Annotated in this window: 46 protein-coding genes and 1 pseudogene; 24 read left to right on the top strand and 23 right to left on the bottom strand. The window is 51.8% G+C overall.

Features of this window, described 5'->3' with window-relative positions:
* Positions 1 to 300: aldehyde dehydrogenase family protein (locus tag ACQKPZ_RS22855; protein ID WP_427542484.1), on the bottom strand; the 300-nt coding region annotated here is incomplete at its 3' end.
* Between the two features lie 636 nt (positions 301 to 936).
* Between ACQKPZ_RS22855 and ACQKPZ_RS22850 the strand changes: the two genes are divergently transcribed.
* From ACQKPZ_RS22850 to ACQKPZ_RS22815, 8 genes are all read left to right on the top strand, one after another.
* On the top strand, positions 937 to 2,097 hold the full coding sequence (locus ACQKPZ_RS22850) for a quaternary amine ABC transporter ATP-binding protein (protein WP_427542481.1): 1,161 nt from the start codon (positions 937 to 939) through the stop codon (positions 2,095 to 2,097).
* Between the two features lie 59 nt (positions 2,098 to 2,156).
* Entirely contained in the window at positions 2,157 to 3,110 is a 954-nt protein-coding gene (gene proW / locus ACQKPZ_RS22845; protein ID WP_427542478.1) for a glycine betaine/L-proline ABC transporter permease ProW, read from the top strand.
* Positions 3,111 to 3,164: 54 nt separating this feature from the next.
* Positions 3,165 to 4,187: a glycine betaine/L-proline ABC transporter substrate-binding protein ProX gene (gene proX / locus ACQKPZ_RS22840; protein WP_427542475.1), complete on the top strand. Its 1,023-nt coding sequence runs from the start codon at positions 3,165 to 3,167 to the stop codon at positions 4,185 to 4,187.
* A gap of 129 nt (positions 4,188 to 4,316) precedes the next feature.
* Positions 4,317 to 5,663 (top strand): dimethylsulfonioproprionate lyase DddP, encoded by a 1,347-nt coding sequence (gene dddP, locus ACQKPZ_RS22835; RefSeq protein WP_427542472.1) that lies wholly within the window; start codon positions 4,317 to 4,319, stop codon positions 5,661 to 5,663.
* A 45-nt stretch (positions 5,664 to 5,708) separates the two neighbouring features.
* Positions 5,709 to 6,905: a formaldehyde dehydrogenase, glutathione-independent gene (gene fdhA / locus ACQKPZ_RS22830; protein ID WP_427542469.1), complete on the top strand. Its 1,197-nt coding sequence runs from the start codon at positions 5,709 to 5,711 to the stop codon at positions 6,903 to 6,905.
* A 182-nt stretch (positions 6,906 to 7,087) separates the two neighbouring features.
* The gene (locus tag ACQKPZ_RS22825; RefSeq protein ID WP_427542466.1) at positions 7,088 to 7,540 is read left to right on the top strand and encodes an aconitase X swivel domain-containing protein; all 453 of its coding nucleotides are present in this window, start codon (positions 7,088 to 7,090) and stop codon (positions 7,538 to 7,540) included.
* A complete protein-coding gene (locus ACQKPZ_RS22820) occupies positions 7,533 to 8,810 on the top strand; it encodes an aconitase X (protein ID WP_427542463.1) in 1,278 nt (425 codons plus the stop codon). The genes ACQKPZ_RS22825 and ACQKPZ_RS22820 overlap by 8 nt, the downstream gene beginning before the upstream one ends.
* Before the next feature lie 80 nt (positions 8,811 to 8,890).
* Positions 8,891 to 9,814 (top strand): ornithine cyclodeaminase family protein, encoded by a 924-nt coding sequence (locus ACQKPZ_RS22815; RefSeq protein ID WP_427542460.1) that lies wholly within the window; start codon positions 8,891 to 8,893, stop codon positions 9,812 to 9,814.
* A gap of 57 nt (positions 9,815 to 9,871) precedes the next feature.
* On the opposite strand, the gene ACQKPZ_RS22810 is transcribed toward ACQKPZ_RS22815, so the two are convergent.
* Both ACQKPZ_RS22810 and ACQKPZ_RS22805 read right to left on the bottom strand, forming a co-directional pair.
* Positions 9,872 to 10,978 (bottom strand): mandelate racemase/muconate lactonizing enzyme family protein, encoded by a 1,107-nt coding sequence (locus ACQKPZ_RS22810; protein WP_427542457.1) that lies wholly within the window; start codon positions 10,976 to 10,978, stop codon positions 9,872 to 9,874.
* Positions 10,979 to 11,097: 119 nt separating this feature from the next.
* Positions 11,098 to 12,273: an alcohol dehydrogenase family protein gene (locus ACQKPZ_RS22805; protein ID WP_427542454.1), complete on the bottom strand. Its 1,176-nt coding sequence runs from the start codon at positions 12,271 to 12,273 to the stop codon at positions 11,098 to 11,100.
* A 419-nt stretch (positions 12,274 to 12,692) separates the two neighbouring features.
* Between ACQKPZ_RS22805 and ACQKPZ_RS22800 the strand changes: the two genes are divergently transcribed.
* Both ACQKPZ_RS22800 and ACQKPZ_RS22795 read left to right on the top strand, forming a co-directional pair.
* Entirely contained in the window at positions 12,693 to 13,841 is a 1,149-nt protein-coding gene (locus ACQKPZ_RS22800; RefSeq protein WP_427542490.1) for a metallophosphoesterase, read from the top strand.
* A 195-nt stretch (positions 13,842 to 14,036) separates the two neighbouring features.
* The gene (locus ACQKPZ_RS22795) at positions 14,037 to 15,005 is read left to right on the top strand and encodes an NAD-dependent epimerase/dehydratase family protein (RefSeq protein ID WP_427542452.1); all 969 of its coding nucleotides are present in this window, start codon (positions 14,037 to 14,039) and stop codon (positions 15,003 to 15,005) included.
* 202 nt (positions 15,006 to 15,207) lie between these two features.
* On the opposite strand, the gene ACQKPZ_RS22790 is transcribed toward ACQKPZ_RS22795, so the two are convergent.
* From ACQKPZ_RS22790 to ACQKPZ_RS22775, 4 genes are all read right to left on the bottom strand, one after another.
* Positions 15,208 to 16,305, bottom strand: a complete 1,098-nt coding sequence (locus ACQKPZ_RS22790; protein ID WP_427542449.1) for an alkene reductase — start codon at positions 16,303 to 16,305, stop codon at positions 15,208 to 15,210.
* Positions 16,306 to 16,328: 23 nt separating this feature from the next.
* On the bottom strand, positions 16,329 to 16,883 hold the full coding sequence (locus ACQKPZ_RS22785; RefSeq protein ID WP_427542446.1) for an OsmC family protein: 555 nt from the start codon (positions 16,881 to 16,883) through the stop codon (positions 16,329 to 16,331).
* A 71-nt stretch (positions 16,884 to 16,954) separates the two neighbouring features.
* Positions 16,955 to 17,293: a carboxymuconolactone decarboxylase family protein gene (locus ACQKPZ_RS22780; protein WP_427542487.1), complete on the bottom strand. Its 339-nt coding sequence runs from the start codon at positions 17,291 to 17,293 to the stop codon at positions 16,955 to 16,957.
* A 76-nt stretch (positions 17,294 to 17,369) separates the two neighbouring features.
* The gene (locus ACQKPZ_RS22775) at positions 17,370 to 17,978 is read right to left on the bottom strand and encodes a TetR/AcrR family transcriptional regulator (RefSeq protein ID WP_427542443.1); all 609 of its coding nucleotides are present in this window, start codon (positions 17,976 to 17,978) and stop codon (positions 17,370 to 17,372) included.
* 340 nt (positions 17,979 to 18,318) lie between these two features.
* Here ACQKPZ_RS22775 and ACQKPZ_RS22770 point away from each other — a divergent pair, with 340 nt between their 5' ends.
* From ACQKPZ_RS22770 to ACQKPZ_RS22760, 3 genes are read left to right on the top strand one after another with little or no spacing between them, the layout of a single operon-like run.
* Positions 18,319 to 19,425 carry a hypothetical protein gene (locus tag ACQKPZ_RS22770; RefSeq protein ID WP_427542440.1) on the top strand — a complete coding sequence of 369 codons (1,107 nt, stop codon included), beginning with the start codon at positions 18,319 to 18,321 and terminating at the stop codon, positions 19,423 to 19,425.
* Positions 19,426 to 19,472: 47 nt separating this feature from the next.
* Positions 19,473 to 21,665, top strand: a complete 2,193-nt coding sequence (locus ACQKPZ_RS22765) for a Mov34/MPN/PAD-1 family protein (protein WP_427542437.1) — start codon at positions 19,473 to 19,475, stop codon at positions 21,663 to 21,665.
* Positions 21,652 to 22,854 carry a patatin-like phospholipase family protein gene (locus ACQKPZ_RS22760; protein ID WP_427542434.1) on the top strand — a complete coding sequence of 401 codons (1,203 nt, stop codon included), beginning with the start codon at positions 21,652 to 21,654 and terminating at the stop codon, positions 22,852 to 22,854. Before ACQKPZ_RS22765 ends, ACQKPZ_RS22760 begins: the two co-directional genes overlap by 14 nt.
* Before the next feature lie 92 nt (positions 22,855 to 22,946).
* Here the strand turns inward: ACQKPZ_RS22760 and ACQKPZ_RS22755 are convergent, their stop codons facing one another.
* On the bottom strand, positions 22,947 to 23,960 hold the full coding sequence (locus tag ACQKPZ_RS22755) for a ComEC/Rec2 family competence protein (protein ID WP_427542431.1): 1,014 nt from the start codon (positions 23,958 to 23,960) through the stop codon (positions 22,947 to 22,949).
* A gap of 370 nt (positions 23,961 to 24,330) precedes the next feature.
* On the opposite strand from ACQKPZ_RS22755, the gene ACQKPZ_RS22750 reads away from it, so the two are divergent.
* Positions 24,331 to 25,551 carry an MBL fold metallo-hydrolase gene (locus ACQKPZ_RS22750; RefSeq protein ID WP_427542428.1) on the top strand — a complete coding sequence of 407 codons (1,221 nt, stop codon included), beginning with the start codon at positions 24,331 to 24,333 and terminating at the stop codon, positions 25,549 to 25,551.
* Positions 25,552 to 25,749: 198 nt separating this feature from the next.
* The gene (locus tag ACQKPZ_RS22745; protein WP_427542425.1) at positions 25,750 to 26,556 is read left to right on the top strand and encodes a hypothetical protein; all 807 of its coding nucleotides are present in this window, start codon (positions 25,750 to 25,752) and stop codon (positions 26,554 to 26,556) included.
* 59 nt (positions 26,557 to 26,615) lie between these two features.
* Here ACQKPZ_RS22745 and ACQKPZ_RS22740 read toward each other — a convergent pair whose 3' ends face one another.
* From ACQKPZ_RS22740 to ACQKPZ_RS22715, 6 genes are all read right to left on the bottom strand, one after another.
* Positions 26,616 to 27,041 (bottom strand): hypothetical protein, encoded by a 426-nt coding sequence (locus tag ACQKPZ_RS22740; RefSeq protein WP_427542422.1) that lies wholly within the window; start codon positions 27,039 to 27,041, stop codon positions 26,616 to 26,618.
* Entirely contained in the window at positions 27,038 to 27,226 is a 189-nt protein-coding gene (locus ACQKPZ_RS22735; RefSeq protein WP_427542419.1) for a hypothetical protein, read from the bottom strand. Before ACQKPZ_RS22735 ends, ACQKPZ_RS22740 begins: the two co-directional genes overlap by 4 nt.
* 505 nt (positions 27,227 to 27,731) lie before the next feature.
* Positions 27,732 to 27,902, bottom strand: a complete 171-nt coding sequence (locus ACQKPZ_RS22730; RefSeq protein WP_427542416.1) for a hypothetical protein — start codon at positions 27,900 to 27,902, stop codon at positions 27,732 to 27,734.
* Between the two features lie 50 nt (positions 27,903 to 27,952).
* Positions 27,953 to 29,905 carry an integrase gene (locus ACQKPZ_RS22725; RefSeq protein WP_427542413.1) on the bottom strand — a complete coding sequence of 651 codons (1,953 nt, stop codon included), beginning with the start codon at positions 29,903 to 29,905 and terminating at the stop codon, positions 27,953 to 27,955.
* A 1-nt stretch (position 29,906) separates the two neighbouring features.
* Positions 29,907 to 31,799, bottom strand: coding sequence for a hypothetical protein (locus ACQKPZ_RS22720; RefSeq protein ID WP_427542410.1), 1,893 nt, complete (start codon positions 31,797 to 31,799; stop codon positions 29,907 to 29,909).
* Positions 31,765 to 33,210 carry a site-specific integrase gene (locus tag ACQKPZ_RS22715; RefSeq protein ID WP_427542407.1) on the bottom strand — a complete coding sequence of 482 codons (1,446 nt, stop codon included), beginning with the start codon at positions 33,208 to 33,210 and terminating at the stop codon, positions 31,765 to 31,767. The genes ACQKPZ_RS22720 and ACQKPZ_RS22715 overlap by 35 nt, the downstream gene beginning before the upstream one ends.
* 630 nt (positions 33,211 to 33,840) lie before the next feature.
* Between ACQKPZ_RS22715 and ACQKPZ_RS22710 the strand changes: the two genes are divergently transcribed.
* The 3 genes from ACQKPZ_RS22710 to ACQKPZ_RS22700 all read left to right on the top strand — a co-directional run bounded on the left by ACQKPZ_RS22710 (position 33,841) and on the right by ACQKPZ_RS22700 (position 36,402).
* Positions 33,841 to 34,860, top strand: coding sequence for a hypothetical protein (locus tag ACQKPZ_RS22710; protein WP_427542404.1), 1,020 nt, complete (start codon positions 33,841 to 33,843; stop codon positions 34,858 to 34,860).
* Positions 34,861 to 34,994: 134 nt separating this feature from the next.
* Entirely contained in the window at positions 34,995 to 35,723 is a 729-nt protein-coding gene (locus ACQKPZ_RS22705) for a hypothetical protein (RefSeq protein ID WP_427542401.1), read from the top strand.
* 4 nt (positions 35,724 to 35,727) lie between these two features.
* The gene (locus ACQKPZ_RS22700; protein WP_427542398.1) at positions 35,728 to 36,402 is read left to right on the top strand and encodes a hypothetical protein; all 675 of its coding nucleotides are present in this window, start codon (positions 35,728 to 35,730) and stop codon (positions 36,400 to 36,402) included.
* Between the two features lie 395 nt (positions 36,403 to 36,797).
* On the opposite strand, the gene ACQKPZ_RS22695 is transcribed toward ACQKPZ_RS22700, so the two are convergent.
* The 5 genes from ACQKPZ_RS22695 to ACQKPZ_RS22675 form a co-directional block, all read right to left on the bottom strand.
* A complete protein-coding gene (locus tag ACQKPZ_RS22695; protein ID WP_427542396.1) occupies positions 36,798 to 37,169 on the bottom strand; it encodes a histone-like nucleoid-structuring protein, MvaT/MvaU family in 372 nt (123 codons plus the stop codon).
* Positions 37,170 to 37,443: 274 nt separating this feature from the next.
* Positions 37,444 to 37,635 carry an AbrB/MazE/SpoVT family DNA-binding domain-containing protein gene (locus ACQKPZ_RS22690; protein ID WP_427542393.1) on the bottom strand — a complete coding sequence of 64 codons (192 nt, stop codon included), beginning with the start codon at positions 37,633 to 37,635 and terminating at the stop codon, positions 37,444 to 37,446.
* 128 nt (positions 37,636 to 37,763) lie between these two features.
* The gene (locus ACQKPZ_RS22685; protein WP_427542390.1) at positions 37,764 to 38,795 is read right to left on the bottom strand and encodes a hypothetical protein; all 1,032 of its coding nucleotides are present in this window, start codon (positions 38,793 to 38,795) and stop codon (positions 37,764 to 37,766) included.
* A 271-nt stretch (positions 38,796 to 39,066) separates the two neighbouring features.
* Positions 39,067 to 39,522, bottom strand: coding sequence for a hypothetical protein (locus ACQKPZ_RS22680; protein ID WP_427542387.1), 456 nt, complete (start codon positions 39,520 to 39,522; stop codon positions 39,067 to 39,069).
* Positions 39,523 to 39,697: 175 nt separating this feature from the next.
* Positions 39,698 to 40,453, bottom strand: a complete 756-nt coding sequence (locus ACQKPZ_RS22675; protein ID WP_427542384.1) for a hypothetical protein — start codon at positions 40,451 to 40,453, stop codon at positions 39,698 to 39,700.
* Between the two features lie 346 nt (positions 40,454 to 40,799).
* Here ACQKPZ_RS22675 and ACQKPZ_RS22670 point away from each other — a divergent pair, with 346 nt between their 5' ends.
* Positions 40,800 to 41,648, top strand: a complete 849-nt coding sequence (locus tag ACQKPZ_RS22670) for an ATP-binding protein (protein ID WP_427542381.1) — start codon at positions 40,800 to 40,802, stop codon at positions 41,646 to 41,648.
* A gap of 279 nt (positions 41,649 to 41,927) precedes the next feature.
* Here ACQKPZ_RS22670 and ACQKPZ_RS22665 read toward each other — a convergent pair.
* Positions 41,928 to 42,632 (bottom strand): annotated as a pseudogene (locus ACQKPZ_RS22665) (mechanosensitive ion channel domain-containing protein); the annotation flags it as partial.
* Between the two features lie 102 nt (positions 42,633 to 42,734).
* Between ACQKPZ_RS22665 and ACQKPZ_RS22660 the strand changes: the two are divergent.
* Positions 42,735 to 44,096, top strand: coding sequence for a DEAD/DEAH box helicase (locus ACQKPZ_RS22660; RefSeq protein WP_427542378.1), 1,362 nt, complete (start codon positions 42,735 to 42,737; stop codon positions 44,094 to 44,096).
* 155 nt (positions 44,097 to 44,251) lie between these two features.
* On the opposite strand, the gene ACQKPZ_RS22655 is transcribed toward ACQKPZ_RS22660, so the two are convergent.
* Positions 44,252 to 44,524: a hypothetical protein gene (locus tag ACQKPZ_RS22655; RefSeq protein ID WP_012273612.1), complete on the bottom strand. Its 273-nt coding sequence runs from the start codon at positions 44,522 to 44,524 to the stop codon at positions 44,252 to 44,254.
* Positions 44,525 to 44,739: 215 nt separating this feature from the next.
* On the opposite strand from ACQKPZ_RS22655, the gene ACQKPZ_RS22650 reads away from it, so the two are divergent.
* Entirely contained in the window at positions 44,740 to 45,018 is a 279-nt protein-coding gene (locus ACQKPZ_RS22650; protein ID WP_391125303.1) for a BrnT family toxin, read from the top strand.
* Positions 44,996 to 45,250, top strand: coding sequence for a BrnA antitoxin family protein (locus ACQKPZ_RS22645; protein ID WP_391125306.1), 255 nt, complete (start codon positions 44,996 to 44,998; stop codon positions 45,248 to 45,250). The genes ACQKPZ_RS22650 and ACQKPZ_RS22645 overlap by 23 nt, the downstream gene beginning before the upstream one ends.
* A gap of 73 nt (positions 45,251 to 45,323) precedes the next feature.
* On the opposite strand, the gene ACQKPZ_RS22640 is transcribed toward ACQKPZ_RS22645, so the two are convergent.
* On the bottom strand, positions 45,324 to 45,617 hold the full coding sequence (locus tag ACQKPZ_RS22640) for an addiction module antidote protein (protein ID WP_391125309.1): 294 nt from the start codon (positions 45,615 to 45,617) through the stop codon (positions 45,324 to 45,326).
* Positions 45,610 to 45,912 carry a type II toxin-antitoxin system RelE/ParE family toxin gene (locus ACQKPZ_RS22635; RefSeq protein WP_427542375.1) on the bottom strand — a complete coding sequence of 101 codons (303 nt, stop codon included), beginning with the start codon at positions 45,910 to 45,912 and terminating at the stop codon, positions 45,610 to 45,612. The genes ACQKPZ_RS22640 and ACQKPZ_RS22635 overlap by 8 nt, the downstream gene beginning before the upstream one ends.
* A gap of 177 nt (positions 45,913 to 46,089) precedes the next feature.
* Here ACQKPZ_RS22635 and ACQKPZ_RS22630 point away from each other — a divergent pair, with 177 nt between their 5' ends.
* Both ACQKPZ_RS22630 and ACQKPZ_RS22625 read left to right on the top strand, forming a co-directional pair.
* Positions 46,090 to 46,485, top strand: coding sequence for a transcriptional regulator (locus tag ACQKPZ_RS22630; RefSeq protein WP_427542372.1), 396 nt, complete (start codon positions 46,090 to 46,092; stop codon positions 46,483 to 46,485).
* A 106-nt stretch (positions 46,486 to 46,591) separates the two neighbouring features.
* Entirely contained in the window at positions 46,592 to 47,518 is a 927-nt protein-coding gene (locus ACQKPZ_RS22625) for a DMT family transporter (RefSeq protein ID WP_427542369.1), read from the top strand.
* Positions 47,519 to 47,598 lie beyond the last annotated feature (80 nt).

Genomic DNA, 47,598 nt, shown 5'->3' with positions numbered 1-47,598 from the left:
CTTGCCCTGTTCGGTGGTCATCAGGCGAGCCAGGTCGTCCTGGTTCTCGATCATCAGTTCGAACCAGCGACGCAGCTTGTTCGAACGCTCCTTGGCAGTCAGTGCACGCCAGGCCGGCAGGGCCTTGTCGGCAGCTTCGATGGCGCGGCGGGTTTCCGCGGTGCCCATCTTCGGCACGGTACCGATGACCTCACCCGTAGCCGGGTTGGTCACATTGATGGTCTGGCCGCTGTCCGCATCCAGCCATTGGCCGTTAATAAAAGCTTGTTCCCGGAACAGATTCTGATCTTTCAAATACATTCACGAATCCTTGACTCAGCGAGGGCGGATAAAAGAGTACTAAGCTCCATTTCCATCTTGTCGACTTCGATTGGAGGGCATGATTTGCATCATGCTTCCGCGTTAATTAAATGAATATTATGCACGTGACAATTGATATAAGAATTCGTCTGTCATGGGGCTGAGTGTAAATAAGTTAGACTTTCTACTCTCGTCGAGTTATCATGTCATAACTTCTTAGACATACCCCATTACTTAAAGTCATGAGCTAACTTGTTAAGTTCTTTTGGGTTTGCCTCAAACCCTTGAATTTACTGGCTTTAAGCGCTTTTTCCTCCTCGCAACACTTCCCCTGAATTGATACTTTCTGTCATGCGTTGATGCCGGCCTATAATAGAAATTGACATGGGCATACAATGCGGTTCACAGTGCTCGCGGTACAGTGTTGAAAACTGATGTGAGCGTGTTCCATTAAGTGATGCTGTGCAGGTTGATTTCCTGGTCGGTGCTGAAGCTTAAATGGACGTGTAATGATAGGAATCACCAGCCTTGCCTAGCTCGCCTTAGTCGGGCGGCCTGCCAATCTGGCACTTGCCAAGGGGTGACCGAGGCGGTGTTAATTGATTAATTGGTAATAAGTATAATAAAGAGGGTCGTATGAGCCATGCCGATGAGATTCTTTCGGTAAAAAACATTTTCAAGGTATTCGGTCCTAACCCGAATATGGCCATGGAGATGCTCCGCAAGGGCGCCGATAAGAACGAAATCTTCAGCAAGACCGGCCACGTCGTCGGCGTGTTCGATGCAAGCTTTTCCGTTAAACGTGGCGAAATCTTCGTCATAATGGGCCTCTCCGGCTCGGGCAAGTCGACTATGGTGCGGCTGTTCAACCGCCTGATCGAGCCGACCTCTGGCAGCATTCACCTCAACGGCAAGGAAATCACCGGACTTTCCGACAAGGCCTTGCTCGATGTGCGCCGTAAGGAAATGGGCATGGTGTTCCAGTCCTTTGCGCTGATGCCGCACATGAGCGTGCTGGAAAACACCGCCTTCGGCCTGGAGATTGCCGGCGTACCGGAAGGCGAGCGCCATAGCCGCGCCCGTGAGGCCTTGAGCCAGGTTGGCCTTGCCGGCCACGAGCACAGCTACCCGCACCAGCTGTCCGGCGGCATGCAACAGCGCGTAGGTTTGGCTCGGGCATTGGCCAACGACCCAGCGATCCTGCTGATGGACGAAGCGTTCTCCGCCCTCGACCCACTGATCCGCAGCGAAATGCAGGGTGAGTTGATTCGCCTGCAAGCTGAGCAGCAGCGGACCATCATCTTCATTTCCCACGACATCGAAGAAGCCATCCGCATCGGGCATCGCATTGCCATTATGGAAGGTGGCCGCGTGGTGCAGATCGGCACCCCGCAAGAGCTGATCAACCAGCCAGCCAATGATTATGTGCGCACCTTCTTCAAGAGCTTTGACAGCTCGCGGGTGCTGAAGGCCGGCGATGTAGCCCGGTTCGACCCAGCAGTGGTGTGCAAGGTTAATGGCAAGGCACCGAGCTTCCAGGCCGGTGTGCCATTCGGCTACCTGATTGACGACCGCGGCCAGCTACTAGGTGTTGTTGACACTGATGAAGTCGGTGCGATGGCTGGCGATCGTCACAGCTTGCATGAGCAGCAACCGGTCTACACCGACACCCCTCTGCACGAAGTCTTGGGCATCGCTGCAACCCTCCCTTATCCCGTCCCCGTGCTCGACCGTGCCGGGGCCTTTAAGGGCACCATCTCCAAAAATGCATTGCTTCAAACGCTGAGTCGTAACTGATCGTTCGGGCCTGTGCCTGAGACCATCTGCAACAAGAATAAAAAATGAGGTAAGCCACGATGTCCGAGTTCAGCATTCTCGATCCCTTCCAGGCCGCTACGATCCCACTGGGCGACTGGGTGCAAGCCACACTGAATTTCCTTGTTCACAATTTTCGTGATGTTTTTCGAGCTATCCGTTGGCCGATTGACCAGGTGCTGAACGGGATAGAGTTCACCTTACAAAGTATCCCACCGACCATCGGGATCATTCTCTCGTCCTTGCTGGGATGGCAGCTTGCGGGAAAGAGGATGGCAGTCCTCTGCTTCGTCACCCTCACACTGCTTGGGTTGATCGGAGTATGGGCAGAGTCAATGACGACGCTGGCTCTCGTTCTGACCTCGGTGTTTTTCTGCACAGTGATTGGACTTCCCCTGGGCATTCTTTGCGCCCGCAGCGACAGATTGCAGGGGGTCGTACGCCCACTCTTGGACGCGATGCAGACCCTTCCTGCATTCGTTTATCTGGTACCGGTGGTAATGCTGTTTGGCATCGGCAACGTACCTGGAGTGCTGGTCACCATCGTTTTCGCTCTACCACCTTTGGTCCGACTCACCAGTCTCGGGATTCGGCAAGTTCCTGAGGACAAGATTGAAGCCGCCCGCGCCTTTGGCTGCACCCCACGGCAGATGCTGACCCGTGTGCAGCTGCCGCTGGCCACCTCGACCATCATGGCTGGATTGAACCAAACCCTAATGCTTTCGCTGTCGATGGTGGTGATTGCCTCAATGATTTCCGTCGGCGGACTTGGCCAGATGGTACTGCGGGGTATCGGCCGACTTGATATGGGAGTAGCCACTGTGGGTGGGGTAGGTCTGGTACTGCTGGCTATCTTCCTTGACCGCCTTACTCAAGCAATGGGTGAGCGTTCTGGTGCGGATCCTAGCCTGCGGTGGTACCAGACAGGCCCAGTTGGAGTCTTGGTGCGGATCTGTGGGGCCCAGCCAGCTCCTGGGAAAAGAAAAACTGCGTGATTTGCTGATTTCATCTGCCGAACCCCAGAACAATCCAGAAAAAGGTAAGCGAAGATGTCCGTACTTCAAGCCCTCCGTGGATTCAAAGTAGTCGCCGCAATTCCATTTGCTCTGTGCTCTCTTTGCGCATTTGCCTCAGCCGACAAGCCTGGCGACGGTGTAAAGGTGATGCCGGCCTTCCCGACCTTCATGGAAGAACGTTTCCACGGTGAGATCGCTATCGAAGGTTTGCGCGAACTTGGCTACAACGTTCAGACCCCCAAGGAAACTGAAATCCCCACAATGATCTTGGCTGTCAGCTACGGCGATGCCGATTTCACGGTGGACGTGTGGGACAAGCTGCACGACAACTTCTACCAGAAGGCTGGTGGCGACGGGACCATGGTGAAGGTTGGGGATATCGTTCCCGGCCTGGTTCAAGGTTATCTCGTTGACAAGAAAACAGCTGAAGCCAATAACATCCGTTACATCACTGATCTGCAAAAGCCGGAAATTGCCAAGCTATTCGACACTGATGGGGATGGCAAAGCAGATCTGACCGGCTGTAATCCAGGTTGGGGTTGTGAGCTTGTCATTGAGCATCATCTCAAGGCATACGGTTTGCAGAAAACCGTGACCCACGTGCAAGGCTCCTACTTTGCACTCATTGCTGACACGATTGCTCGTTACAACGACGGTCGCCCAATCCTCTATTACACCTGGATGCCTCAGTGGGTCGGCGGTGTGCTGGTAGAGGGCCGCGATGTTGTTTGGCTTGAGGTCCCTAAAACGGACTTGCCTGATGGCAAAAACGATGTGGATACCAGTTACAAAGGGAAGAACCTCGGGTTTGCCCACGACAAAATCGAGGCGGTGCTGAATAAAGATTTTTCGGAGAAAAATCCTGCCGCATCAAAATTCCTTTCGCTTATCAAAGTTAGCTCTGACGATGTCGCAGCGCAGAATCTGAAAATGCACGACGGTGAGGACAAGATCTCAGATATCCAACGGCAGGCGAAAGAGTGGATTGCTGCTCATCGGCAGGAATTTGATGGCTGGCTGCAAGCCGCGCGTGATGCTGCTGCGCAAGCCAAATAGTTTTTGATAGTCGAGATGACTAACCGCTCTGGGTTCATTCAACCGGAACGGTTGGTCGTCGTTTGAATATTCCATTGCATTTGTAAACCGAAATAAAGCAACACCATAAAATAATGGAACCGTATAGCCATGAGTAACTCTCCATTTTCGATTCCCAGCAGCGCACGGCGTATCAACCCGTCGCGGGAGCGTGCTGCCCAGCTGAAGCGTGACGGCTCGGTCGATGACAACGATCGCGTAGAAATTGGTCCGACCCCGCTCGCATTCGCTGAATGGGAAAAGCTTGGACTTCAAGCACCTCATCTACCAACGATGCGCGAGTACCGACTGAAGCGAATCCAGGATCAGCTGATTGCCCGAGATCTTGGCGGCATTCTCCTCTTCGATCCCCTGAACATCCGTTATGCCACCGACACCACCAACATGCAGTTGTGGACCACGCATAACCCGGCTCGGGCTTGCTTCGTGTCGGCCTCGGGTCATGTCGTGCTGTGGGATTTCCATGGATGCGGCCACCTTTCAGCGCACCTGCCTCTGATTACTGAGCTGCGTAGCGGGGCATCGTTCTTCTATTTCGAGACGGCTGAAAACACTGACGCTCATGCAAAGCGTTTCATCGCTCAGGTGGACGAGCTGCTGCGCACTCATGCCGGAACCAATCGCAGACTGGCTGTTGACCGGATTGAGGTTGCGGGTCTTCGCGCCTTGGACGCACTGGGTGTGGAGGTGCACAGCGGACAAGAGGTCACCGAGCACGCCCGAGTAATCAAAGGTCCAGACGAAATTCTGGCGATGCGATGCGCTGTTGCCTCGTGCGAGGCATCGATTGCGGAGATGCGGCTGGCGATGCACGCCGGTGCTACAGAGAACGACGTTTGGGCAGCATTGCACTCCGGCAACATTCGCCGCGGCGGTGAGTGGATCGAGACAAGGATCCTCAGTTCTGGTCCACGGACGAACCCTTGGTTCCAAGAGTCGGGCCCCCGCGTCTTAAGCGACGGGGATCTTTTGTCTTTTGATACCGACCTCATTGGCGTTTACGGCTATTGCGTCGACATGTCGCGTAGCTGGATCTGCGGCGAGCTGGAGCCGACAGCAGAGCAGAAACGACTCTATCGCATCGCGCATGAACACATCGTTCAAAACACAGCGATGGTCCGTCCAGGCATGGGGTTCACAGAGCTTACAGCTAAAGGTCACCGCTTGCCCGAGTCGTGCCGTGCGCAGCGTTACGGCGTGATGTTCCATGGCGTCGGGCTGTGTGATGAATACCCATGCATTCGATACCCCGAGGATGTTGAGTCGCATGGCTACGAAGGTGAATTGCAGCCGGGTATGACTCTTTGCGTAGAGGCATACATCGGTGAAGTCGGTGGGCGAGATGGGATCAAGCTGGAGAACCAGCTCCTTGTCACCGAGGACGGTGTAGAGGTTCTCACCAACTACCCATTTGAGCAGAGCTTCCTAGAAGGCTAATAGCTCCTACAGACGCCGCATAAAGGTTTTTCAACGGAGGTAAACATGAGTGCAAACAACAGAGGTGTGGTCTATCTGGGTGCCGGCAAGGTAGAGGTCCAGAACATTGACTACCCGAAAATGCAGGATCCGCGCGGCAAGAAAATTGAGCATGGCGTGATCCTGAAAGTCGTTTCCACCAATATTTGTGGCTCCGACCAGCACATGGTTCGTGGCCGTACAACTGCACAGGTTGGCCTGGTACTGGGTCATGAAATTACCGGTGAAGTGATCGAAAAAGGCAGTGATGTAGAGCGGCTGCAAATCGGTGACCTGGTATCCGTGCCGTTCAACGTTGCATGCGGTCGCTGCCGGTCGTGCAAAGAGATGCACACCGGCGTTTGCTTGACCGTAAACCCGGATCGTCCGGGTGGCGCCTATGGCTACGTAGACATGGGCGATTGGACTGGCGGCCAAGCCGAGTACGTACTGGTGCCGTACGCCGACTTCAACCTGCTGAAACTGCCAGAGCGCGATAAGGCCATGGAGAAGATCCGTGACTTGACCTGCCTGTCCGACATCCTTCCGACCGGCTACCACGGCGCCGTCACTGCCGGCGTAGGCCCTGGCAGCACCGTTTACGTTGCCGGTGCCGGCCCGGTCGGCCTGGCTGCCGCTGCATCGGCACGCCTGCTCGGTGCCGCCTGCGTGATCGTTGGCGACCTGAACCCGGCCCGCCTGGCTCACGCCAAGGCCCAGGGCTTTGAAGTGGTCGACCTGTCCAAGGAAACCCCGCTGCACGAGCAGATCGTCGACATTCTCGGCGAGCCAGAAGTGGACTGCGCAGTCGACGCGGTTGGCTTCGAGGCACGTGGTCATGGTCATGAGGGCGCGAAACACGAAGCACCGGCTACCGTGCTGAACTCCCTGATGCAGGTCACCCGCGTCGCCGGCAAAATCGGCATCCCAGGTCTTTATGTGACTGAAGATCCAGGTGCCGTTGATGCCGCTGCCAAGATGGGTGCATTGAGCATCCGTTTTGGCTTGGGTTGGGCGAAGTCGCACAGTTTCCACACTGGCCAGACACCAACCATGAAGTACAACCGCCAGCTGATGCAGGCCATCATGTGGGACCGCATCAACATCGCAGAAGTTGTTGGCGTTCAGGTCATCAGCTTGGACCAGGCTCCTCAGGGGTACGGTGAGTTCGATGCCGGCGTGCCGAAGAAATTCGTCATCGATCCGCACAAAACCTTCTCTTAAGTAGCTTGCCGCCTGATCCATTCGGATCAGGGGCTGCGTGGTCGTTGGTGAACCAATAACCACGCAGCCTAGGCCACCCATATTCGAGTCAGCTGCTGTTGAAGAAAGCAGCTGAGAACATTGATCTAGACCTGACACACGCAGATGTGAAGGTTGATCTTGTGATAGCCCGAGGACATGAAATGAACGGTCAAGTCACACCTGACAACAGATCGGTCGTGCATACAGCTAAAGGGCGGGTTCTGGTCAGCGGCCAGGCTGATGCCCAGTTGTGCGCTACCCGCAATATGATCAGCTTCTGGGGCGGTTACGACCCAGCAACTGGAGTCATCATTGACCAGCACCACCCCCTGAGCGGTACCAACCTGACAGGAAAGATCTTTGCGCTACCCAAAGGCAAAGGTTCCAGCACCGGCAGTGCTGTGCTTCTCGACGCTCTGCAATCTGGACACGCACCCGCCGCGATCATCCTGAATAAAGTGGATGAAATCATCGCGCTCGGCGTGGTGGTGTTCGAAGAGTTCTTTGGGCAGAAAATCCCTGTTGTACAGCTGGATGATGCCGATTTCGAGGCAGCCTTCGGGGCTAGCAGTGCAAGCATCGCGGAAGACGGGACGGTGACACTCTATGAATGAATATAACTACCAAGTCGAACTCTCCGAGCGTGACAAGGCCATTTTGGCTGGCGAGGAGGGTAAGGCATCCCAGATCGCGATGCGAATCGTGCTGCGCATTGCAGAAATGCAGGGTGCTAAGAAACTGGTCGACATTACCAGCGTGCACGTAGGTGGCAGTATCTACACCGGGCAAGCGAGCCTGAAGGTCGTCGAAGCTTTGGCTGAAATGGGGGCTCAGGTAAAGGTCCCAACATCGATCAATGCCATTTCGATCGACCGCAAGCGTTGGAAGGATCAAAACATTGATCCTGAATTCGCAGGGTATGCGGACCGTCTCGCAACGGCATTTGAGCAAATGGGCTGCAAGCCGATCTTCTCTTGCACGCCTTACGTGTTCCCTGAGAATCCGAAACTTGGCGACGATATCGTATGGGCTGAGTCGAACGCGATCGTGTACTCGAACAGCGTCCTCGGCGCGCGCACCAACCGTCAGGGTGATTTCCTGGACATCTGTGCAGCAATCGTTGGACGAGCACCATACTGCGGCTTACACATGGAAGAAAACCGCAAAGGTAACTTCGTCATCAACATCCCCAAGGTCAAGAACGTCGATAGCTCGTTCTACACGGTCTTGGGCTATCTGATCGGAAAGCATGCCGGCGCAGACATTCCAGTAATCTGCGGGGTTGAAGAGAAGCCAAGCCTCGAAGATCTGAAATACCTCAGCTCCACCCTCGCTACCTCGGGTGCAGTAGGTCTGTTCCATATGGTCGGTGTAACACCCGAAGCCCCGACCCTGGAAGCCGCGCTTGGTGGGCAACCTCCGAAACGGACCATGGATGTGACAGAGGAAGACATGCTGTCCGTGTTCGAGAAGCTGTCGACTACCCATGAGGAAAAGCTCGACCTCGTGCTCCTTGGCAGCCCTCACTTTACCTTGGGTGACTTCAAGGAGCTGGCCGAGCTGGTTGATGGCAAGCATGCAAGTCCTGACTGCGACTTTCTCATCACGACAAACCAGTACGTCTATGAGCAGGCGGAAGCAGAAGGCTATCTCGGTCTGATCGAGCGCTTCGGGGCCCGTGTCAGCACCGACATCTGCCTGTGCATGCTGAATGCGGACATGTTCCCGGCTACCGCCAAAACGGCCATGACCAATTCCGGGAAATTCGCACACTACGGCCCTGGTTTGGTCGGGAAGGGCGTTTCGTACGGCAGTCTGCTGGATTGCGTGAACTCAGCTGTGGAAGCCAAGCGAGTGATCGGGAAACCTAACTGGTTGCAGTGATCGTTTAGCTGAAACAGTACCAATACCAGACTTCAAATTTTGAAGTCTGGTTTTTTTATTTAAACATATTGGAGGGTTTGATGAAGGTCATATCGGCAGCGCAAATAAACTCTGTGTTGACATGGGACATTGTCATAGCCGCTCTGGAAGAAGGGCATCTGGGGGCAAGGCCTACAACTGATGATATATTTATCGGTAGTAGCGAGTATGCTCTGTTTAGTCGTGGTGTAGTACTACCCGGTACAGGGGCGGGTGTAAAAATTGCTTCGATTTTCCCTGGCAATGCCAATGCGATTCCGCCCCTGCCCACTGAGCAAGCTGCAATTGTTTTCATTGATGACCTGACTAAGGCTGTCAGTGCGGTTTTTGATGGCCCAGCTATTACAGCATGGAAAACGGCTGCTGATTCAGCTTTAGCGGCGAAAAAGCTCAGCCGCGTAGATAGCGATACCTTACTGGTGTTAGGCGCTGGTCCAGTTGCGAAATCGTTGACTGAAGCATATTTACACGTCCGGCCTTCGATTAAAAAAGTATTGCTTTGGAATAGAACACCCTCGAAGCTGAGAGAGTATGCTTCTGAGCTTCAGTCTCGTGGTGTAGATGCATCTGTTGCCAATGATTTAGATCAGGCAGTAGCTGAAGCTGCGTTGATCGTAAGTGCGACCGGGGCATCTGCGCCAATAATAAAAGGTAAACTGGTACAGCCGGGTTCACATGTTGATCTGGTAGGCGGTTTTCGTCCGGACATGCGAGAAGCCGATTCTGACCTTTTCGCTAAAGCTAAAGTTTATGTTGATGACCGTCAGAGTGCTCTCAATTCCGGAGATATTCTTACTCCAATTAATGAAGGTAGAGTTGCCGAGAGCTGTGTGATTGGTGATCTTTATGAAATCTGCCAGACTCGACTAGAGCGTTGTAGTGATTCTGACATTACCGTGTACAAGAACTCCGGCGGCGCGCACTTGGATTTGATGGTTTGCCGCAAAGTTTTGAGTCTTTTGTAGTGCTTAGTCAAGCCCCCTATCAGAGGGGGCTTGGGCTGAGGTTTCTTGTCACTTGGCTTAGCTGTATGAAGCAATTGGCTGGCTTAGCCCGCTTTCATCTGGAATAATTCCAAGTCCTGGAAGGGTTGGGACCTTTATATGGCCACTTTCGACGCTTAAGCCATTTTCAAAGTCATAGTGACCCTCAATGTAGGGGGCTGCTATCCAAACTCCTTCGAGGAGATTGGGGGCAACGGTTGCCCCGATGTGAGTACAAGCGGCGGCCATGATGTCCCCACCCCATGTATCGTCACAAGTGTGGGGCAGACGTCTAAGGGCACAGATGTCCCTGATTGCTCGCATGGGATAAAGCCCTCCCAGTTGCGTAACCTTCAGGCCAAAACCGTCAACCAACCCAGTAGCTGCCCCGACGAGAGCGTTGTTGGGGTTAACGGTATTTTCATCCATATAGATAGGATGGTGAACTAAAGGCCGCAGAGCACGTAAATCGTCAACATTCTCGCATGGCTGCTCGATCACTAAAGGTATTTGTATACACGCTTTACTGATAGTCAGTACGTCGCGGGTCAACAGGCCTCGGTTTGCATCGATTACTAATCTTACACCTTTCCCATCAATCGACTCCCAAACCTTTCTGATAGTGGCAATGTCCTGCTCTACCGGACGCCCTCCTACTTTCAGTTGTAGCCTAGGATATCCTTCTTTGCACTTTTCCAGCGCTTGTCGGCTCGCGTCCTCCGGTGTCGCCAAATTCAGTGCATAGTATGACGGTACGCGGTCAACCAGCGCCCCACCGAGCAAGTCGGAGACACTTAATCCTAAAGATTTTCCAAGTGCATCGTGCGCAGCAATATCAATCGCAGCCTTAACGTAATTGTGGCCCTTCAACAATTGGTCCATCCGGGTGTGGAGGGGAATGGGTAAAATGCTCGTCCCTATCAAGCCGGGTGCCATCTCCATTAACGCTGCGGCTGCTCCGCTGGAAAAAGACTCGTTATAACTGGATCCAACTGGACAAGTTTCACCCCAGCCGAAGAAGCCGTTGTCGCAAACGATTTTCACCAGGATCGAATTAAGTGCCCATACAGAGGAGTGGGACATCTTATACGGCCCATTGACTACAGGAAGATCTGCTTTGAAAACATGTATTTCAGTGATTTTCATGATCCATCCTCAATTGTTTTTGTTCTACGGCAGTGGCCGGCTCACTTGAATATTGCTCAGTAATTGATGATATTCATACGTATGTGGTCATTTTCTTAAATGACCTTTTAGCTAACGAGTTAGGATTGAGGAGGAAGCAATATCAATTTTCCGGTATGCTTTTTTTCGGTGAAATCTTGCTGGGCAATGGCTATCTGGTCAAGCGGGTAAACTTTGCTTACTAATGGTTTGATTTTGTTCTCTTCAATATATCGCACGACGTTCTCAAATACGATGTCGTCTTGCCAAGTTCCTCCTAGGATTGAGAGGTCTTTCAGGTACACCGTTCTTAGATCCAGTTCGACAATAGGGCCTGCTATTGCACCAGATACTGAATAGCGACCTCCGATTTGTAGTACTTGCAAGAGGGCTGGCCAGTCGGGTCCTCCAACGATGTCTAATACGACTGATACGCTATTTTTACCCAGTGCTTTCACCAAGTCTTCGCCGCGGTCTATGACCTGGTCAGCACCAATGAGGAGAATTTGCTCTCGTTTACTAGAGCTAGCGATAGCAATGACCTTTGCTCCACGGCATTTTGCGAGCTGCACGGCCGCAGAGCCAACCCCACCACCGGCGCCGGTTATCAGAACAGTATCGCTGCTTCTTACGTTAGCTCGATGGAGCATCAACTCGGCAGTAGAGTATGCGCATGGGATGGAGGCGAGGTCCGTGTCGCTCCACTCACTATTGATCGACCACGTATCGCTATCAGGGGCAGTCGTGTACTGCGCGAATCCGCCATTGCATTCGGACCCAAATGTCCAACACTCATATGGTCGATGTCCAACCGGCGCCCGGAGCATGTTTCGAACGAGCACCCGCTGCCCAATGCGCTGGGGGTTCACTCCATCACCGACAGCTACAATGCGACCACAGCAATCGGCACCTTGAATAAGAGGGAATTGCAAAGGTACACCGGACCACGATGCATCTGAATCATCAACATTCTCGAAGCCGGCGGTGCTACCACTGTTGGTATCAGAATTTATTTTTTTAGAATACCAGCCGATGCGAGTGTTGATGTCAGTGTTGTTGACCGCCGAGGCACCTACCCGGATTAAGACCTCCCCCCGTTGGGGAGAAGGAACGGGCACATCCGTTTTGTACTCCAGCTTCTCGGTGCCACCGTAACCGGTCAATAGAACAGCGTGCATGGTTTTAGGTATGGTTATGGTCAACGCGTTGCCCCTTCTGTTATATGAGATTTCAGACTGTTTTTTGAGTGATTTCGCATTCGACTCAAAATTTGGCATGGGACGCTTAGGTAATATGGCTCATTCCACACTAGCCCGGATGCCTGATCTTGCGTAATCACTTTTAGTCATGCTTTCTGATAACTTTAAGTAATGCCAGCATGGTTGGAATAAGTGATTTTGGTAGATTGGCCGAAGTGACAACTTTATGCAGGCCAATCAAATCTTGAACTAGCATGCGCAACGAGGTTGATTAGGGGGTTGATGGGCGACAGATTTTCGTGGTGTTAGGATGCCGGAAATTTATAGTCGTGGGGTAAGCACTAATTTATGCATGTGAGGATAAGTGCATTCCATTTTAGCTGGCTATTCAGTTCAGCTAATAGGAGGTAGTTTCGGTATTCGAAATGAGCGTGATTTAACTGCCGCTGCACGCTATGCGGGTGTTTTTGGTTATAGGAGGGATACAATTGTTTCAGATGGCTAATTTTTTAATCGGGGTATATCTTTCCTGGCGATGCGTTCTGCCCCTGCCTGTAGGTCGGTGGGGTAAATTAACAATTATATTATTTGTCATTATTTTCATTGAGCACCACTGGGTAATTAGCCAGCTGTTTGGCACCTCAATCCCGTCTCCAGAGCTTCCTCGACTAGTTCTCATGGTCCTAGGGGCGATTTATGGTGCATTGCTCCTGATGGCTATGTGCATGGTGATTCGGGATGCTGTTGGATTAGTTTTACTTCTGACGCGCCGCAAGACTGGACGTATTTTGCTTACCTCGTCGTGGGTAACCATGGGGCTTCTCGTCATTTGCATATCTACATCGCTGTGGGGAGTGTGGGCGGCGGTGAAAGTACCTTCAGTTCGGGAGGTCTCTATCGTCGTACCTGGCTTGTCGCCTCAGCTAGATGGTTACCGCATAGCGTTGCTAACTGACTTGCATACAAGTCGTCTGTTTCAGGAACCTTGGATAAAGAGTGTGGTGGATAAAACCAACTCGCTCAATCCGGATGTGATTGCTATATCGGGCGACCTTGTGGATGGTACGGTTGCGGATAGGAAGTCAGATATCGCCCCGCTCGCATCGCTTAGCGCGCCGGACGGGGTCTACGCTGTCGCGGGTAACCATGAGTACTATGCAGATTATGAACGCTGGATGGATGCATTTCGCGGGTTGGGCATCATCATTTTAGAGAACCAGCACGTGGTTCTGCGTAAAGAGGATGGTGGGTTTGTGCTTGCGGGCGTACCCGACGAAGTCGCAGGGAGCCGAGGTCAGACGGCTCCAGATATTACTAAGGCGTTAGAGGGGCGGCCCGATGGCTTACCCGTGGTGCTGCTTGATCATCGGCCTGGGCACATGCGAGGAAATCAAGCACAAGGGGTAGATTTACAGCTGTCGGGCCATACCCATGGTGGACACATAAGGGGCGTGGATCAGATTGTCCGTCTCTTCAACGATGGCTTCGTGTCCGGCCTCTACCAGGTGAACGGCTCTACCTTGTACGTGAGCAATGGCGCGGGGTTGTGGCCTGGTTTCGCCATTCGAATAGGTCGCCCATCGGAAATCACTCAACTGACCCTTCACGCGGTGCTACCAAGAATGGCAACGGCAGAGGAGGATTAATGCTGAGCGGCATAGGTGCATGCCGATTATCCCAGCTAATCAAGCATGGACGTCATGGATAGACTCCGCTGAGTCGAGTCTGCACTCAGACACCGGACCTGGGCGCTGTCCTAGCCGGTTCGCAGGTAAGCCTAACGTGGCAGTGCTCTGCACACATTATCGACGAGAACCAGGCATTAGTCAGAGGAGAACATCATGTCACGAGTAGTCGTAATCGGCGGAAGCGGCCACATAGGGAGTTACCTGATCCCAGCCCTTGTCGATCAAGGGAATGAGGTCATAAGCATCAGCCGGGGTGTAAGCGAGCGTTATCACGGTCTTCAATCAACCTGGGATCGTGTGACGCATCTCTCGATTGATCGTGTCGCTGAGGAAAAATCAGGTACCTTCGGTAAGCGAGTGGCTGATCTGAATCCGGACATTGTCGTAGATCTGATTTCTTTCGACCTCCCCAGTACACAAGGACTTGTTGAGGCCCTTCGTGGAAAAGTCGAGCATTTCCTTCACTGTAGTTCTGTCTGGGTGCATGGCCATCTTGAGTGCGTGCCTGCCAAGGAAACGGCCGTAATGAACCCTTATGGGGAGTACGGTGTTAACAAGGCAGCGATCGAAACGTGGCTGCTTCAAGATGCTCGGCGGAACGGTTTCCCGGCTACCATCTTTCGGCCGGGGCACATCGTAGGCCCAGGTTGGCTACCGATATCTCCTTATGGCAATTTTGATGCTCAAGTCTTTACGCTGATGGCAGCGGGCAAGGAGATCACCCTTCCAAACTTTGGCCTTGAGACATTGCACCATGTGCATGCGGCGGACGTAGTTCAGTTCATTTTGTTGGCCATTGCCAACAGAGCTTCTGCTGTGGGTGAATCATTTAATGTTGTGTCTGAGCAAGCTCTGACTCTTAGGGGATATGCCGAAGCAATCTTTCGATGGTTTGGGCATGAGCCCCAGCTAGCCCTGCTACCGTTTGATGAATGGAAGAAAAAGCAATCGGCGTCACAGGCCCATCATGCCTGGGAGCATATATCACGTAGCCATAGTTTCTCCATTGAGAAAGCTCAGCAGCGTGTTGGATACCGTCCGCGCTATTCAAGTCTTGAAGCGATCAAAGAATCTGTAATTGCAGCAATTACTGCCGGAGACATCCAAGCGACGGTTGTATAAAATTGTTTGCCTTAATGTTTTTTTAAATTTTCGGCTTTAAAATATAAGTGCGCATTTTCACTATTTGTATAAGCGATCTAAATTGGTTGGTAAGGGCTCCATGATGTCGGCCATAGCTTGATGGGATATGGCCCAGGCCATAGGTTGTGAATCTAAGTCATCTTTAAGCGGTCTGACTTAGATTCACGTGGCTATAAATGAGTTAGGGTCGATAAGGTGGGTAGTCGGTATAACCCTTAGCCCCAATGACACCATAGAGCGTGGATCGATCTGGCTCTGTGAGTGGCCAGTCATTTTTGAGTCGCTCAACCAAGTCTGGATTAGCAATATAAGGAGTGCCGAAAGCGATTAGATCATGAGTGCCACTCTCCAAGTGTTCATTTGCTAATTTGAGCGTAAACCCACCTGCGCCGATAATAGTTCCTTTGTAAATTTCTCTGAATTGATTAATGAATCCTTGCGGAAGCGGGGCGTCAGTGATGGTTGGCTGATAGTTTAAGTGTACGAACGCCAGCTTGCGGTCGTTCAGAGCAGATGCCACGCTGATCCATGTCTCCTGCTCTTCAGGATAAGGACGCAGATCGTAGAGCCGTCCAAAGGGAGACAGGCGAACACCTAGACGCTCGCCGCCGATAGCTTGAGAAATAGCATCAATGGTCTCAAGCAGCAGGCGTTGTCTGTTTTCAGTTGAGCCACCATAGGCATCAGTACGATTATTGATCTGCGTGCTGAGGAATTGATCGAACAAAAATGCGTTCGCTGCCATCAGCTCGACACCATCGAAGCCGGCCTTGAGGGCACATTGCGCCGCGGTGACAAAATCCCCGACGGTGCGTTTGATGTCGGCCAAAGTCATTGCACGAGGAATGCTTGGCGCTACTGGGCCAGCAACGCCAGGCTCCGCCCATGCGTATACAGTCGTGCCCACCGCGGGCTCCACGCTAGCAGAAAGCGGCGGAGCTTGATTAGGTTGCAGCGAGGTGTGGGACAAGCGACCGACATGCCATAGCTGGGCGAAAATTTTGCCGCCTTTTGCATGCACCGCATCGGTGACTTTTTTCCAAGCCTCGGTCTGTTCTTGGGTATAAATTCCAGGCGTATACAGATACCCACGTGCTTCTTCTGAAATGGGCAAGCCTTCAGTAATGATCAAACCTGCACTTGCGCGCTGGGCATAGTACTGAGCCGTCAGCTCAGTAGGAATATTGTTCTCGGTACGAGTCCGCGTCATCGGGGCCATTACAACGCGGTTGGCCAGAGCCAGTGAACCCATATTGAACGGTGCAAATAAATTATTCATAGTAACTCTCTAGACTATAACAATTAGGAGGCAATAATTTTCAGCTCGGACTTCATGCGAATGGCTTTGGAGAAGTTGGCGAGATTGACGGAGGTTTTCGTAACGATTCTGTGCAGTTCCTCAACCTTCTCCGCAGACGCATCCGACTTTATTTTCACGGAATAAGTAACTTCGTCATAGCCAGGATTCACTGACTCATCGAGCCCCAAGAAACCACGCAGATCAAGCTCTCCGTCAGTTTCAATTTCCAGGCTTTCAATTGTAATTCCCATCACAGCTGCGTTTACCACGTACCCAACGGATAGGCAGGCATTGAGTGCCGCCATCAGAAGTTCTTGCGGGTTTGGCGCGGTGTTCTGGCCGAGCAATTCAAAAGGCTCATCAGCCGCAATAGTGAAGTTTCGGTCGTAGTCGGTACCACTAAGGTGATACCGAGATACCGTAGCGACGCTGCGTGTTTGTTGTTCCCACTTCGTGTTTACATTGAATCGTGCGTGCCGTTTGGAACTGTCTTCAGCTATGCCAGAAGCAAATTTTTGCAAAGCGACTACGTCGATCCCATTAATAAGGTTCGTCATGGTGTTACCTCAAAATTAGTATTTAAGACGTTCTAGGTGTTCAGTACAGATTAGGTATTCAGCCAAGCTGCTTAAACGTCGAGCTTATCCATCGCGTCAAGCACATGAGTGCTGTAAACAACGGCAGCACCCGCATTCAGATTCACTGCGACGCCAAGCGCTTCCGCCACCTCTTCAGGAGTGACGCCCAGCTTTTTTGCCTCGGCAGCGTGGAAAGCGATGCAGCCGTCACAGCGAGTGGTAACCGCCACGGCCAGCGCAATCAACTCCCTGGTTTTTGGGTCCAGGTGGTTCGTTTTCGAGCCGGCAGTCCCCAGCATGGCTACGCCCTTGAGCGTATCGGGGGAGTTTTTTCCAAATTCTCTCAGGCGGACGGAGACATCTTGGATGGTTTGTTTCCAATCAGGCATGCTGCTCATTTTATCTCTCTACTAGTAGGTAGGTGGACTGTTTAAAAAAGGGGCCAAGTATTCCTTGGCCCTGGTTTCAATACTTAACTACAAGATCCAGTACTGCCGGATCGATTCTTCCGTTATCTTTCATTGCCCAGTTTATGAAGCTAGATCCCTCTAGGATGCTCAGCAGCAGGTGTGACTTTTCGTGTGCACCTCGCCCAGCTGGGATTCCCTCTGCCGATATCCCTTGCTCAAAAGTTTCTTTCAACCAATTGAGTTGCAGCTCAAAAAAACGTTTGGTCAGGTGCTGCAATCCGATGGGCAGAGCTGCCATTTCAGCAGCTAATGCTCCGCATAGGGGCAGCAATCCATCTTCGGTGCTGCTATTGAACAGAGCAAAAAAAGCATTCAGTTTGTCTTCCGTTGCTTTGTATTTACCCTCGATATTGTCGAGTTCGATTTTGACCTTCGCTAGATATTCTTCAACTATCGCCTTCCCCAAATCTTCCTTAGAAGGGAAGTGGTAGTGAATACTGGCTTTCCGAATGCCCACCGCCTCAGCAAGGTCAGCGTAACTGAACGCCGCATACCCTTTGGTACGCATTAGGCTTTCCGCCGTACTTATCAACGCTTCACGTGTCGCTGATGTCATCACTTCTCCTAGCAGGATGGCTCCACCGGAGTAAATGAGTCCGGCCATCGCCCAAATTTTCGCACCTTCGCCGGTATGAGCCAAGCAAGGAAGCTAGGCCTCGGTCTGCATCAGAAAACCTTGCACATTGAGCAAGGAAGAGCTAGCTGAAGCGATCCGTATGTCAATCTACTAGTAGGTAGGCTATTCCTCAAAAAAGCACATGTCAAGTGACCGCTCATCGGGAATTGGTTGATCTCAGGAAGGGTTTTATGAATGGGATCCAATCCATTGGTTTTTCCACATATAGTGCTTTTTATGGATTGCCATCACTACATGTGGTATGTTTTGCATGTGGAATTGGTGGGGCTTCAGCCCTCGAATGTTGATTTTTCCTATAGGAAACAGCATGCACATCGTTCGCTTCTTCCCAATCGGCAACGCCGATACCTGCCTGATCGAGCTGGAAAACGGCCGTCGAATCCTCTTCGACTTCGCCGATATGCATTGCCCTAACGACCCTGACGATAAGCGCTGCGATCTTGAAAAAGAGCTGCGCGACATCCTAGGCGAAGACAAGACGATCGACGTGGTGGCGTTCACTCACTTGGACAAAGACCACTGCAACCGCGCCAAAGAATTCTTCTGGTTGGAGCATGCCGCGAAGTACCAGGACGACGACCGCATCAAGATTAAGACGTTGTGGGTTCCGGCCCACGCGGTCCTTGAGGAGGGCGTTAAGGGGCAGGCCCGAACACTTCGCGCGGAGGCGCGGCATCGCTTCATCAATGGCGAAGGAGTACGTGTGTTCTCTCGCCCCGAAGAGCTGGATGACTTCCTTCGTGATCGCGACATTGAGCCAGCCAAGCGCCGCAATCTGATCAGTGACGCCGGGACCTTGTGCCCCGAGTTCAATCGTGACCATGACGGCGTTGAGTTCTTCGTGCATTCGCCCTTCGGCAAGCGCGACGATGAAAATGTGGTGCGTGTCCGGAACAACGACGCGTTGTTCATGCAGGCGACGTTTGAGGTGTGGGGCAACCAGACAAAGTTGATCTTGTCCGCTGACGTCACCCACGAGGTTATCGATGACATTGTGGAGGTTACCCGTTACCACGGCCGCGAATCTCGGCTGGAGTGGGACATCAACAACATTCCCCACCATTGCAGCTACACCGCTCTGTCCGATGAAAAGGGCGCTGAGAAGACCGAGCCCACGGAGACCTCAAAGTGGTTATACGAAGAGGCGGGCCAACGTGGCGGTCTTCTGGTCAGTACCTCCAAGGTCATTCCTAGCGACGACAAGGATGTACAGCCCCCGCACCGCCAAGCGGCTACCTATTACAAGAGTGTGGCACGCAAGCTTAATGGCGAATGGGTCGTTTCGATGGAGCATCCTTCGAAGGCGAATCCCGAACCTTTGGTCATTGAGATCAAAAGCACCGGCTATAAGATTCGTAAAAAAGCTCAAAACATCGTCATCGCGACTGCCGCACCGCGTGCAGGTGAGGTTTGACAATGAGTGGGCGATACGCGACGCCTCGCTCCCGGCTAGCACGCTCCGTGGTGCAGTATCTGGAGAAGTCCAGGACCTATCCTTTCGCGACTCTGAATGGCGTTGATTGCGGAGGGGCTTATGACGTTCTTGATATCGAGCTGGAGCTTGAACTGGAGCAGCGTCGCAAAGTACCCATACGGCCTCGCGAACCGATTCAGATTATTTTCATGGCCAGTGACGACTCCTGTGCGCCCAGGGTTCTGGCGCGCCGTGAAGATTTTCCGGTTGGCATGGTGCATACCAATCTGGACCGTGATGTTGATGGAGGGCTGTGCCTTTGCATTTGGGAAGAGGGCTGGTCGGACCTGGCTATAGGTCTGACGGGGCAAGCATTAATCGAGCGGATCCGTGCGTGGTTCGCATCGGTGTCAGCCGGCACTATTCATGATGCTGAGCAATTTCTTGAGCCCCTGATTCGCATAAGCTCGAATACCCTTATCATTCCTTCGGGAGAACTGTACGGACCTTGGCACCTTGGCGTTGCCTTCAAGCATGCTGAGCGCGTAACGCTTAGCTTGACGAGAGAAAAGCCACTTGAACCGGCTAGAGCAAATGAAAGGGGCTTCGCAATTTATGCACCCCTCTTGCCCGGCCAAGAGCACCGGGGGCTGGGCCAGACGCCTTACGATCTAGCTGGGTTACAGCAGTTGTGCCTTGAGGTGGGCTTTGATTTGGTAGATGGTCTTGCCAATTGGTTGCTGGAAGCTCCTCAGCTGGAACAAGCGCGAAGCCGTCTGCCTTTGCTAATCCTTACCGTGCCGAAGCGGCGTAAGGCCGAAGGACCAGATGAACAGCTAGAGGTATGGTGTTACACGCTCGCAGGCACCCTAGCTGAGCTGGGAGAGCGACTCGATGTCACGATTACTGATGAGAAAACCGGCCTCACGACGGTAAAGCTATTTGGGGCACCAGCAAAGGCCGACTTGCAGGCAATTCAATTAGACCCCTGGCGCGTGGTGCAACGATTGAATCGAGCGACTGCTCGACATTTTTCCGGCACCTCGCGCAACGACGACACGCCATTGCTGGCAATCGGCGCCGGCGCCATCGGTTCGAATGTGTCCATGATCGCAGCCCGATCAGGTCTCGGGCCATGGGTAGTAGTAGATGGCGACTTGACCATGCCGCACAACACGGTTCGCCAAGTGCAGCGGAATATGGCCGTGGGCTTTCCAAAAGCCACCATTCACCAAATTGAGTTGGACTCAGTCTTCGATGAGGGCGGGAACACATCGATATCAGTCGATGTGTTCGAGCCAGGGGATGCTGCTGCCCAGCTCGAACTCGCATTGAGGAATTCGGAAATCGCCGTCGACTTCAGTGCTTCACCCGCGGTGTTGGGTTGGTTATCGGATCAACCCGTTACTCGGGCCGTCAGCGCCTTCTTCGGTCCGGACGGCTCTGACCTTGTGATCCTTGCGGAAAGCGCCTCAAGGAAGATAAAGCTGGACGAAATCGAGGCACAGTATTTCTGGATGGTCGCCACCGAGGGAGCCCTGAACGGCCATTTGGCTGCGGCCCGGGTGGACCGCATTCGTTATGCCAATGCTTGTCAGGACCTTTCACGGCCGCTTCCTCCCTGGCAACTGCACACACTTTGCGGTCTGGCTGCTGGACGACTAGCGCAGGTTTTGGATGAAGAGGAAGCCAGCTTCAAGGTCTGGAGGCTGAATCCAGGATCGGGTGCTGTCGAGGCGGTTTGCTTGCCGGTGCACACCGTCTCTAGATTCGCGTCGGATGAGATGCAGGTAACAGTCTCCGATGATGCTGTGCAAACTATGAGGCTGCTAAGGCAGCAGGCAGGAGCGAACGAAACCGGTGGTGTTTTGCTGGGTACCTACGACACCGTACGAAATGCTGCGCACGTCGTCGCAGCGCTTCCGGCGCCGCCGGATAGCAAGCAAACTCCGACGTATTTCATCCGTGGCATTAAAGATCTGAAGCCACGGATAGAGCGATTGTCTGAGGCCTCAGCGGGGCGCTTGCAGTACATTGGCGAATGGCACAGCCACACAGGTCGCGTTCCGGCGCGACCAAGCAATGATGATGAAATTGTATTCGCCCACTTGAGAGACAACATCGGACCCGTGGGCTCGCCGTACGTTATGGCAATTTGCGGCGAAAAGGATAGCTGGGTCCGGACCGGATGGCAGGAACGTGGGATTCTGGAAGGAGTAATCGCCCATGGGCATGAATGAAACGCTGCTTGTCGCGCCTGACGACAGCTCGGATGGGATCGCGCTAGCGCTTTCTGGTGGTGGAGCTAGGGCAATGGCTTTCCACTTGGGGTGCTTACGAGCGTTACACGACCTTGGCATCCTTCAGAAAGTATCCACTATCACTGCCGTTTCGGGTGGTAGTGTTCTTGCGGGCCTCTATTGCAGTCATCCTGGCGATTTCGAGTCATTCGAAGCCAGGGTGCGGGAAATTTTGAAGGAAGGGTTCCTTAAGCCAGCTCTTGTCAGAGCGGTGACTTCTCTCGATGGTGTGAAGGCCGTGGGGTACGCGACAGCGCTTTTCTTGGAGCGATCAGTGGCATTTTTAGCGCGCCTTGGATTGCGGCTGCTGGGGCGGTCTAAGAAGGGTGAGCAGTGGCCGAACACGGCGCCTTTCCTGAGGAAAGCCAGCCGGACCACAATTCTTCGTAACACCTTCAGCAAGACGTTCAATGGCCACTTGCTAAAAGACCTTAGGACCGATCGCCCAAGGCTGATTGTCATCGCCTGCGAACTGCGGGCGAAAGCCGCTTTCTATTTCACTCGGGAAAGCCTTCACTGCTGGCGCTATGGCTCAGCTAGCTCGCATGGAGTTGAGCTGGCCGATGCTGTAGTGGCCTCAGCTGCCTATCCACTTTTCCTGCCGGCAATCGATCAGTGCATGACTTTCAAAACCGATCGCGGTGAGTCTACTCATCGCATCACCCTGAGTGATGGTGGGGTCTATGACAATCTCGGTTTGAATCCACTATGGCCTGATCGCGATTTTGCCGACAGTCTGCCGGTAGAGCGACCTGATCGGATCATCGCGTGTAGAGCGGGTTATGGTCTGGAAGTGACAGAGCCTGCATCCGCTCTTTTATCCCGTATGATGGCGGCGTTTGAAAGCGTTTTTGCGCGATCTCAGAACCAAGCTACGAAGCGTCTGTTTGACCTTAAGGACGCGGGTAAGCTTAAAGCGGTGCTTGTGCCCTACCTAGGACAGAAGGACAGTGCTCTGACCTTCAAGAATCCCAACATGGTTAGTGGCGATGCCACCGCCGGATATCCGACTAATTTCAGCGCCATGGACAAGGAGTGGATTGAGCGGCTCGTGAGGCGGGGCGAGCAGATTGTTCATGCGCAAGTTAAGCAACATTGGTCTTCGCAGGTGCCAGTAACGCAGGGATGACAATAGGGTTCTAGGTCGTCACGATAAGTACGATGATGCAGCTCAGCGGTTAGTGATCGAGAGCTGCATTGCCTAGCACGGCTCTTATTATGTTAACGAGGCCCTTTATTAGGTCGATGTATGATTGCTCTAATCGTATCTTTATTATTTTTCAAGATTTCTGACTTCTTGGCGGAATAGTCATATTGGCTTGAGACCTCGGTGCTGCCGGCTTTTAGGTTTATTACTCTGTAGTGACCGGTATGGCTGCCGGTAGAAAATATAACCACATCGCCCGTTTTAGTGGTAAAAAGCTTGACATCATTTTTATGAAGCAAATCTCGGATGTCTTGCTTTGGGTGCTCGTACTGATTACAGTAGTTCGAGCTGGCGATGGCAATTGTGGGCTTGACGTGTTTGATAAATGCAGAGGTTGTGAAGCCATTGCTAGCTCCATGGTGCGCGAGAATCATAACGTCAACTTCATTGGTTATTGAGCGCTGCCGTCGAAGGCCAGAGGCGATGTTGGTGCACTCAACATCACCAAGACTTAAAGTGTTGAATGATCCTGATCGGAAATGCTTAATAGTTGAGTTGTTGTTGGCCGACCGATCATCCAGCATTTTCGGATGATGAAGGATATCTCTATATCCGTACTTTTCAGCCGGTTCTAGGCTTGAAATGTATTTTGGGCAGACTTTAATGATTTTATCGGGTGTAAAGCTCCGTCGCTTGTAATTCGATATGAGCTTTAAGCTTTCTCTTCCGGATTCGGTGTGAGGATCGTAACCAGGGTACTCAATTTTCTTCGGTGAAAATTTTTCAAGGATTTCCTGCAACTCGTCGGGATGGCAGTGATCCCTGTCCCACGAAGTGATGTGCAAATTATGAATCTGCGTTACACCACAGTATCTCATTTCTTGAATGATATTGGGTGTGTTGGTTTGATTGAGACGTGCCTCTATTAGCGTGAACTCACTACCATTGAAATACGAAAATGATGATCCGGCGCTACTTATTTGATAGGCCCGGAACCTTGTTTTTTTACTTTTGATTGTCATGGTGTTGATGCGGCTTAGCAGTTGTTGTGTTGGATTTTTCAGTGCAGGCTTATTGGTTTCGTGCAAAAGCACACTTGCCAATTTTTTATCAGGCTTAGCGTAAACGATTTATAGTGGCTTTTAGATGGTCAAATCTTCATTATGCTGCTGGCGACCAAAACATAATCTACTACATTGATTAAGTCAATGGTTAAGGCTGTAGTTAAAAGGGGAGGCATGGATAAGCTTTAGCTTAACTCCACATTCAGCCGTGCTTCTCTGCTTGAGGTGTAGGATCATCCAGAAATGATGACTGATGGAGGAGCATTTGAGCGTATGCTGTTCTAGCGAAAGTGCTCAATCGGCCCATAGGCGCAGCTGGTAGATAGTGCAAAAAATCAATATTACCTTAATGGCGCAAGGTGGCATAATGCCATATTTTTGAGAAGGAAATCACATGGATAAGCTTGTTGCGCTCCCTATCACGGGAGAATCCTTTCTTTTGCTTCGTGACGGCAAGGTAATCCTCGTAGATGGTGGATATAATAGTAGAAGCCTTATCGCGGCTATAGAGAAGACCTGCCCTGGACTAAACCACATCGACATCGTAGTGTGCACGCACTCTGATCAAGATCATGCCGGTGGGTTGGAATATATCTCAGAGTACTTCGTGGGCACTATCGGCGAATTTTGGCTGCCAGGGATTTGGTCTGGGATTATTCGAAAGTTAAAGAATAATCCGGGCGAGGTTTTTGAAGGGATAAGTCAAGAAATTAATGAGGTTTTTGAACGGCTTGATCTTGACGTAATTTGGTCCCAAGAAGATATTAAATCTACTTTGGAAACTCTGGCTGTAGAGCAGCGCCGTCACAAGGATAGTGAGGGTAGGGCACAAGTAGATGGCGACGCTATAAAGCAAGAACCAAATACTGATCGCTTTTTCAATATTGGACGTTATCCAAGAAGATTCGACGGTTGGGCGTGGGGGATGGTGCAAGGTGCACGGAGAGAAGTTTATAAAGCGCGTGCTATTGGTAAAATAGGTAGGGGCGCCGCTGATTATTGGTTGAGTCTGATTAACTCTGCGAAAATAATATGGTCTATTGCAGCGCAAGCGGAGATGTATGGAACTCGTATACGGCTTTTTGATTTTGAAGGGTTCCGCTCAACGAGAATAGCTTCTGGAGGTGAGCCAGGATTACTGGTTCCATTGAATGCAGTGGAGTCTATACCTCAGATAAGTGATCTGACATATCTTGCTCTACTGTCTCCTGTCAATCAAGAGTGCCTCACATTTATTTCACCGCCGAATTTAAACGGATTTGGAGTGATCTTCTGTGGCGATTCTCCACTTGGAGATGGAAAGGAATATAAAAACTCATTTTTGACGACGCTACCCGATCCAGATGTCACCTATATCGTAACAGCACCTCATCATGGGTCGGAATCAAATCGTATGGCATATGAACACATATATGAGCACCTCGAAAATGTTCTGTGGTTGAGGAGTGGAGGCTCTATTAAGCAGCCTGGATCGACATTCAAGAACCTGGATCCTGCCGTGCGCGCCTGTACTCACTGCCCTCAACTCGATATCAAGCGGCAATCTGTAGTTATCCCCCTAAGTCGCAGCGCTCCGTTCTCTAGAATATATTCTCGGGAGTGTAAATGTATTTGATTTTTGCTGATAAAGGCGTGCGTCGTTTAATGTTGCTATATTTGCTGGATTGCAAAAGGAACAGCTCATCAATTCGGGTGTCTTTCAGTCAGCGGCAGGGTTGAGTGAATCTTAAAATAACGTAATGAATTAATTGGATTAGCATGAGTGCTGGTCAACGCATTGTGCATAGGCTTACATCTAGTGTAGAGGTTAATGGTGAGTGCTGTAGAATTCGATAGCATCCTGGCTGCGGAAATTGATCGAGTAGATGATTTATTCAACGAAGAGCCAGCTCGATTTTATGTGCACGTGGACAATCCACTGCTTGAGCTTCCTGGCTTGGCAATCATAGCTTCGCGTACCAGTGCTTTACGGCGCGAGCTTCTTGCGACAGTTGCCAATTGGAAAATACCTCATCTCAATCGTGATAAGCTCACAGAATCGCTTTTGTTGATTCCGAACTTTGGTGCTCAGTTGTTTGTGAGGCAAATGCTTGCAAATTTGAGTAAAGTAGACTTTGAAGACCTCGATGAAGGGGCATTGAGCGATGATGACTGGCCGAGGTTGACGTCTGGAGTAAACCTGCTGGCTCAAGGTAGTGACGATGATAATTTCGTCGAGGATCCAAGATTCCGGATGATCACTGAATCGCTTACTGTGAAGCGCCTGATTGAGCTTGTGGGAGAAACGTCTCCCGGAGCTACGGTGATTTTGGAGAACTACCACTTGTTGCGTGGCTTAGTAGATAGCGGCTCAGCTCTGTCCGATCTGCGGAACGCTGCTGTTGATGCTGGGGCGTACGTATACATAGGCTGCGGCTTGTCTCACTGGCATGAGGTGCGAGACAAGGGTAACGTATATCTTTCAGACCTTGCTGAGAGTATGTCAGATGCAGTACATGTTGCAGATTTGATAACGATACTTGTCCCAGGCGCATCTGGCGCTCGCGCAATGGTGTTTGATGCGCGATATAGTGCTCCATGGAAAGGGTCTATGAGCAGACTAATGGGGAATGCTAGCTAGCGCTCTATGTACAAATGAGCCGGCACACGACGGCTCATTTATAGCTCTCTGTTTGGCGGTTAATCATTTGGTTTGCGACGGTAGTCAAGCGGATATACGTTCCCAAAACGCTTGGTGGACCGCTCCAAATTATCCAGTTGCACCAAGAGCATCAGTTCTCTAGCCAGGGAGTCTTCATAGAGTTGCTTGTAGTCATCTGCTTTAGCCTTCTCCTTTTTGTGGCGTTCATTTGCTTGTGAGACTTTACGTGCCCCAGGCGCCTCTTTTTCAGCTTGTTCTTGAGCCCGACGTTTAATTTCAACAATTAGGTCGGCGAAAATAGGACGACTATTTTTGATACTGCCTTCGCTTTTACCCGCCTCAAGCGCGACCGTTTTCCTAGATATGCGTGTCCCATTTGGCACGTTAATGCACTCTCCAAGCACCATGCGATCTAATGCCGCGAAATAAGGGCGTAGAGTTGGTGAAATCTCATTTGCGTTCATTTTGATTTCTCCTCTTTCTTCTTCTTCTTCTTCTTCTTCTTCGATCGGGCAGAATCTTTAGCTGCTTCAAGTGCAATCGATTGAAGAGTGATGCCAGGGAAACGGAAGGCAATTGGCTCGTGACCAAGAAGGCGGTGGAGAGCCTTTTTGTATTTTTGAAGGGCTACTGTCTCATGCGGTTTCATCGAAATATCCTTAAGTTGTTATATTTTCGTTAGTTATAGTGAGATTTATTATGGGTTTTTGGTAATAAGCATGCTCCTCATGTTTATTAGGTCCGTCAAGTTTGCTTCTTTAACCCTATATTCAACCGAACCCATTTTCAGGTGCTTGAGATTCCACGCCAGATCTTGAATTGATTCATCAATCACAGATTCAACGACTGTGCAGTGCTCGCAACCAGGGCAATTTAAAATATTTGAATGTGCGCGCTTGTCGCATGGATCCATTTGCTTGTGAGACTTTACGTGCCCCAGGTGCCTATTTTTCAGCTTGTTCTTGAGCCCGGCGTTTAATTTCAATAATTAGGCCCGCGAAAATGGGACGACTATTTTTGATACTGCCTTCACTTTTATCCGCCTCAGCGCGACCGTTTTCCTAGATATGCGTGTCCCATTCGGCACGATAATGCACTCTCCGAGCACCATGCGATCTAATGCCGAGAAATAAGGGCGTGAAGTTGGTGAAGATTCACTCGCGCTCATTGCTGTTCTCCCCCTTCGAGTTAAGTTTTTCAGCGGAATTCAATGTTGCCGGTTTAAGATATTGCTCAAGATAAATAGGTGGGATAGGGTGGTGGCCAATAATTCGGCGTAGGGTTTCGATGTCTAAATGAAAGGTCTTAATTTTAGATGATTTCATAACCATTTCCTTCGAAGGGTGACAGTAGACTAGATGATGCAGGGTATTATCTAACCTTTGGCAATCAGCATATCTCTCATGTTCTTTAGATCCATCAGGTTGGCTTCTTCAGCCCTATATTCAACCGAACCCATTTTCAGGTGCTTGAGATCCCACGCCAGATCTTGAATTGATTCATCAATCACAGATTCAACGACTGTGCAGTGCTCGCAACCAGGGCAAGATAAAATATTTGAATGTGCGCGCTTGTCGCATGGATCAGGGTTGGTGCACACGCCAAAGCATGTGGGCTCACAGGCTTGAATATTCATGCGGACAGATTGTTGGAATTGCCCTTCGGAGTCCAAGATCCATACATCGCTTGCCTTCTGTTGCATAACTCGTTTTCCGTGAAAGCCTCCAAGCTTTTCATTGGTTAGGATTATGTTTCTTAGGTAAAGAGCATTATCTCCTTCGGCTTTACCCTTTGCTAAATCTTTTGCGAGCTGCGGGTCTCCAAGACCTATGTTGTAATTCTCCGCAGAGCAACCTTTTTGATAGTATATCGACATGGTTCGTGTTAGATGCTGCAATAGCCGCTTAAGTGATTGAATCGTAATGAGACCGGATTGCCCGGCAAAGACAGCTATTGACCTCCGGAATTGATGACTGTTTAACTTCCAAGGGGCGCCGATCTGAAAATTCTTATCTCCACGCCAGTTCCTATGTGGGTCTATGCTTTCAAGTTCTCTTATGTCTTGGTCCGTGATTTTGATTGGTGGTAGATTAATTTCTCTAATGATCTTTCTGGTGCGGCCTGATGGCGGCCTGCCGTTTGAAAAAGGAAGGTGACTTGGTGATATGAAAAGCCATTTTTTACTAGCCTCATCTGAAGAGTATGGCGCAACCGTCTCATGAATGGATCGTAATGCTTCTAGAGGGCGAAGAACGGCTGGTATAGTAATCCACTTAAGTACCTGAGCTGACGCCATGAGCTTAGTGGTCGTTGTGATCACGTATAGGGCTTCTTGATTCCAACCCACAATGGGTTCGATGCAGTCAGGTTTCAGATTTAAAGCTTCATGATCTCTCATCAGGGTGAATAGGTGGATGAGGTTCTTAGCGCAATACTGTACTGTGCTAAGAAAGCTAGTAATATTTGGGATTTCTGTCCATTGGTACTTGTCCGCAATCGTTGATAGGTTATGGATCTTTAGTGCGTGTGAGAAGTTTATGTGGTTAAGGTAAGCTAGCTTAGTATGTTTGGTTTTCGGATGGGCGCGAGCATATTCAGGGTTGCTCGCGACTTTGTTTAGTAGTCGTTTTATCTTTTGGCTATTCTTGTTGTAGTCCTTGATTACAGTAATGTGCTGTATATAAGTTTTTGCTAAGATGCTACTAGGAATTATAGGGGTCTGCGAAGGCTCACTTGCGGATCGGTACGCCGCATTCGCCTCAACAATTAAGTTTAGAGCGTTAGGGCTAATTGATATATAGTGTTTAGATAAGTCATTGTTTTGTATGGTTCTCCCAATTGTAAGTAGTGAGCGGATTTGCGATGGAGGCATTGCTTGCAGGAATTTTTCTAAGAGTTCCGATGACATTAAAAGCGCTTTTGATTCTATGTTATTTTGTTCGCAATATTCAGTAATGTTTCTTAGCGTATTGTTGATTGTATGAACCTGCGTCAGCCGCAGCGGCTTTCCAGTTTTTCGGCCGGGCGCGAAAAGGCATGCAATTAAAACGGTTTTCCTGAAAGCCATGTTCTCTTCATGGTCAGAATGCTCAGGTGAGGTTGAGGGAAATGAAATTATTGGTACATCTGTCGAAGAGTGGACGAGGTGGGACATGGGCCAAGCCGAATCCTCAAAGAAACATAAAGCGTATCCACTATCATCTCGGGACATGACCAGGCCAGGGCCAATGCGGTCGAAGGACATGCCATAGTAAGCATCGGTGTAGGCATGGACACTGAGCTTAGAAGGTAGGCTAGCAATAGATTTTTTTTTACGGTTTCTGCTCATTTTAAACAAGACCTAAATTATGTAAGCGGCTCAGTTGTCTTTCCCAATAGTCGGTAAGTTGATAGTGTTGCGTTATGTCTGTGGCAATAACTTGAATGGTAGATTTGACTTCTGGCCTTGCTTCCTTTAAGGCTTCCAGGAGGAGGTCGATGTGATCGATGGCGGGTTGATGAACCATTTTGAATTGTTCTGCATTTTGGCACTTGTGGATTCGCTCGTTAATGACGAAGCGCATGCTGAGCAATTTACGGATGTCTTGTTCATTCGCGTGAAGGCGAAAGTGCTCGCAGAAGAGGCAGCCCTCAAGTTTCTTGCAATCTGGCTCATAACCGTCAGGTGGTATGATTGCTTGCTGAGGGAGTCCTGGAGCATCGCATCCGCCGGATGGCGAATCATCATGAGCATAATCATCAAGTAGCTGCATCAACCGATTGAGTAGTTCAACGACCTCTCCTATAGCGTTGGTCTCATTCGGCGTCGTGTAATGTTTATGCAAGGTGCTTTCACTGTTAGATAAGGCTCTAGCTGTGATATTTGCGGGTATGCCTCTCGTGTTGTAAAAGTTGGCTTTGTATGACCGAAGAGCCCTAAAACTGTAGCCTTTGAAATTTTTATCGTAATAGCTTTTGAGTCTGGTGTTGAAGTTTGCTAATTCGTTGGGTCGAAGCTTCATTATCTCTTTTTCGTTTTTAACCATCATTCCGACGAATAAGTATGGATGATTTGTATCTTTGCATATGTAATTTCGTAGTTCTTTGTATTTTTTGAGTTCTTTCTCGAACGTTGGTTGAATATCAAATGTGACCTCTCGATTGAGGCCGCGAAATTTAATGACTTTGTAGCCGGATTTTGTAGATGGCTTTGACTCGTATTTCTCATCCCACGGTATATCTTCAGTGGGTTGGTCGTTAGAGCCAGCGTTAGCTACAAACAAGGCAAGGAACGCATCATGTGCGAACTTTGCTAACCTCAATCTCATTGGGTGACGCAGGTCAATGTTTGCAGCTGTCATTAGCTCACGATGTGCGCGTAATGCTCCTTTAAGTTGCGAATCATTACACAAGGAGAGTGCTCTGCAAGCTTCGAGTGATCTGAGTTCCCCAGTTGAATAATCCCAGAACACGTTGTTGGCAATTTTTTTATTTATTGCCAATATGCGATCTGTTGCGAACGGATACTCGGCTAACATCAGCCAAGGTTGATCAGACCCAAGCTCTAGGCGGCTAGGAAAACTTTTACCCTCAAGCAAAAAGTCAGTCAATCCATGAAATATGTAGCTGCACGTGCTCAAATAGGCTGCTACTTCTTCCTCTGGTGGTGGGGGGGTTGGCGTGTTTTTCTTGGCTGGACTGGATACAATTGCTAAGTCCTTGCGGAAATCATAGTCAGCCCCAGGAAAAAGTAACGGGGCGGCTTTAATTGCTGCTGCAAGATCACGCTGACTGGTGAAATCACTTTTATTCCCCATGCGATTGGAGTTCTGGATTTCAATCGAGTAAATTACGAGTGCTCGATGATAATGTTCCGGGGATAATAAGAAATCTGATTGACTTGACAGGTCGCACCAGTCTGCGAACTTCACAAAATTAACTGTGTTTGTATAGCAAGTTGCTCCAGTTGCACTGATATAGTGTTCTGATGCGATTTCGAGCGCCCAATTCTGTAAGCGATCAATCCGCTCAGTGCGCAGTGATTGCTTCGTCACTGGGCGGGATTTTTTTCTTGGAGCGTGAAAGCGCTCTGTATAACAGAGCGAACCCACATCGTAGCGGCGAATTCTGTTGTATCGAATTGCTAGGTCTTGAAAGGGGATAGATCGAGCAGCAGTCTGAAAGGAGTCAAGATCATGCTTGTCAAGATCAACTAACTGAGTTTGTCTGTCTTGAATGGCCATTTATAATTCTCTGTTTGTCAACGATCGATCTGATGTGATCCTCGTATTCCGATTGAGATTTCTCAACCTGCTCAAGTGACGGTTTAAACTTCAGATATCTTTGCGTGACAATAATGGAGCCATGGTTAAGTCTGTTTTTTATTAAATCCAAAATTGCAAGCTCGCTCATGCCCAGAGCTTTGTGATCTTCAAAAAGGTTCATGCCGAATGTCGCCCTCAAGTCGTGAAACCTGAAGTCAAAGTTTTTCTGGTTTCTCAGCAATATTTTTTGAAGGGTATCCTTCTTGAATTTACGGACTGCTGAACCTGCTTCCACACTTTTGAATAAGGCACGATCCTTGGTGCCCACATAGTAAGGTTTTCCCGATTCTGTGAGAAAAATGTATTGATCTTCAGCGGTGCCGATGATGGATAGAGACTGTCGTTGCTTGTAGCGCTTCGAGTTTAGATACTCAGCTATCAAGTAATGCACCCACTCCGGTAGTGAGATGTATTCTGTTTTCCCACCTTTCGTGTCAATAAGAGTATCCGCACCAGCCGTAAATGTAACTAGGTTTGTTCCGTCATGACAAGCATCCATCTTTATACAGCTTTGTCTCATAGTAAAAACTGTTTGAATTCGCGGTCCACCGGTAAGCGCCACGACATGACTCAGATACATCTCGTAGTTTTCAGACGCGTAAAGCGCTTCGAGTAAAGCTTCTTGGTTGTTTTTATCAATTGGAAAAAGCTTGCCGCCGTCGATGATGAAATTTCCACCTGGATGGTTGGGGCTATATTCAGCCTTTTTGAACGGCAAGTCTGTACTAATGATTTCTATTGATTGATTAAAGCCGTACCTGTCCTTGTAGCGTACTGAACGCTTAATCGTTTTCCACATCTCTTGCTCTGGCTGAAAGCCTCGGGCCGCGGCCGAGCGGTAGAAATTTGTGATACTCGATAGCTTTCGATTGGCAGTTGGGATGCCTATCACACTTTCCATTATTCTTTTTTTTAGCACGCTTTTATAATAATACGTTGGGCGCCTTGATTTCGGCCCGCTGAAGTCCCACATGTCTTTTCGTGCTGATAGCATTGCATTTGCAAAGTCACATAAATCGCCGGCGTCATTGGCGACAGTGGCCGGACTTGCACCCTCAATTACGGCTCGGTTATAAAGATAGACTGTGCCTTCCCTCCACAAGCTTCCATCTGGAGCCACGATCACATAGTGCTGAACTAGGTTGGGAGTTCTAGGAACAATCGTTTTGATAGGGTAATCAGTGCAAGGCAAGTCGAGCTTTATTTCTTCTGAAGTCGATTTCGGGCTAGCCGTTGCATCTTGTTCCGTGCATCGCTCCCAGAGACATACATCCTTAAGCAAAACCTTGCGAAATCTTCCTTCCACTGAGGTGACCAGATCCTTTTGCATGGCTTCCTGTTTGCCTCAGTTGTCTCTCGATGCTTTTCAGGCTGGCATACGTGTCATGTACTTTCAACTCCCTCGTAAAAATATTTCCATAAATTTTTTCGATGTTTTTGGGTGCTTTGCAATATAATTTCGAAGTGGCTTCAATGCCAGGTAAATGGGATTTACATATTGAAATTTATTCGGGTTGCTGTTGGTGGGCCGTGATCGGGGTTTTTGGGTGAAAAGTATCGAGGTTAAAGCTGGGTACGCGATACGCTGTATTTCAGTTTTGCTTGCGGTTATCTAACTTAAAAATGTTTAAGTGATGCTTTGTTGATGTTGTGGTCGGCGGTTTTTAAAAGGGGTTTGAGCATCGCTTTCAAGGTGGCGGTGTTTTGTATGGAGCAAGCAGATAGTTCCTGGTCCGGCGCACGTGTATTTTTTCAAGGACGTTACTAGGAAGCGAGGCAGTGGAAAGGTGCTCTTAGGCGGGCGAGCTATCAGGAATTGAGCCGTTTCCATGGCGCATAAGGAGCTTCGCAAAATGCGTAGAATGTGAGATCTAGTTGGCTTAAGATCATCTCGGGGCTCTAGGCTAAAGTACTTGCGCTGAACTGTTTTGAGAGAATCGGCGGATTTCTTGGAGGGGATATGTCTGAAGTTTTGGAGTTAACTGCGGAAGCACGCGCATGGGCAAAGTCCGCTATGGCGCGATTGGAAAGCAGAAGCTTTGGTGAGCTTGTTTGCGGGGTGATTTGGACAGATAAGAAAAATGAGGCTGGCGAATTACTCGTTCCTGCTGATCCTGATCATCTTGTCAATAAATTCACTAAACATCCTCATATTCTCCTCCATAACCACGACCCAGGTCGGCCCAAGGGACAGGTCCTGGACTGCGCGATTTTTGTGACGCCGGAGGGGCGGAGGTTCATCGCTGCGATTCTGGGATACTACGCGGGGGGAGAGGTTTCGAGTTTCCGGGACTACGGCTTGACTGAGTTGAGCTTTTCAGAGCCCCTCACGCTTCCTGAGCTTCCCACTGAGGCTTTCATACAGGTGGCCACGGACCCTAGGGAAGTAGATGAGTCGTGGGTAGATAGCATCGCGGTTGATGCTCCAGTACCTTTCTACCGCACTGAACTCTCCAACAACGCTGCTGTGCCCGATCAGGAACTGATCAGGGTGGGGCTCGCGTTTCTGGCCTTGGTTTGGAATCCCTTCGTGACCAGCATTGCTACCGAGGCAGGAAAGTCGGCCTATTCGGGCATGCATTCATGGGTTCGAAGACTGATTGAGAAGGTCGCAGAGCGGCGCGCTCCGATTCTTGACTTTCATACCCATCAGTACGGCTGCCAGATTTCCTTCATCCTCCGTGGACGTGACCTACAGAAGCACTACAAGGCGCATGAAACGCTACCCGCCGCTGCTGCCCAAGCCGCTGCCTTGGTCTTGAAGCTGAAGTCAAAGGGGCCTGGAGCCCGACAATTGATCTATGAATTCGATCAGAATGCGTTGCGATGGGTGCCATCATTCGCTGTTCTCAATGACAATCGTATCGTCACCGACAACCTTGCTCTCCTTTCGATCGAGCAATTGCCATCTGGTTTGAGCTTAGGCCTAACCCGAGGAAAGCAGCTTTTTACCGGCGAGCCGCCAAAGGAATCGCCATGAGCGCGATGGCTTCTTAGGGACGTTTGGCGCATGGCGGCAAGCTCCGAGTAAGGTACTCCGTCTTCGCGTACAGCGTGGCTACTTGGCTTCACCAGGTCGGTGAGTCGATTTCACCAAGTGGTCGGAATAGAGTCATGAAATTGATCCACGAAAGGTATTTTCTAATGGCGTGTTCTCGCGGCAAGGCGTCACCAGACACACTCACGGAGAAGCGACTGTTTGCTTCCTCGGCTGGGTACTGCCAGCGCCCAGGGTGTACCACGCACCTCTTCCTCGACACCGGTTCGAAAGTGATCCATGTGGCCGAAATGGCTCATATCTTCGCGGCGAATGATTATGGACCTCGTGGTAAGCCTGACATGTCGGCAGAGGAGCGGGGCGCTTTCGAGAACCTGATCCTGCTGTGCCCTACCTGTCACACGACGATTGACAAGGCCCCGGAGGACTTTCCCGATGAGACAGTTATCGGGTGGAAGCGCGAACATGAGCGCAAGCTTGCAAGCCTCTTTGGAGCACAGGTGTTCGACAGTCGTGCTGAAACCCTGGCGGCTATCAAACCGCTGATGCGGCAAAATCGAATGATCTTTGAGCAGCTTAATCCTGACCTGGACTACCGTTTCAACCCAGAGGCTGAGGAAGCTGCGCAATGGAAGTACAAGATGGTGCAGCAGATCATTCCAAATTCTCGTCGTATTCTCAGCATCCTTGACGCAAACACAGGGCTGATGACCGAGGCTGAGGAGGACACTCTAGAACTGTTCCGCCAGCACGTTTACGATCTTGAGGCGCGTCATGTGGCGAAAATTCACATAGGTGCGCGAGCGCGTTTCCCTACTCAGCAAATGGCCGAAATGATGAGGTAAGCAAGTGGCACGAAGCCCTCAGAGCAATACCGAATTCGCGAGCAGTTGCATCGCAAAGATGCAGGAATGGGTTGAGCGTGTCGAAATCGTCTCGCCATATTCGTTCCTCGCTCACTCAAAGCAATATCCTCCTGCAAGAATTGGCGTGGTGTCCTCTCCTGCGGTTACGCCAGATGCTGTAAGGCAAGTGCTGGAGACTGATCCGGATGTCGAATTCGTCGTCAACATTCCAAAAGCAGCGATCTGGCAGGGACCGGCTATCCACATGCTGGAGGATGCAGGAATTGCGTTTGGGCCTATTGGACACCTGATGAAAGCCATCAGCGGCCGGAGAGGTTCTGAAGCGATTAATGATTTTGTGCACCCTGAGACTGAATATTTCCGAAGGATCCTGTCCCAGCACACAAATCTCTATCGCCTAGTTCGAGTGACGGATCTGATCTATGAGTTTCAGCGGAAAAACGGCCCACCGCTGTTGGTTGCAGGTCTGAACGAGTATGAGCTAGGAGGCTCCACCATTCGGACAGCAATTGCTCAGCATGGAAGGGTATCAGTGATCTTCGCCACAAACCCGAACGCCTGGCCTACGTCGGATGCGTATGAAGTTGCTGACTCAATGGGAATTGAACTCTTCCACGAGCGCCGTAAGTTTTACCATCGGCTCCACGTGCCAACATGAGCATTCCGCAGATGCTGGACTGCCTCTCTAGGGCGATGGCGTCCACATTAGCCATTCTGCCTAACGTCAGGTGGTATGGCTTCGGTTCGTTTTTCCTTGACACAAAGCATTTCGGGGATGTGGACCTGTTGATTGTTTGCTCAGATCAGAAGGAAGCCGCGCTAGCCCATGACTCCTGCTATGAGCTTTGGAGTGAGTGGCCTGTCCATTTGATGGTCTTGACTGAAAGGGAGGAGTTCAGCACGTCTTTCATATCAAAAACGGGCTGCATTCCCCTGCCTCAAGGTATTCCGTCGTGGCGTCAGTAGGCCTCGTAAGATTGTGTGTGACTCCAGCTTAAAGGCTGGGAAAAAGAGGCGGGTCTATGGAAATTTCCGCCCCTTCCGCACGATTGATTAGCTCACCCAGCTTTCAACTGCGGCTGCGCCATGCTCTGCTTTCCACTCTTTGAGCTGACGATGGTTGCCGCCCTTGGTCTCGATGACTTCGCCTGTGTGCGGGTTCTTGTAGACCTTTACCGCTCGCGGCTTACGGCTTGATACAGCCTGGCGACCCTTAGTAGCAGGGGCATTAGAACGCGTGGCTTGAGGGTCCAGGATTGCAATCACATCTTTAAGCGATTTTCCGTATGCACCCAGCAGCTCCCGCAGCTGTTGTTCAAATTTAATTTCTTGCTCCAGAGCTTTGTCGCCTTTCATGGCTTCCAAGGCTTGCAGCTGCTCAGCCAGATGACGTTCAAGTGCCCTGAATTCAGCGAGCTTCGACATTTTCATTCCTCATGGTGATGTTGCAGGCTAAACCTTTTATACCCTATTTTTCGATAGCATCCTACTGAAAATAGCGGGAATGAGAATTGGGAATTGCCCTGTACTTGGTGCGTGATTTTCGTCGAGGCTTACCAGCCGAAAACAAGGCTGAAGGGCGGAGATACCAATTCACGACTGACCGCTAACGACCCATTGCTGTCGTTCAGAACCCTCACACATTCGGGGCAGTTGTGTTCTCTTCCACTGACGTAGAAGCTGAAATACTCGTATGTGGTCAGTGATCGATATTGCTTGCCCCTCCTACTGGAGTGAGCACTATGGCTCCGTCGGCCAATTCTATGTTTAGCGAATCACCAATCTTGAGCCCCATGCTTTTAATGATGTCGTCAGGAAGCTCAACGATGACTTCCCCCGTTCCATCGCCTGCGTCCTGGCATTTGACGGTCGCTCGCGCGGATTCATGCATAACTGACAGGTCTCTCCGTGTTAATGGGTGAGCTTCAATCCCGTTCCAGCATACCCGTGGTAACAGCTTGCTACCCAGAGCGGGTCTTGCCAGAGGAAACTCGGAAGCGCTTTAGTGGGGGACAATGGCTAGCTTATGTGAGGCTCGTACTCATCATTGTAGTGTGCGTACTCCGAGCACCTATCACATAGAGATCCATTCTCCGCTTCGTAGCCTTCTAAGGGGGTGTGGCACCCTGAGCACTTCGGCGGCTGATAAGCGTAGCCACAAAGATGGCAATGCCCTTCGGATAGATCGAACATCGGAGCGCCGCAACTACCGCAGTCTGTGATGACTTCGTCGTCGTCGAAAGGGTTCTCTCGGGTGGTTCGCAACTCCTCTTCCATTAACTCAATGAACGAATCTGACTGGTTGCATGCGAGGCAGTTGTATCGAAACTCCGAGTAGTTGAAGGGCATTCCAGCCTGGAGGTCTTCCCGGTTAGGCTCAAGCAGCGGGGAACCACAGGCAGGGCATGAGCAGGCCTTGAACAACTCGCGGGTATGCGCCATGACACCCAGGTCTTCCCACTGGCGCTGTACCTCCTCCAAATTGTGGACAAAGAACTGGTGATTTCTCAGCATGACTTCCCAGGTCTCCCCTAGCAAGGCTGCCGGATTCTCTGATAACTCGTGTGTGATGAAGTCTCGCAGGAGTGGGAATAGATCAAGCAAGAATTTATTGATCTCCTCCAGGGGATGCTTGGGGTGGAGGTGTTCCAGATCGTTCCGGCACCGTTGCAGGATATTCACGGCGGCCCAATCAGTGCGGATGCCAAGACCCTCAAAGTGCAGTTCAATGTCTGCTACGTCGATTGTCTTGTTTCGTTCAAGCTCGGGACGCCACACGATTACGCCATCTTGGTCACGGCAGGGTTTGAATTTCCTTGCCTTGTAGATGAGGCTGGCCGCATGTTCCGGAGAGTCCGCGAGCATTGCAATCTTATACTTGAAAAGCAGCAAAACCCCTGCGAAGAGGTTTCGAGCGGATGAAACGGCTCGGAGGGGGTTCCCGTTATCACCCTGCGTGAGCTGGTAATCCTCAATCCCTAGCTGAATGGACGTTACAGCATTTTCCAGAACCTTCGCTCTATCCAGCGTAGGTACACCCTTACCCGTCATCGACCTTTCTCCCTGAGCACCCCTCGGCGCAATAGGAGACGCACAATACCCTAATCCCCATAACAACAAAAACAGGTGCCCCAGACGTGTCCTGGGCTGCCCTACGGTTGTGTCTTGGCTAGCTCCTGCTTGGGCCCAAGGAGTTACTTTGCCGTTCGGCTGCGGTCGACAGAGGTCAGTCGCGGCTGGCTGCTATCCACCCATAGCTGCCATTGCGAAAGTGCTGCTCTTGCTCATTTTCGAGGCTGACAAGAACGCTGTGGGAGCGGGTTTACCCGCGAAGCAGGAACGGAAAAACGGCTGCAAATTCCGTACGAACATTCGGGTTTTGATGCAAGGCCTGCAACGCTCGGGCCTTATCTACGGATTCATATACCTCGCGATCACGGAGGTATGCAATGCCATAAATCGCATGGTTTTCTTCGGCTGAAAATGTTCGGCTAGGGCTAAAACCCAAGGTTTCATAAACGTGGAAGCGCGGAGCGTCAAAAGTAGTCAAATCTAGTAAGTAGTCGGGATGCGCTGCCCCTGATCCTGCAACATCAGCCGCCCACGTTTGTAGCTCCAGCGTACTGATCGCGTTGCTCAGATAGCAATTCACTACGAAGGCAATGGTCGTAGGGTTTTCCCGCGTAAGTCCAGTCATGATCATCCTCTCCTGTGCGCTTCTTGCCCATTCATTAACAGGATGGATAATTTGCAGTTCCCAGTCCAGTGCAGGACTCATTTTGGGAAGCATTTGCTTGTAGTTGAACGTCCGTTTCGGGTCGATAGCGGACGATCAGAATGACCGCTATCGACCCGAAGCACCCGGCGGCGGCGAGCAGAGAACGGCTAAAACCGACCAGTCGCGGCATCTACCAAATCAGCGACAATTCATCTTATTGGCAAGCGAGGTCAAGTTAGCGGTCATAAATTGGCCTAGGATCTGTGCACTCTTGTCGGCGATTCTGCGCAATGGATGCAATCCTGCCACTGAGTATCATGAGTAGCCTGGTGCAAGCTTGCGAGTAATAGTGTTTCGCATCAAAGGTGTAATTGTCGTTAAAGGTCTTCCGGTAAAGGTCTTTGCATTTGTCGTGCAAGGAGGTGTCTGCAAGTGAAATTCCTAGCTTGTGTGCAAAGCTATTTCGAACTGCTCGCACTCCTTCAATAACTTGTAGTTCATCTCTCGAAATAAGGCCGAGCGAGAAAGCGGCCTTCGTTCGAGCTGAAAAGGCGGACAGAGGACCGCTGCCTCCACGAAGCATATCCTTCGTAATGGTGCTTTCAACCAGAAATTGCTCTAGTAGCCGGCATAGCATTTCATCTACCATAGACGCCCAGACAAGAACAAGCCCTCTCTCGGTACCGCTGGCGTTCTCGCGATTGGCCTCTTCGAGAAACTCATGGATATCGTGCCACCCGACAGGTAAAACTGGTGGATGTAATTCTTCATGTACAAATGCCGCTGCGTCGGGTTTCGCCGGGGCTACAGCGCCAAATTCACCCGATACGCATCGCTCGAATATTTCTCTCCCGTGAGGTTCGGAGTCCAACGGGGAAGCCGTAAAAGGCACTTCATGCCCGAGGTGCTCAAAGAACACCAGACAATTGATAGAGGAGCATTCGCTGCTCGACCAGTGCGGCTCACGCACACCGCGGTAGTTGATTTTCATTTTCGTCTCATTCTGGTAGTTTGTAGGGCCACGTAAATTAAGCGTATATTCTACTCCATCCCATGACTAAATTTGACCGGCAGCTATGGGTCGTAAGCTGCCATTGTGGATGAGGCCTTTCACCCCTCAGCCATGGTTGCAACTGGTCAGATCGAATGCAATTGACTGGGCACGTCAAAAGCAAATGTATGGTCAATTGCGTAAAGGTAGTATGCAAAATTCGCACATTGCTAATTCATCTCTGGATTGCCGGTGACTCGGGTCGATTGCTGTGGGATTGTTAGCTATTCGAGTGGTAATCGTAGAGATCTATAGTCAATCAACAGACGACTCAGTAGGCGTGATAATGGACGACGCTTTGTTTCATCGTAAGCCATTGGCGGAGCAGCTGGCTAAACGGATAATGCTGAAGGCCATAGGCAGCGCTGCGCCGTCGGGAATCTTCCTAGCTGCGTCCTATGGAACGGGGAAGTCGACATTCATTGCTGAGGATCTGCTGCCGCAGCTGCACGCACTGGGCGCGCTTGTCGTTCATGCCGACCTCCAAGGCGATGCAGGAGATGTGGGGCTCGCCATTTCTAACTCGATCGGAAGCGCTCTTCAGCACCAATACAGCCGAGATCCATCTGCACAAGGGCCTAAAGGTGGGGAATGGGTTAATTCGTTCTGCTCCAAAATTGGACTGGGCAAGGAAATAACCTACACCACAGCTCTCGTTGCACTCTCTGCCAAGTCGAGGAAGATGATCGTTTTGCTCATTGATGAGGCTCAGCTCATCATACAGGCGGCTGATCGTATGGCCATCATGGCTGGGCTCAAGGCGGCAAGAGACGAGCTAAATAGCTCTAAACATTGCGGGCTACGTATTGTTTTCGTGGGGGCGAGCAGGGCGGACCTAGCTGAGCTTTGCACCACCAGACATGAGCCCTTTTTCGCTACGCCACTGGTCGACCTCCCGCTATTGGGGCATGAATTCATTCAGTGGCTTTGCAATAGACCTAGCGCACCGGGAGACCTTCAACCTGATGAAGTTTTCGACTTGTTCAGATTAATCGGGCATCGGCCTGGGTTGCTTCGCCGCGCAATGGAAGCGCTGCACGAAGAGCGCCTACCGCACAGTGAGCAACTCATTCACCGGCTTGCTGATTTATTAGCCGCACAAGCTGACATCACGAATTCTGACAGCGGCGGCTGATCTCTCTAAACGGCCTTCCCGCACCCTCCAATGATGATGGTCTGGCCCCACCTAACCTTTCTGGTTTTGTCGACAGTGATTAGTGGACACTGCTGCTTGTTGTGACTTCCTAGCCTCGCCATCACCCGCGCGGGCGAATGTAGCCAGCAAACGCGGTTATTGGATTGGTGAGGCTTGTGATGAGAAAAATGTAGAGAGGGTGGTGATGTGGGCCTTCGGGGGAGGTGTGTGTCCATGTACGGTCACTCACGGATCTTCAAAATTCTCTTTGGCTCACGCGTAGTTCTGCACCTTCACGGTGTGCAGGGTGATGTCCACCACATCGCCGTCGGCACCTACCTGCGGCATTTCGATCCAGTCGCCCACATGCAGCATGTCGTTGCTGGTCAGCTGCACACTGGCGACGAATGACAGCAGGGTGTCCTTGTACACCAACAGCAGCACCGCCGACATGGCACCGAGGCCCGACAGCAGCAACAGCGGCGAGCGGTCGATCAGGGTGGCGACGATGACGATGGAGGCAAAGATCCACAGCATCATCTTGGCCAGTTGCACATAACCCTTGATGGAGCGGGTGCGGGCGTGCTCGGTGCGGGCGTAGATGTCGAGCAGGGCATCCAGCAGGCACGACAGCGCCAGGGTCATGAACAGCAGGGTAAAGGCCAGCGCGACATTGCCCAGGAAGTGCTGGGCCGTGTCGGACAGCTCCGGCACCAGTTTCAGGCCGAACTGCAGGACCAGCGACGGCGTGGTCTGCGCCAGGCGGTGAAGGACCTTGTTGTGGCGCAAGTCGTCCAGCCACTTCAGCGCCGGTTGGCGAGACAGCAGGCGGGCGCTGTGCAGTACCAGGAAGCGTGCCAGGCGGCCGATGACCAGGGAAATCAGCAGCAGCACCGCCAGGCCGATGGCAGCGTGCAGCATGGGATGTTGGTCGAGGGTGCCCCACAGGTCGAGGGAGTCACGCCAGATTCGTTGGATATCCATGGGCTTGCGTACAGTCTTTTGCGAAACGAAGTGCCATTAGAGCGCGGATGGCGGCAAAGTTGCCAAAAGAAATTCGGCTAAGCCGGCAGAAAACGTTACCCTATGCAACTGAATTTCCCGCACTTGCCTGAGGTTACCTCCGTGTTCTCCCAATTCGCCCTGCATGAACGCCTGCTTAAAGCCGTGGCCGAGCTTAAATTTGTCGAGCCAACCCCGGTGCAGGCTGCGGCCATCCCCCTGGCCCTGCAAGGGCGTGACCTACGCGTGACCGCGCAGACCGGTAGCGGCAAAACGGCAGCCTTCGTACTGCCGCTGCTCAACCGCCTGGTCGACCTGAAAGGTGGGCGGGTAGAGATCCGCTCGCTGATCCTGCTGCCAACCCGCGAGCTGGCCCAGCAGACCCTCAAGCAAGTGCAGCTGTTCTCGCAGTTCACCTACATCAAGGCGGGCCTGGTCACCGGCGGTGAAGATTTCAAGGAACAGGCCGCCATGCTGCGCAAGGTGCCGGACGTGCTGATCGGTACCCCGGGCCGCCTGCTCGAGCATCTCAATGCCGGCAACCTCGACCTGTCCCACGTGCAAGTGATGATCCTTGACGAAGCCGACCGAATGCTCGACATGGGCTTCGCCGAAGACATGGAGCGCCTGTGCAAGGAGTGCGAGAACCGCGAGCAAACCCTGCTGTTCTCCGCCACCACCGGTGGCGCGGCCCTGCGCGACATCATCGGCAAAGTACTCAAAGACCCTGAGCACCTGATGCTCAACAGTGTCTCGCAACTGGCCGAAGGCACCCGCCAGCAAATCATTACCGCCGACCACGACCAGCACAAAGAGGCGATCGTGCAGTGGCTGCTGGCCAACGAGACCTTCGACAAGGCGATCATCTTCACCAATACCCGCGCCCTGGCCGACCGTATCTACGGCCACCTGGTGGCCAAGGACGTCAAAGCCTTCGTGCTGCACGGCGAGAAGGACCAGAAGGACCGCAAGCTGGCCATTGAGCGCTTCAAGCAGGGCAGCTCCAAGGTGCTGGTGGCCACCGACGTGGCGGCCCGTGGCCTGGACATCGACGGCCTGGACCTGGTGATCAACTTCGACATGCCTCGCAGCGGTGACGAATACGTGCACCGCGTGGGCCGCACCGGCCGCGCCGGTAGCGAAGGCCTGGCGATCTCGCTGATCACCCACAACGACTGGAACCTGATGTCGAGCATCGAGCGCTACCTGAAGCAGCAGTTCGAGCGCCGGGTGATCAAGGAAGTGAAGGGCACCTACAGCGGGCCGAAGAAGGTCAAGGCGTCGGGCAAGGCTGTTGGGGCCAAGAAGAAGAAGGTCGACAAGAAGGGCGGCGACAAGAAAGCTGCCGCCAAGCGCAAGCCAACCGCCAAGCCGAGGCCAAACGCACCGCTGGCCAGCGCTGACGGCCTGGCACCGCTGAAAAAGCGCAAGCCGGCTGCTGAGTAATATTCAGTAGCGAGGCTTGCTTCTTCGCGGGTAAATCGGATCGCCGCACCGCCGCTCCCACAGGTATTGCACAGCTTTCGAAGGCTGTGGAGTACCTGTGGGAGCGGCGGTGCGGCGATCCGATTTACCCGCGAAGAGGCCGGCACAGGCGACAATTAATCAGCCTTCTTCTCCGCCGTTTTCAATTCCTTGATCCGCTGGTCAATCAGCTGACACTTGTCGGGCAAGTCCTTGCTCGCCGTCTCCAGATCCATACCCTGAAGCTCGTCATTGATCTCCTTGGCCTTCTGCGGGTTCTGCTCGGTCAACTGGGTAACCAACCCGGCCAGCTCTTCACGTTTCTGCGTCGCTTCCTCTGGTGTGCAGGCCCACGCGGGCAGAGCGCAGAGCAGGGCGGTGGCGCAGGCAATGGGTAGCAGCGGTTTCATCCTTTTTACCTCCAGCGGTGGCTATGCGCGGTGGAGGGCTGCGGGTGTGGGGAAGTTCAGGGCTTGCGACCGGTGGATCATTTCCATGATGGAAGTAGTCCGTTTCTGAAGTGCCTCAATATCCCCTTTGCGCCGTTGAACAGCGCGCTACATCACTCTAGGCTCGGAGGAAAAGAGGGGGTATTGTATGTACAGCTGTAAATACAGGGCGTCCCATGTTCTTTGAATGGGACGAAGCGAAAAACCAGATCAATATCCGCAAGCACGGCATCGATTTTGCCGACGTGCCTGATATGTTCAACCACCCCATGCTGATCCGGCGCGATGAGCATGTGGCGTGTGCTGAAGAGCGTTGGGTCAGCATCGGATGGCTGAAGGCGCTGATAGGCGTCGTCGTGTACACAGAGAGGCGGGGTGAAGTGATACGCATTATTTCCGCGAGAAAAGCCACCAAATGGGAGGCCAGACACTATGACCAAATCATCCAAAACTGACTGGAACCGGCTGGCCCGGCAGGACGACAAGCATATCGATACAACAGATATCCCAGAGCTCGACGAGGAGTTTTTCCGTCAGGCCGAGCTGCGTGTTCCTGCCAAGCAGGCAGTGACCATTCGCCTGGACTCAGATGTCCTAGCCTGGTTCAAAGAGCAGGGCAGCGGTTACCAGACCCGCATAAACCAGTTGCTGCGCCAGTACATGCAAGCTCAGCAGAAGCCGCGCTGAGCTTTTCCAGGCGCTGCGGCACGTAAATGGTAGCGATCTCGGGGTGGTCCAGCATCACTGGGAGGCCGGTATGTCAGCCTGCGATGTGGGGACGCGCTGTCATGTCTATGCCGAGTGCTTTCATGACGGTCAGGAACGATTTGAGGGTTGGGTTGCCATGCTCGCTGAAAGACCGGTAAAGCTGTTCACGAGACAGCCCGGTTTCTTTTGCCAGCTCGCTCATGCCTTTTGCTCGCGCTACCACGCCGACAGCTTTGGCGACATAGCTGGCATCCCCAGTCTCAAGGGCATCGGTCATGAACACCGCTATTGCTTCGGGGGTGGTGAGGTATTCGGCGGGGTCGAATTCAGAGAAGGTTTCAGTCATTTTGCATCCTCCACGAACGCAGAATCTGGTGGGCTGTCTTGATGTCTCGTTGTTGGCTGCTTTTATCGCCGCCGCACAAAAGAATCACGAACGTGCTGCCCGCCTGATGGAAATACACCCGGTAACCAGGCCCATAGTGAACCCTGAGCTCACTGACGCCGTGGCCGACCGGTGATACGTCGCCAGGCAGGCCCTCCATCAACCGGTTGATCCGAGAAATGATTCGGGCTCTGGCGCTGATGTCCCGGAGGCCGGTCACCCAATGTCTGAAACTGCTGGATTCGATTTTCTTCATCGAGTGAATGTAGTTTATAAACTACACTTGGCGGTCCCGCAAATGGTTTCTGCCTATTGCCGTAGCAGCGTCTTCAGGGCCACGCACATCTACCCACCAAGATCTTGCGGAACACCGCACCTCACTGGCGAGTCCCAACCTGTGTACCCCTTCCGTCCACAGCAGGAGCCCTGAGCCATGAGCATCGCCTACGACTGGGACCTGATCGAACGCTTGCTGCACGAGGTGCAGAACAGCGGCGGTCACAGCTTTACGCCACGCCCTTATGCCGAGCAGCACGCTGCCGCGCTGGCCGCCAAGGGTGAGCCGGTGGGTGACCTGGACCACCTGAAAACCCGTGCCTGCGAGTATGAAAAGTTGTTGTTCGGGCGCGGCTTTATCGAAAGCCGGCCCGAGGAAGACGGCGGCAACGGCGAGAACTTCGTGCTGACCGAGCGCGGCTCGCGGCTGATGAGCCTGATCGACAGCAGCATCCCGGGCTTCGAGCACCCGCGCCAGGTGCTTGATGAGCAGGAGGATGCGCTGGATGAAACCACCTTCGAACAGGTGTCGGCAAAAGCGCAGATCGCTTGAGGTCGTTTTGAGGCTGGCAAGATCGGGTACGCAAACCCGATAATCGGTAGCTTCTGAATACTGCCGAGCCTATGCCCATGCCTTCGATCACCCCAGAGGCCCGCCTATGAGTGCGGCCCGCAAGAACCCTGACGCCTTCGCCTTTCAGGTGATGCTAGGGCTGTGCCTGATCTGGGGTTGCCAGCAGGTGCTGATCAAAACTGCCGCCGTCGATATCGCGCCAGTGATGCAGGCAGCGTTGCGCAATGGCATCGCTGCCGTGCTGGTGGCGCTGATGCTGTGCTGGCGCGGAGGCTGGGAACAGCTCGGCAATACCTGGCGTGCCGGGTTGCTCGCTGGCGGTCTGTTCGGCGTGGAGTTCCTGTTCATCGCCGAGGGCCTGAAGCTGACATCGGCGGCGCACATGTCTGTGTTCCTCTATACCGCACCGGTGTTCACTGCGCTGGGCCTGCATTTCAGGCTGCCCAGTGAGCGCCTGCGGTTGTTGCAGTGGTTGGGGATTCTGTTGGCATTCGGTGGCATTGCCATGGCATTTGCCGGCGGCATGTCGTTCGAGCAGATGGATGGCCGCATGTTGCTGGGTGATGCCTTTGGCGTAATCGCCGGGCTGGCCTGGGGCGCGACCACGGTTGTGGTGCGCTGCTCGCGGCTCTCTGAAGCGCCGGCTACCTTGACCTTGTTCTATCAATTGGCGGTCGGCTTTGCCGGGTTGTTGCTGATTGCCCTGCTCAGCGGACAGATCGGCGCGGTGTCGTTGACGCCGCTGGCCATGGGCAGTGTGCTGTTCCAGGGGATTGTGGTGTCGTTCGTCAGTTACCTGACCTGGTTCTGGCTGTTGCGCAAATACCTGGCGTCGAACCTGGCGGTGTTTTCGTTCATTACCCCGTTGTTTGGGGTGACCTTCGGTGTACTGCTGCTGGATGAGCCGCTGAGCTTCAACTTTGTTATTGGCGCGCTGATGGTGTTGCTGGGGGTGATCCTAGTGAGTGCCGAGCCGTGGGTGAAGCGGCAGTTGCGGCGGTTGGTCGGGTAAGGGGTAGCTAGCACCGGCCTCTTCGCGGGCTTGCCCGCTCCCACAGGTATTGCGCAGACCCTGTGGGAGCGGGCGAAGAC

The organism is Pseudomonas sp. NPDC089547 (genome assembly GCF_050280665.1).
Lineage (GTDB): Bacteria > Pseudomonadota > Gammaproteobacteria > Pseudomonadales > Pseudomonadaceae > Aquipseudomonas.
The sequence above is the reverse complement of the archived record's forward strand: the minus strand, read 5'-3'. Positions and strand labels throughout refer to the sequence as shown.

Excerpts from the sequence above, each read along its gene's own strand:
- ACQKPZ_RS22850 (WP_427542481.1), top strand. The coding sequence starts at position 937 with ATGAGCCATGCCGATGAGATTCTTTCGGTAAAAAACATTTTCAAGGTA.
- ACQKPZ_RS22735 (WP_427542419.1), bottom strand. The coding sequence starts at position 27,226 with ATGAAACCGCATGAGACAGTAGCCCTTCAAAAATACAAAAAGGCTCTC.
- ACQKPZ_RS22825 (WP_427542466.1), top strand. The coding sequence starts at position 7,088 with ATGAACGGTCAAGTCACACCTGACAACAGATCGGTCGTGCATACAGCT.
- ACQKPZ_RS22655 (WP_012273612.1), bottom strand. The coding sequence starts at position 44,524 with ATGAAACCGCTGCTACCCATTGCCTGCGCCACCGCCCTGCTCTGCGCT.
- ACQKPZ_RS22645 (WP_391125306.1), top strand. The coding sequence starts at position 44,996 with ATGACCAAATCATCCAAAACTGACTGGAACCGGCTGGCCCGGCAGGAC.
- ACQKPZ_RS22695 (WP_427542396.1), bottom strand. The coding sequence starts at position 37,169 with ATGTCGAAGCTCGCTGAATTCAGGGCACTTGAACGTCATCTGGCTGAG.
- ACQKPZ_RS22720 (WP_427542410.1), bottom strand. The coding sequence starts at position 31,799 with ATGGCCATTCAAGACAGACAAACTCAGTTAGTTGATCTTGACAAGCAT.
- ACQKPZ_RS22740 (WP_427542422.1), bottom strand. The coding sequence starts at position 27,041 with ATGAACGCAAATGAGATTTCACCAACTCTACGCCCTTATTTCGCGGCA.
- ACQKPZ_RS22750 (WP_427542428.1), top strand. The coding sequence starts at position 24,331 with ATGGATAAGCTTGTTGCGCTCCCTATCACGGGAGAATCCTTTCTTTTG.
- ACQKPZ_RS22650 (WP_391125303.1), top strand. The coding sequence starts at position 44,740 with ATGTTCTTTGAATGGGACGAAGCGAAAAACCAGATCAATATCCGCAAG.
- ACQKPZ_RS22810 (WP_427542457.1), bottom strand. The coding sequence starts at position 10,978 with ATGAAAATCACTGAAATACATGTTTTCAAAGCAGATCTTCCTGTAGTC.
- ACQKPZ_RS22725 (WP_427542413.1), bottom strand. The coding sequence starts at position 29,905 with ATGAGCAGAAACCGTAAAAAAAAATCTATTGCTAGCCTACCTTCTAAG.
- ACQKPZ_RS22640 (WP_391125309.1), bottom strand. The coding sequence starts at position 45,617 with ATGACTGAAACCTTCTCTGAATTCGACCCCGCCGAATACCTCACCACC.
- proW (WP_427542478.1), top strand. The coding sequence starts at position 2,157 with ATGTCCGAGTTCAGCATTCTCGATCCCTTCCAGGCCGCTACGATCCCA.
- ACQKPZ_RS22710 (WP_427542404.1), top strand. The coding sequence starts at position 33,841 with ATGTCTGAAGTTTTGGAGTTAACTGCGGAAGCACGCGCATGGGCAAAG.
- ACQKPZ_RS22770 (WP_427542440.1), top strand. The coding sequence starts at position 18,319 with ATGCACATCGTTCGCTTCTTCCCAATCGGCAACGCCGATACCTGCCTG.
- ACQKPZ_RS22630 (WP_427542372.1), top strand. The coding sequence starts at position 46,090 with ATGAGCATCGCCTACGACTGGGACCTGATCGAACGCTTGCTGCACGAG.
- ACQKPZ_RS22805 (WP_427542454.1), bottom strand. The coding sequence starts at position 12,273 with ATGCCAAATTTTGAGTCGAATGCGAAATCACTCAAAAAACAGTCTGAA.
- ACQKPZ_RS22680 (WP_427542387.1), bottom strand. The coding sequence starts at position 39,522 with ATGAGTCCTGCACTGGACTGGGAACTGCAAATTATCCATCCTGTTAAT.
- ACQKPZ_RS22705 (WP_427542401.1), top strand. The coding sequence starts at position 34,995 with ATGAAATTGATCCACGAAAGGTATTTTCTAATGGCGTGTTCTCGCGGC.
- ACQKPZ_RS22760 (WP_427542434.1), top strand. The coding sequence starts at position 21,652 with ATGGGCATGAATGAAACGCTGCTTGTCGCGCCTGACGACAGCTCGGAT.
- ACQKPZ_RS22790 (WP_427542449.1), bottom strand. The coding sequence starts at position 16,305 with ATGAATAATTTATTTGCACCGTTCAATATGGGTTCACTGGCTCTGGCC.
- ACQKPZ_RS22780 (WP_427542487.1), bottom strand. The coding sequence starts at position 17,293 with ATGCCTGATTGGAAACAAACCATCCAAGATGTCTCCGTCCGCCTGAGA.
- ACQKPZ_RS22670 (WP_427542381.1), top strand. The coding sequence starts at position 40,800 with ATGGACGACGCTTTGTTTCATCGTAAGCCATTGGCGGAGCAGCTGGCT.
- ACQKPZ_RS22635 (WP_427542375.1), bottom strand. The coding sequence starts at position 45,912 with ATGAAGAAAATCGAATCCAGCAGTTTCAGACATTGGGTGACCGGCCTC.
- ACQKPZ_RS22800 (WP_427542490.1), top strand. The coding sequence starts at position 12,693 with ATGGCTAATTTTTTAATCGGGGTATATCTTTCCTGGCGATGCGTTCTG.
- ACQKPZ_RS22675 (WP_427542384.1), bottom strand. The coding sequence starts at position 40,453 with ATGAAAATCAACTACCGCGGTGTGCGTGAGCCGCACTGGTCGAGCAGC.
- ACQKPZ_RS22730 (WP_427542416.1), bottom strand. The coding sequence starts at position 27,902 with ATGAAATCATCTAAAATTAAGACCTTTCATTTAGACATCGAAACCCTA.
- dddP (WP_427542472.1), top strand. The coding sequence starts at position 4,317 with ATGAGTAACTCTCCATTTTCGATTCCCAGCAGCGCACGGCGTATCAAC.
- ACQKPZ_RS22775 (WP_427542443.1), bottom strand. The coding sequence starts at position 17,978 with ATGGCCGGACTCATTTACTCCGGTGGAGCCATCCTGCTAGGAGAAGTG.
- proX (WP_427542475.1), top strand. The coding sequence starts at position 3,165 with ATGTCCGTACTTCAAGCCCTCCGTGGATTCAAAGTAGTCGCCGCAATT.
- ACQKPZ_RS22625 (WP_427542369.1), top strand. The coding sequence starts at position 46,592 with ATGAGTGCGGCCCGCAAGAACCCTGACGCCTTCGCCTTTCAGGTGATG.
- ACQKPZ_RS22820 (WP_427542463.1), top strand. The coding sequence starts at position 7,533 with ATGAATGAATATAACTACCAAGTCGAACTCTCCGAGCGTGACAAGGCC.
- ACQKPZ_RS22795 (WP_427542452.1), top strand. The coding sequence starts at position 14,037 with ATGTCACGAGTAGTCGTAATCGGCGGAAGCGGCCACATAGGGAGTTAC.
- ACQKPZ_RS22815 (WP_427542460.1), top strand. The coding sequence starts at position 8,891 with ATGAAGGTCATATCGGCAGCGCAAATAAACTCTGTGTTGACATGGGAC.
- ACQKPZ_RS22785 (WP_427542446.1), bottom strand. The coding sequence starts at position 16,883 with ATGACGAACCTTATTAATGGGATCGACGTAGTCGCTTTGCAAAAATTT.
- fdhA (WP_427542469.1), top strand. The coding sequence starts at position 5,709 with ATGAGTGCAAACAACAGAGGTGTGGTCTATCTGGGTGCCGGCAAGGTA.
- ACQKPZ_RS22690 (WP_427542393.1), bottom strand. The coding sequence starts at position 37,635 with ATGCATGAATCCGCGCGAGCGACCGTCAAATGCCAGGACGCAGGCGAT.
- ACQKPZ_RS22660 (WP_427542378.1), top strand. The coding sequence starts at position 42,735 with ATGCAACTGAATTTCCCGCACTTGCCTGAGGTTACCTCCGTGTTCTCC.
- ACQKPZ_RS22685 (WP_427542390.1), bottom strand. The coding sequence starts at position 38,795 with ATGACGGGTAAGGGTGTACCTACGCTGGATAGAGCGAAGGTTCTGGAA.
- ACQKPZ_RS22715 (WP_427542407.1), bottom strand. The coding sequence starts at position 33,210 with ATGCAAAAGGATCTGGTCACCTCAGTGGAAGGAAGATTTCGCAAGGTT.